We start from the raw sequence: 55,212 nt of genomic DNA on the forward strand, positions 1-55,212 counted from the left end.
GTTCGCACGGATGTTCGACGGCACCACACCACCGGCGATGGCCATTGATATCCACGACTTCGGTGCGACCCCGGGCGTGGTGCGCCTGCGGCTGGAACAAGGCTTCGAGGAGATCGGCCATGACTGACACCTCAGCGCTTCTACACAAACATTCGTTCGTCGAACTCGGCGCACGGCAGCGGGCGAAAGCCTTGCTCGACGCCGGTACCTTTCGCGAACTGCTCGACCCGTTTCAACGCGTCATGTCGCCATGGCTCGAACGCCAGGGCGTCGTGCCGCAAGCCGATGACGGCGTGGTGATCGCCAAGGGCAGCCTCGACGGTTTGCCGGTGGTGATCGCGGCGATTGAAGGCGCGTTTCAGGGCGGCAGCCTCGGTGAAGTCGGCGGCGCAAAAATCGCCGGCGCGCTGGAGCTGGCCGCCGAAGACAACCGCAAAGGCATTCCGACCCGCGCCATCCTGCTGCTGGAAACCGGCGGCGTGCGCCTGCAGGAAGCCAACCTTGGCTTGGCGGCGATTGCCGACATCCACGCGGCGATTGTCGATCTGCAGCAATACCAACCGGTGGTTGGCGTGGTGGCCGGCAGCGTCGGTTGCTTTGGCGGGATGTCGATTGCCGCCGCGCTGTGCAGCTATTTGCTGGTGACCCAGGAAGCACGCCTCGGCCTGAACGGCCCGCAGGTGATCGAGCAGGAAGCCGGGATCGAGGAATACGACTCTCGCGACCGGCCCTTCATCTGGAGCCTGACCGGTGGCGAGCAACGTTTCGCCAGTGGTCTGGTGGACCGTTATGTCGCCGATGACGTGGCGCAGATTCGCCAGCAGGTCGGCGAGTTGCTGCAACAAGGCTTGCCGGCGCAACCGCGCAGTCAACGGGCCGAGTGGTTCCTGCAACGCCTGACGAGCCTGGACACTGACAAGCAAATCGAGCCTTCGGTGGTTCGCGATCTGTATCAAGGAGAGCGCTCATGAGTGGTTATTCCGTGCGCGGTTTGAACTGGTTCAACGCCTTGAGCGCTGGCGCGAATGCGGTTGAAGGTTTGCCGCCCTCGCTGAAGGTCGCTGACGGACCACTCGGGCGCTTTATCGCGGTGGTCGCCGATCCGCAAAACCGTTTCCCTCGCGCCCGCAACGGCGAAGTCGGATTGCTCGAAGGCTGGGGCCTGGCCAAGGCGGTGGATGACGCGATCACCGCCGACCAGGACAAATCGCAAAAACGGCCCTTGATCGCCATCGTCGATGTGCCGAGCCAGGCCTACGGTCGCCGCGAAGAAGCCCTCGGCATTCATCAGGCTTTGGCCGGTGCGGCAGACGCTTATGCCCGCGCGCGGCTGGTCGGGCATCCGGTGATTGCGCTGCTGGTGGGCAAGGCCATGTCCGGGGCGTTTCTCGCTCACGGATATCAGGCCAATCGCTTGATCGCCCTGCGTGATCCGGGGGTGATGGTGCATGCGATGGGCAAGGCTTCGGCGGCGCGGGTGACGTTGCGCAGCGTTGAAGAACTGGAAGCTCTGGCGTCCAGCGTGCCGCCGATGGCCTATGACATCGACAGCTATGCCAGCCTCGGATTGCTCTGGGAAACCTTGTCGGTGCAGCAGATCGAACAGCCGACGGCGGAGGATCTGGCGCGGGTCGGCGAATGCCTGAAGCAAGCCATCGAAGATATTGGCGCGACTGATTTGAGCAATCGTCTCGGCGCGAAAAACCGCGAAGCCTCCAGCCGCGTACGTGAACTGCTGAGGGCGCAGTGGTGAACAGCGTTCTCGCCCACGACTTGCTGTGGGGCATGACGCCGGCGCAGTTGCCGGCGGATGCGCCGCAGTGGGCGATTGATTCGCTGGCTGCCGGGCAACCGGTGGTGGTGCGGCGGGCGTTGAGTGAGGAAGGACTTGTGGCAGTGGGCGTGCGCGGTCGGTTGCGCGAGCAGCGATTGGCGACGTTCATGGCGATCGATTCGATTGCCTGTCGGGTCAGCCCGGAAGCGCTTTGTCATGTAGAGAGCGCGCGTGATCTGCCGGTCATGCAGGCGCTGCGGCAACTGCGGCCGGTGCTCGATGATTGCGGTTGGATCTGGGGTGTCAGTGGCAGTGTCGGGTTTGAGCTGGCCAGTGGATTTACGGCAATGCACGAGCGCAGCGATCTCGACTTGATTCTGCGTACACCGCAACTCATTACCCGCAACCAGGCGCGCAAACTGGTGGCGCATTTCGATCAGGCGATCTGCCGGGTCGACCTGCAATTGCAGACGCCGTTCGGTGCCGTCGCCTTGCGCGAATGGGCCGGGAATGCTTCACGGGTGCTTTTGAAAAACGCCCATGAAGCCTGTCTGGTGTCTGATCCGTGGAACCCGCAGGAGCAGGCAGCGTGAGCAGCCTGCTGGTGTTTCCCGGCCAGGGCGCGCAGCAGCCCGGCATGCTCCAGCGTTTGCCTCGGGAAACGCTGATCGAGGCCAGCGACGAGCTCGGTGAGGATGTCTTGCGGCTGGATTCCAGCGAAGCGCTGCGCAACACCCGAGCGGTTCAGCTCTGTCTGCTGATCGCCGGAGTTGCAGCTTCGCGGCAATTGTTGCGGGACGGACTCACCGCAGATTACGTCGCCGGCCTGTCCATCGGTGCCTATCCGGCAGCGGTGGTCGCCGGGGCGTTGAGCTTCCGCGATGCGCTACATCTGGTCAGCCTGCGCGGCGAGTTGATGCAGCAGGCTTATCCACAGGGCTTCGGCATGACCGCGATCATCGGCCTGCAATTATCCACAGTCGAAATGCTGCTGGCGCAGGTGCACGGCGCAGAAACACCGGTGTACCTGGCCAACATCAATGCCGATAACCAGGTGGTGATTGCCGGCAGTGACAAGGCGATGCAAGCGGTCGCCGAGCTGGCGCGCAGTCGTGGCGCCGGTCTGGCAAAACGTCTGGCGGTCAGCGTGCCGTCGCACTGCCCGTTGCTGGACGAGCCTGCGCAAACCCTCGCCGAGGCGTTCAAAAAGGTTGAACTGAAAACACCGAAAATCGCTTACCTGAGCGGCAGTCGCGCAAGGCCTGTGACCCAGGTAGAAGCGCTGCGCGACGACCTCGCCTTCAACATGTGCCGCGTAGTGGACTGGCGCGGCACCGTGCAAAGCGCCTACGAGCGCGGCGTACGTCTACAGATCGAACTGCCGCCTGGAGCGGTGCTGACCGGGCTGGCGCGCCGGGTGTTCGAACAGGGGACTGTCGCTGCCTTCGACAGTGCCCGCCTCGACACCTTGCAGGCGCTGTTGCGTGAGGAGGGTAGCCGCCGACTCTAGACCGCCGCGACTCAGGCTTCGAACAACAAAAACAATTCGACGATGCACTTTGAGGACTACAACAATGATTATTTACGGTGTGGCGCTGCTGGCGATCTGTACGCTGGCAGGGGTGATCATGGGTGACATGCTCGGTGTTCTTCTGGGCGTCAAATCCAACGTCGGCGGGGTCGGCATCGCCATGATCCTGTTGATCTGCGCGCGGTTGTGGATGCAGAAACGCGGCGGCATGACCAAGGATTGCGAGATGGGCGTTGGCTTCTGGGGCGCCATGTACATTCCGGTGGTGGTGGCGATGGCCGCGCAACAGAACGTCGTCACCGCCCTGCACGGCGGCCCGGTGGCGGTGCTGGCGGCGATTGGCTCGGTGGTGGTCTGTGGCTGCACCATTGCTTTGATCAGCCGCACCCATAAAGGCGAGCCTTTGCCCGACGAGCCGGCGGAAATCTCCCCGGTCGGCACACCGGTAGGAGGTCGCTGACATGTGGGATCTCATTGAAAAGGGTCTGGAACACAACGGTCTGATCACCGCGTTCGCCTTCGTCGGCGTGATCATGTGGGTCTCGGTGATCCTCTCCAAACGCCTGACGTTCGGACGGATTCACGGCTCGGCGATTGCCATCGTCATCGGCCTGGTGCTGGCCTGGGTCGGCGGCACCATGACCGGCGGGCAGAAGGGCCTGGCGGACCTGACGCTGTTCTCCGGCATCGGCCTGATGGGCGGCGCGATGCTGCGGGATTTCGCCATCGTTGCCACGGCGTTTGAAGTGCAGGCGACCGAAGCGAAGAAGGCCGGGATGATCGGGGTGATTGCGCTGCTGCTGGGCACGATCCTGCCGTTCATTGTCGGCGCGTGCATGGCTTACGCGTTCGGTTATCGCGATGCGGTGAGCATGACCACCATCGGCGCGGGTGCGGTGACTTACATTGTTGGGCCGGTGACCGGTGCGGCGATTGGCGCGACGTCAGATGTGATGGCGCTGTCGATTGCCACCGGGTTGATCAAGGCGATTCTGGTGATGGTCGGCACGCCGGTGGCGGCGCGCTGGATGGGCCTGGATAACCCGCGCTCGGCGATGGTGTTCGGCGGGCTGGCCGGGACGGTGAGTGGCGTGACGGCGGGGCTGGCGGCGACGGATCGGCGGTTGGTGCCTTATGGGGCGTTGACGGCTACGTTTCACACCGGACTTGGGTGTTTGCTTGGGCCTTCGCTGCTGTTCTTCATTGTTCGCGGGATTGTTGGCTGAACGTCAAAAGCGCCCTCATGATCGTTCCCACGCTCCGCGTGGGAATGCCTCATTGGACGCTCTGCGTCCGCTTTTGGGACGCGGAGCGTCCCGGGCTGCATTCCCACGCGGAGCGTGGGAACGATCATCAGCCGCGATCATTAGGTGGTCTGGCGATTCGCATACATCCGACACTCCGCCAACAACGCCAGCAGATTCGGATCGCGCTCTTTAGCCTTCAAAAACACCACCCCAATGTGCTGCTGCAACCGGTACTTCTCCTGCAACGGAATCAGCTTCACCCGGTTCTCGTACACCGCCGCAATCCTCCCCGGCAGCAACGCATAACCGACCCCGGAGCTGACCATGCTCAGCAGGGTGAAGATGTCGTTGACCTGCATCGCTACCTTTGGCTCGAACCCCGCCTGCCGAAACACTCGGATGCCGTCCTGGTGGGTGGCGAAGCCTTGGGTGAGGGTGATGAAGGTTTCGTCGCGCACCTCCGCCAGATCCACTTCGCTGCGTTGGGCGAAGCGCGAATCGGCCGGAGTGGCGAGGAAAATGTCGTCGGAAAACAGTGGAATCTGCTCGCAGTCCGGGTCGTTGACGGTGTCGTCCAGCGACACCAGGATCGCGTCGACTTCCATGTTTTTCAGCTTGTAGAGCAGGTCGATGTTCGAGCCGAGAATCAGGTCGATGTTGAGTTCGCTGCGGCGGATCTTCAAACCCATGATCAATTGCGGCACGGTCTTCACCGTCAGCGAATACAGTGAGCCGAGCTTGAAGCGTTCAGCCGAGAACCCGGCGGCTTCGCGGGTCAGGCGCACGCTTTCGACCACGTCCTGAATCAGCTTCTGCGCCCGTTCTTCGAGCACGTAGGCGCTTTCCAGCGGTGTCAGGTTGCGCCCTTCGTGTTTGAACAGCGGACAGCGCAGGGCGCTTTCCAGCGAATGGATCGCGCGGTGCACGCTGACGTTGCTGGTCTGCAACTCGGCGGCGGCGCGGGCGAGGTTGCCGGTGCGCATGAAGGCGAGGAACACCTCGAGTTTCTTCAGGGTCAATTCTTCGTCGATCAGCATGGCGCGGACTCTTCTTGGTATCGCTCGATTGTGCCCAAATATCAGGACAGGTGCCTGCCTGCGTTGAACGGAAACATTGCGCTTTTACGCTCAAGGCCCGAGCCTTGCGCGTTGCGGTAACGAAATCGAGGTGTGCGACACATGTATCACGGAGAAAAACTGAACGCCTGGACGCATCTGGTCGGTGCGGTAGCGGCGTTTGTCGGGGGCGTCTGGATGCTGGTGATTGCCAGCCTCGACGGCAGCCCTTGGAAGATCGTCAGCGTGGCGATTTATGCCTTTACGTTGCTGGTGCTTTACAGCGCGTCCACCGTGTACCACAGCGTGCGCGGGCGCAAGAAAGCGATCATGAAGAAGGTCGATCACTTTTCGATCTACCTGCTGATCGCCGGCAGTTACACGCCGTTCTGCCTGGTGACCCTGCGCGGGCCGTGGGGCTGGACGCTGTTCGGGATTGTCTGGGGGCTGGCGCTGATCGGCATCCTGCAGGAGATCAAGCCACGCTCGGAGGCGCGGATCCTGTCGATCGTGATCTACGCGGTGATGGGCTGGATCGTGCTGGTGGCGGTCAAGCCGCTGATCGCCGCGCTCGGGACGGCGGGGTTTGCCTGGCTGGCGTCGGGTGGCGTGCTGTACACCGTGGGGATCATCTTCTTTGCCCTCGACCATCGGTTGCGGCATGCCCACGGGATCTGGCATCTGTTCGTGATCGCCGGGAGTTTGCTGCACTTTGTGGCGATTCTGTTTTACGTCCTTTAAGCGCCTATCAGTCGGCCGAGTTGTTCGCTGGCGCGCTGACTGAAGATCTGCAGCAAATCATTCAGCGTATGTGGCGGTGGTTCGGTGGCGCGAGTCACTGCGTACAGCGTGATCGGCAGCGGCGGGGCGAGAGGGCGGATAGTGGTGGTGGCCGATGAGGCACCCAGCGCGGTGAACGGATCGATCACCGTGACACCAGCGCCAGACTCCACCATCGCTCGCGCCAGCGAATACGTCTGCACGGCGATCCGCACACGCGGCGGCGGTTCGACCGCTTCGAGATAACTATCGAGGCGGGCGGCCAATGGATCGGCGCTGGACAGGCCGATCAGCGGCGCCCCGGCCAACGCCATCAGCGGCAACGGCTGACCAGCGTCTTCTTCCGGCCAATAACCTTTCGGCGCCAGCGCCACCAGCACCCCCGAGGCCAAAGCCTGGGCCTTCAGCCCCGGATGGTCCGGCAACTGCAACGTCAGCGCCACGTCCACTTCGCGCATCAGCAGGTTCTGCATCAGCTCGCGGCTGTGGGCGCTCGACAGTTCGCAGGCGATGTCCGTGAATTGCGCGGTCCACTGCTGGATCGCCGGCGGCAGCAACGACAGCGCCAGCGCCGGGGTCGCGCCGATCCGTAGGCTGTGGCCGGGTTCGCGGCGCAGGCTCTGGGCCAGACGCCGTACGCCTTGCAGGCTTTCGGTGACCTTGTCGACTTCGCGTTCCAGTTCCAGCGCTTCAGGGGTCGCCTGCAACTTGCCGCGCACCCGCAGAAACAACGGAAAGCCCAATTGCTGCTCGGCGTGCTGCAGCACCTTGGTCACCGCCGGTTGCGAGACGTGCAGTAACTGCGCAGCAGCGCTGACCGAGCCGGTCTGGCGAATGGCCTGGAAAATCTCGATATGACGAAGGCGCATGACGATCCCATAACCTTTGTTTATAGGTTTGGCATCTTTATTCATTGTTCGGCGCCTGTCACCTCACCCTAACCTCGGCCTCGTCTTCAAGAACGATTAAGGACGGACATGGCTCAGCGTGTGTGCATCATCGGCGGCGGCGTGATCGGGTTGGCAACGGCCTGGGCGCTGGTGCGCGACGGCTTCGAAGTGACAGTGGTCGAGGCGCGGCAGTCGCTGGGCAGTGAAACCAGTTTCGCCAACGGCGGCCAGTTGTCCTACCGCTACGTCGCGCCACTGGCCGATGCCGGCGTGCCGTTGCAGGCAATCGGCTGGATGCTGCGTGGCGACTCACCGCTGAAACTTCGCCCGCGCCTGGACCCGGCGCAGTGGCGCTGGATGGCCTCGTTTCTCGCCGCGTGCCGCACCTCGGTCAACCGCGAAAACGCCGCGCATCTGTTGCGTCTGGCGCTGTTCAGCCAGAGCACGCTGAAACGCTGGCGTGAGGACGACGGACTCGTCGGCTTCAACTGGCGACGCAACGGCAAACTGGTGACTTTCCGCAACGCCGCCAGCTTCGACCATGCACGCAAGGGCCTGGCCGATCCGCAACAACAGCAGGTGTTGTCCGCCGCCGAATGTGCGCGGCTGGAGCCGGCACTGACCGATGCGCCGTTTGTGGGCGCGATCTACACGCCGGATGAAGAAGTAGGCGACTGTCACGGCTTCTGCCAACAGCTGGCGGCGCGATTGAAGGCGTCGGGCCGTTGCGAATTTCGTCTCGGTCAGGCAGTCACCGGCATTCGCCATAGTCACGGCGCCGTCACGGCCATTGAACTTGGCGAAGAGACTTTGCCGGTCGAACAACTGGTGATCGCCGCCGGCCATCGCAGCCCGTTGCTCGCGCTGCCCGGCCTGCGCCTGCCGCTGTATCCGCTGAAAGGCTACAGCCTGACCGTGCCGATTGGCAACGAGCACCGGGCGCCGGACGTGAGCATCACCGACTACGACCGCAAGATCGTCTACGCGCGTATCGGCGAACAACTGCGCGTAGCGGCAATGGTCGACATCGTCGGTTTCGACCCGGCGTTGGACCCCGAGCGGCTGGCGCTGATCAAGCGCCAGGCCCGCGACACCTTTCCCGACGCCGGCAACTACGATGCGGCCGTCGAATGGGCTGGCATGCGCCCGGCCACGCCCACCGGCGTTCCGCTGTTGGGCGCCACGGCCTATCGCAATCTGTGGCTCAACCTCGGCCACGGTGCGCTGGGTTTCACCCTGGCCTGCGGCAGCGGGCAGTTGCTCAGCGAACTGATTGGCGAGCAGCGCACATCCATTGACCTACACGGGTTCAATCCCCGTGCGGCGTGACGGTTTCTGCTAAAACACCCCACCCACAACGGAGAATAACAATGCAAAAAATCACGTTGCTCGGCTGCACACTGGCGCTGGTTTTCGGCGCTCAGGCGCAGGCCAATGAAGTTCCGCTGACCGGTACGCTCGGCAAGATCGCCAGCGCCAACAGCATCACCCTGGGTTATCGCGATGCGTCGGTGCCGTTCTCGTATGTGGGTGATCACACCGGCCAGCCGATGGGGTATTCGGTGGAGCTGGCAGACAAGATCGTCGAGCGCATCAGGCAGCAACTGGCGCTGCCGGAGCTGAAGGTGAAGTACAACCTGGTGACGTCGCAGACGCGGATTCCGCTGGTGCAGAACGGCACGGTCGACCTTGAATGCGGCTCTACCGGGGTAACCGCCGAACGGCAGAAGCAGGTCGCGTTCTCCTACGGTTTTATCTACGTCAAAGGTCAGCTCCTGACTGCCAGGGACAGCGGCATCAAAAGCTTCGATGACCTGCGCGGCAAGAACGTGGTGACCACCGCCGGCACCACCAACGAGCGCTATCTGAAGAGCTACAACCTCGACCACGAACTGAACATGTTCGTCATCAGCGCCAAGGATCACGGCGAGGCATTCCAGATGCTGCAATCGGGGCGCGCGGCGGCGTTCTACATGGACGATGCGTTGCTCTACGGCGAGCGGGCCAAGGCACGCGATCCGCACAACTGGGTCGTGGTGGGGGAGGAACAATCGCGGGAAATCTACAGCTGCATGGTGCGCAAGGATGATCCGCAGTTTCTTGCGCTGGTGAACGGCGTGTTGGCCGACCTGTACAGTTCGGGGGAGATCAACGGGATCTACCGCAAGTGGTTCGAGCAGCCGATCCCGCCGAAGGGCCTGAACCTTGAGTTCCCGATGACCAGCGAACTCAAGGCAATCATCGCCAGACCAACCAGTGATCCGGTGCAGTGACGGGTTAGAAATCACCCCACAGTTGCTGCGCCACCGCCAGTGCCACAACCGGCGCGGTCTCGGTGCGCAGCACGCGCGGGCCGAGGCGGGCGGCGTGGAAGCCGTTGGCCTTGGCCTGCTCGACTTCGGCGTCGGACAGGCCGCCTTCAGGGCCGATCAGGAACGCCAGCGTTGATGGCTTGGCATGGCTGATCAGCGGTTCGGCCACCGGGTGCAGCACCAGTTTCAGTTCGGCTTCGGTCTGCTTTAGCCAGTCGGCCAGCAACAGCGGTGGATGAATCACCGGCACCCGCGAACGACCACATTGCTCGCAAGCGCTGATCGCCACCTGACGCCAGTGCAGCAGGCGTTTGTCGGCGCGTTCGTCCTTGAGGCGGACTTCGCAGCGCTCGCTGAAGATCGGGGTGATTTCAGTCACGCCCAGTTCGGTGGCTTTCTGGATCGCCCAGTCCATCCGCTCGCCCCGGGACAGGCCCTGGCCGAGGTGGATGTGCAGCGGCGATTCGACCTGACCGGCGAACTGCTCGTCGATCTGCACCACCACGCGCTTCTTGCCGACTTCCACCAGCGATCCGCGAAACTCATGGCCGGAGCCGTCGAACAACTGCACCGAATCGCCTTCGGCCATGCGCAGCACGCGGCTGATGTAATGCGCCTGGGCTTCCGGCAGTTCGTGTTCGCCAGTGCTCAGCGGGGCGTCGATAAAAAAGCGGGACAGTCTCATTTCGGGTCTCTCTGATTAGATCGTTCCCACGCTCCGCGTGGGAATGCAGCCCGGGACGCTCTGCGTCCCAAGAGCGGACGCAGAGCGTCCTGTGAGGCGTTCCCACGCAGAGCATGGGAACGAGCCGTCAACTTAAGTGTTTGGATCAGCCCGGATCGCGAAAACCCGGATGAAAATCCTTCGGCACCGCCACACTGACGTTGTCACGGGTGGCAATGTCGATGCCTTCGCTGGCGACTTCGGCGAGCAAGTCGATCTGCTCCGGGGTGATCACGTACGGCGGCAGGAAATACACCACGCTGCCCAGCGGACGCAGCAGCGCACCACGCTCCAGCGCATGCTGGAACACCTTCAGGCCGCGACGTTCCTGCCACGGATAAGCCTCTTTCGTGGCTTTGTCCTTGACCATCTCGATCGCCAGGACCATGCCGGTCTGCCGGACTTCCGAAACATTCGGATGATCCGCCAGATGCGCCGTCGCCGATGCCATGCGTCGAGCCAGCGCCCGGTTGTTTTCGATCACGTTGTCCTGTTCGAAGATATCCAGGGTCGCCAACGCCGCCGCACACGCCAGCGGGTTGCCGGTGTAGCTGTGCGAATGCAGGAAGGCGCGCAGGGTCGGGTAATCGTCGTAGAACGCGCTGTACACCTCGTCGGTGGTCAGGCACGCCGCCAACGGCAGATAACCGCCGGTCAGGGCTTTCGACAGGCACAGGAAGTCCGGGCGGATGCCGGCCTGTTCGCAGGCGAACATCGTTCCGGTGCGACCGAAACCAACGGCGATTTCGTCATGGATCAGGTGCACGCCGTAACGGTCGCAGGCCTCGCGCAGCAGCTTGAGGTACACCGGGTGATACATGCGCATGCCGCCGGCGCCCTGGATCAGCGGCTCGACGATCACCGCAGCGACGCTGTCATGATTTTCCGCCAGCGTCTGTTCCATGGCCGCGAACATGTTGCGCGAATGCTCTTCCCAGCTCATGCCCTGCGGGCGCAGGTAGCAATCCGGGCTCGGCACCTTGATGGTGTCCATCAGCAGGGCTTTGTAGGTTTCGGTGAACAACGGCACGTCACCAACCGCCATCGCCGCCATGGTTTCGCCGTGGTAGCTGTTGGTCAGGGTGACGAAGCGTTTCTTGTTCGGCTGACCGCGGTTGAGCCAGTAGTGAAAGCTCATTTTCAGCGCGACTTCGATGCAGGACGAACCGTTATCGGCGTAGAACACCCGGTTCAGGCCTTCCGGCGTCATCTTCACCAGACGCTCGGACAGCTCGATCACTGGCTGATGGCTGAAACCGGCCAGAATCACGTGCTCCAGTTGATCGACCTGATCCTTGATGCGCTGATTGATGCGCGGGTTGGCGTGGCCGAACACGTTGACCCACCAGGAGCTGACCGCATCCAGATAACGCTTGCCTTCGAAGTCTTCGAGCCAGACGCCTTCACCGCGCTTGATCGGGATCAGCGGCAGCTGTTCGTGGTCTTTCATCTGGGTGCAGGGATGCCACAGCACCGCGAGATCGCGTTGCATCCACTGGTTGTTCAGGCCCATGTTCAGTCTCCTCGAGGCGGCTCGCGTCAGGCGCGGGCAAACAATCGCGCAAGCCTATGCAATGCATCGCGCCGGAACAACCCATTGTGTCGATTGAGCTACTTTGTATGGGCCGATAGACGTCGCTGGCGGCGTTTTGATGGCTGACGTATTCTTCGCGGTTCTTTGGGTCGTCTGACCCGCAAAACTGCTTTTTCCTACGTGTATTTCCGGAGTTCGCTGAATGTCTGTCGGTTGGCTGCGCGCCTGTGCGCTGGTGGTGTTGGGGCTGTTCAGCGTTACGGCGCTGGCCAAGGATAAAACCGCAATCGTGATCGGCGGCGGCCTGTCGGGCCTGACGGCGGCTTACGAACTGCAAAACAAGGGCTGGCAGGTCACGCTGCTCGAAGCCAAGCCGAGTCTGGGCGGTCGCTCGGGCATGGCCACCAGCGAGTGGATCGGCAACGACAAGACTCAACCGGTGCTGAACAAGTACGTTTCGACGTTCAAGCTGAGCACCACGCCGGCGCCTGAATTCGTACGGACTCCGGGTTACCTGATCGACGGCGAGTATTTCTCCGCCGCCGACCTGACCACCAAACAGCCCGCCACGGCCGAAGCGCTCAAGCGTTACGAGAAAACCCGTGACGATCTGGCGCGCTCGATCGACGATCCGCAGAACCCGGCGGCGACCAACACCCTGCACGCCCTGGACCAGATCAACGTCTCGAGCTGGCTCGACAAGCAGAACCTGCCGGCCACCGCGCGTCAGCTGATCAACCAGGATATCCGCACCCACTACGACGAACCTTCGCGCCTGTCGCTGCTGTACTTCGCACAGCAGAGCCGGGTGTATCGCGGCGTGTCCGACCGTGACCTGCGCGCTTCGCGTCTGGTCGGTGGCAGCCCGGTGCTGGCCCAGGCCTTCGTCAAACAGTTGAAAACCATCAAGACCAACTCGCCAGTATCTGCCATCACCCAGGACAAGGACGGCGTGACCGTCAAGGTCGGCAGCGTCGGCTACCAGGCCGATTACGTTGTGCTGGCGGTGCCGTTGCGCGCCCTCAACAAGATCCAGCTGACTCCGGCGCTGGACGCCCAGCACCTGGCCGCGATCAAGGGCACCAACTACGGCTGGCGCGACCAGATCATGCTGAAGTTCAAGACGCCGGTATGGGAAAGCAAGGCGCGGATGTCCGGCGAGATCTACAGCAACACTGGCCTTGGCATGTTGTGGATCGAGCCGGCTCTGAAGGGCGGCGCCAACGTGGTGATCAACCTGTCCGGCGATAACGCCCGCGTCATGCAGGCCTTCGGCGACAAGCAGATGGTCGATCAGGTGCTGATTCGCCTGCACACCTTTTATCCACAGGCCCGTGGCTCGTTCACCGGTTATGAAATCCGTCGCTACAGCACCGATCCATCGACCGGTGGTTCCTACCTGGCCTTCGGCCCTGGCCAGATCAGCAAATACTGGCGCCTGTGGGAGCGTCCGCTGCAGCGCGTAGCGTTTGCCGGCGAACACACCGACACCTTGTACCCGGGCACCCTGGAAGGCGCACTGCGCACCGGTCAGCGCGCAGCCAGTCAGGTTGAAGACCTGGCGGCGGGCAAATCCTTCGAACCGGCCAAGGTCGGCCCGGCAGCGGCCACCGCCGCAGCGGCGGGTGCGGGCGCGGCAGTAGCGGCGAAGAAAGGCAACTTCTTCACCAACCTGTTCGGCGGTTCGGACGACGACAAGAAGCCAGAGCCAGTGAAAGCGCCAGAGCCGGCACCTGCTCCAGCCGCCCCAGCGCCTGCACCGGCTCCGGCCCCTGCGCCAGCCCCGGTGGAAGCACCGAAGCCAGCGGCCCCGGTGAAAGCCGAGCCGGCGAAGAAAGCGGCAGCCAAACCAGCAGCGAAGAAACCGGCGGCCAAGACCGAAGCGAAAAAACCTGCAGCGAAACCTGCGGCGAAAAAAGCTGAACCGGCGAAGAAGCCAGCGGCCAAACCGGCGGCAAGCACCGAGACCAAAGCGCAGTAAGGCTTGGCGGTGAATGAAAAAGCGCGGCTTTCAGGCCGCGCTTTTTTTTGCCTGAAAGATCGCCATCGCGAGCAGGCTCGCGATGGGATCAATGCGGGCACTGAAATTTGAAGACCTCTCAGCTAACCTCCAGTCACACTTTTGTCTTTAATCTTTCCTTAACTCCCCTGTTCAAGACTCTTGATCGTATTTCTCGATATTTCAAAGCGAAATTTTCCGCTTTAATTCGATAGATAACTCGCTAGTCTTGGTTCGCAGTTCTCACAGGATTTGGGCAATGCAGCTACGTAACTCTTCTTCGCGCTACGGTTGGGTCAGCATCTTCATGCACTGGGGTGTGGCGCTGGCGGTCTTCGGGCTGTTCGCGCTCGGTCTGTGGATGGTGGGGCTGGATTACTACAGCACCTGGCGCAAAGACGCGCCGGATCTGCACAAGAGCATCGGTCTGGTGCTGCTGGGTGTAATGGTGTTGCGAGTGTTGTGGCGCTTTGTCAGTCCACCGCCGCCAACGCTCCAGAGCTACAGCCGCATGACCCGCATCGGCGCCAAGTTCGGCCATGGGTTTCTTTACCTTGCTCTGTTCGCCGTGATGATTGCCGGTTACCTGATTTCCACCGCAGATGGTGTCGGGATCCCGGTGTTTGGCCTGTTTGAAGTTCCTGCACTGGTTTCCGGACTACCGGATCAGGCAGATACCGCCGGTGTGATTCATCTCTGGCTGGCGTGGGCGCTGGTAATTTTTTCCGGCCTTCATGCGTTGGCAGCATTGAAGCACCACTTTATCGATCGTGATGCGACCCTGACACGAATGCTGGGACGCAAAGCCTGATGTTCAACCTCGACTCCAAAGGAAAACAAAGCATGTTGAAAAAGACTCTGGCCGCTCTGGCAATCGGCTCTGCCGTCCTGTCCGCCAATGTGATGGCCGCTGACTACGTAGTCGACAAAGAAGGCCAGCACGCCTTCGTCGACTTCAAGATCAGCCACCTGGGCTACAGCTACATCACCGGTACCTTCAAGGACATCAGCGGCAAGTTCAGCTTCGATGCTGCCAAGCCTGAAGACAGCAAGATCGAGTTCGACGTGAAGACCGCCAGCGTGTTCACCAACCACGCCGAGCGTGACAAGCACATCTCCAGCAAAGACTTCCTGGACGTGGGCAAATACGCTGATGCCAAGTTCGTCTCCACCAGCGTCAAGTCCACCGGCAAGAACGCCGATGGCAAAGACACTGCCGACGTGACGGGTGACCTGACCCTGCACGGCGTGACCAAGCCGATCGTGGTCAAGGCCACTTTCCTGGGTGAAGGCAAGGATCCATGGGGCGGCTACCGTGCCGGCTTCGAAGGCACTACCAGCATCAAGCGTTCTGATTTCGGCAAGATGATGGACCTGGGTCCACAGTCTGACAAAGTCGACCTGTACATCTCGTTCGAAGGTGTCAAAGCGAAGTAATTTTCGCCGGCCATACAAAAACGCCCCCGGTCTTGCGATCGGGGGCGTTTTTAATTGCCTGCCGCCACTTTCGTTTCAGCGGCGCACAAAAAATGCCCCGGTTTTCAGGCCGGGGCATTTTTCATTGCAGTCGAAAACTCAGCGATTGCGGGTCAGCAAGGCCGGTTTTTCACCGCGTGGGCGGCTTGGCAGTTGATCCAGTTGCTCAGGCGTCGGGAAGCGGTCGGCTTTCGACTCCTTGTGCATGATCTTCGGCCCGCTGCTGCGCGGGTTCTGCACGGCCGGTTCAGCGCGTTGCTGATCGTCACGGGCCGGGCGGCGGTTGCGCGAGTTTTCGTCGCGACGACCCTGACCGTCACGCGGTGCACCGTTGCGTGGGCCACTGCGTTTGCCTGGCGGGGTGCCGGTGCTCGAGCCGTTGCTGTTGCGCGGGCCGTTCTGGCGACCTTGCGACTGACCGCCGCGGGGTGCGCCCGAACCTGCGCCTTGCGCCGGAGCGCCTGGACGACGGTTGCGACCACCGGTTGGAGCCTGCTTCGGCACGTAGTCGACGCGGTTACCGAAGTTATCGATATCGTCGTCGAGGAATTCGTCCGGAGCACGGTCAGCAGCGGCGCGTGGCGGCTGGCTTGGCTGGCGCTGTTCGCGGGCCGGAGTGCCTTCACGCGGCTTCTGTTGACGGGCTGGACGCTCGCCACGCTCACCGGCCGGTTTTTCCTTGCCCTTGCCCTTGTCTTTGCCTTTGTCTTTACGACCGCCGCCACCGCCGCCGCCATTCGGACCGTCACCGCGTGGGCCACGAGCATTGCGCGGGTTGCGCATGTCCGGACGTTCACGGGCTTCCGGCTTCTCGGCCTCGATGGTGCTGGCATCGAAGCCCATCAGGTCGCCGTCGGCGATTTTCTGCTTGGTCATGCGTTCGATGCTTTTCAGCAGTTTTTCTTCGTCCGGTGCGACCAGCGAGATCGCCTCGCCCGAACGACCGGCCCGGCCGGTACGGCCGATACGGTGCACGTAGTCTTCATCGACGTTCGGCAGTTCGAAGTTGACCACGTGTGGCAACTGGTCGATGTCCAGGCCACGGGCGGCGATGTCGGTGGCAACCAGGATGCGCACTTCACCGGCCTTGAAGTCGGCCAGGGCTTTGGTGCGGGCGTTCTGGCTCTTGTTGCCGTGGATCGCCACAGCCGGCAGGCCGTGTTTGTCCAGGTACTCGGCCAGACGGTTGGCGCCGTGCTTGGTGCGGGTGAACACCAGCACCTGTTCCCACGCGCCGGCGGTAATCAGGTGGGCCAGCAGCGCACGCTTGTGGCTGGCCGGCAGACGGAACACGCGTTGTTCGATGCGCTCGACCGTGGTGTTCGGCGGCGTCACTTCGATGCGTTCCGGGTTGTGCAGCAGTTTGCCGGCAAGATCGGTGATGTCTTTGGAGAAGGTCGCCGAGAACAGCAGGTTCTGGCGCTTGGCCGGCAGACGCGCGAGGACTTTCTTCACGTCATGGACGAAGCCCATGTCGAGCATGCGGTCGGCTTCGTCGAGCACGAGAATTTCGACGTGGGACAGATCGACGCTGCCCTGGCCGCACAGGTCGAGCAGACGACCGGGGCACGCCACCAGCACGTCAACGCCACGGGACATGGCCTGAACCTGCGGGTTCATGCCGACGCCGCCGAAGATGCACGCGCTGACGAATTTCAGGTCGCGGGCGTAGATCTTGAAACTGTCGTGAACCTGCGCCGCGAGTTCGCGGGTAGGGGTCAGCACGAGCACGCGCGGTTGGCGCGGGCCGTGACGCTGGGATTTGTCCGGGTGACCGTTGGGAAACAGCCGCTCCAGGATCGGAAGGGCGAAACCGCCGGTTTTACCAGTACCTGTCTGAGCCGCAACCATCAGGTCGCGACCTTGCAACACGGCGGGAATGGCCCGCTGTTGCACCGGAGTAGGCTCGGTATAGCCCGCATCTTCGATAGCGCGGACCAAAGCCTCGGAGAGACCGAGGGAAGCAAAGGACATGAGTAATCCTGTTTCAGTTAGGGCTTGGCCCAATGGGAGTCTTGCCTGGCGCGAATGGCGTTTAAGAGGACGCAATCCCGTCCGGTCCTGCTGCGGTTCCGAAGGCACGTCCGGAGCGCTCGCGCGGGCTGAAAAGCTGCGCTGTAGCGGGTCGGGAGGCCTGTTACGGTTCCGGGCGTCCGGGCGTGAGCCTGGCGGGAACGCCGGAGTATAACAGAGCAATCACTGCGCGCCGCTTTCCTGCTGCTCAACGGTTTTGCCGCTGGCGGTGGCGTTGCCCAGCGGTGCCGCCAGGGCGGGGGCCGCGCCGTAGCGAGCGCTGAGCTCGGCATAGGCCGGTTCGCGCTTGAAACGCTTGAGTTCGGCGCCGAAGCGCTGCACCAGCAAATCCATTCCGGCATTGCGTCGCACGGCCAGAAACTGGCTCTGGCGGCTGATGACCGTGGGGTTTTCAGTGATCTGGTTGCGGATATCCAATTCATCGAGCAAATGCTGGCCCACGCGGCGGTCGGTGATCAGCAGGTCGATACGCCCGCGCACCAGTTTGCCGAAATTGGCTTCGTGGGTCGGGGCCGGCTCGCGGGTGAACAGCGTCGATTCGCGAAAGTCGGGGCTGTACAGATAGCCCGGTGAGGTGCCGATGGTCAGGCCCTTGAGGTCTTCGAGGCTGCGAAAAGGGTGCGGGCGGTCGTTGGCGTAAAACATCACGAACTCGACGTCCGACAGCGGTTCGCTCGGATAGAGCAGGGTGGCGTCGCGTTCGTCGCTATGGAAGATGTCCAGCGCGCCGTCGGCCTGGCCGGTTTCGAGCATCGACAGGCAGCGTTTCCACGGCAGGAACTGCCATTCGACTTCGATGCCCAGGCGCTTGAACACGATGGCGGTGGTTTCGTAGTCGAGACCGAGGTTCTTGCCGTCTTGTTCATAGACGTACGGCGCCCACGGTTCGGTGACGATACGCAGCTTCTCGCCCCGAGCGGCAAAGCTCAGGCAAGCAAAAACCAGCACGGCGAATAACTGCGTGATCAAAGGCATGGCTTGAGATTACGACGAGAAACGGCAAAGAGCCAGAAACTGGCCGCAGAAGCTCTGTTTCGGGCGTTTAAAAGCAAAAGATCGCAGCGGCGAAAGCGCTGTAGGCACTGTCGTGGCTGCGATCTTCTGGTTCTGCGGTTACGTCTTTTTAGCGCGGCAGCTTCAGGTTGTTCCAGATCGCCAGGCTCGGTTCGGCCTGGTTCATGGAATAGAAGTGCAGGCCAGGCGCGCCGCCTTGCAGCAGGCGTTCGCACATTTCGGTGACGACCTGTTCGCCAAAACGCTGAATGCTCTGGCTGTCATCGCCGTAGGCTTCCAGCTGCTTGCGGATCCAGCGCGGGATTTCCGCACCGCAGGCATCGGAGAAACGCGCGAGTTTGCTGTAGTTGGTGATCGGCATGATCCCCGGCACGACCGGAATGTCCACGCCCAGCGCCTGCAAACGGTCGACAAAGTAGAAGTAGCTGTCGGCGTTGAAGAAGTACTGGGTGATCGCGCTGTCGGCGCCGGCACGGGCCTTGCGCACGAAGTTGGCCAGATCGTCTTCGTAGTTGCGCGCTTGCGGATGCATCTCCGGGTAGGCGGCGACTTCGATGTGGAAATGATTGCCGGTTTCTTCACGAATGAATTCAACCAGTTCATTGGCGTGACGCAGCTCGCCGCTGGTCATGCCCATGCCGGACGGCAGGTCACCGCGCAGGGCGACGATGCGCTTGATGCCGGCGGCCTTGTACTCGTTCAGCAGGCCGCGCAGGTCGTCCTTGCTGTCGCCGACGCACGACAGGTGCGGGGCGGCGGGGATTTTGACTTCGCTTTCCAGCTGCAGAACGGTGTTCAGCGTGCGGTCACGGGTCGAACCGCCAGCGCCGTAGGTGCAGGAAAAGAAGTCGGGGTTGTAAGTGGCCAACTGACGGGCAGTGGCGAGCAGTTTTTCATGCCCAGCATCGGTCTTGGTCGGGAAGAACTCGAAGCTGTAGCGACGGTCTTGGGACATGGAGGAAGCCTCCAGTTACGAGCGGCAAGCTACAAGCTGCGAGAGAAGCGGTGGTGCGCTGATCTATCGAGCGTGAAACCTGCTGCCTGAAACTGTTTTGAAATAGGGGCAGAGCTTTCAAGCTTCGTACGGCAAGTCCGGCTTTTGACCTTGCTTGCCGCTTGAAGCTTGAAGCTCGCAGCTGCTCTTATGCTCTTAGTAGCGGTAAGCGTGCGGCTTGAACGGGCCTTCGACGGTCACGCCGATGTAGTCAGCCTGTTGCTTGGTCAGTTGAGTGACCACGCCGCCGAAGCCGCGAACCATTTCCAGGGCCACTTCTTCGTCGAGTTTCTTCGGCAGTACTTCAACGGTCAGGCGCTCGGCTTTCTGGGCTGGCGACAGGTCGGCGTACTTCTGGCCGAACAGGAAGATCTGTGCCAGCACCTGGTTGGCGAACGAACCGTCCATGATGCGGCTCGGGTGACCGGTTGCGTTGCCCAGGTTCACCAGACGGCCTTCGGCCAGCAGGATCAGGTAGTCGTCGTTCTGTGGGTCGAACGAGCCAGCACCGGTACGGTGGATCTTGTGTACCTGTGGCTTCACTTCTTCCCATGCCCAGTTCTTGCGCATGAAAGCGGTGTCGATTTCGTTGTCGAAGTGACCGATGTTGCAGACAACGGCGCGCTTCTTCAGGGCTTTGAGCATGTTTGCATCGCAAACGTTGACGTTGCCGGTGGTGGTCACGATCAGGTCGATCTTGCCCAGCAGCGCTTTGTCGATGCTCGCTTCGGTGCCGTCGTTGATACCGTCGATGAACGGCGAAACCAGTTCGAAACCGTCCATGCAGGCTTGCATGGCGCAGATCGGGTCGACTTCGGAGACTTTGACGATCATGCCTTCCTGACGCAGGGACTGGGCCGAACCCTTGCCCACGTCACCGTAGCCGATGACCAGCGCTTGCTTGCCGGACAGCAGGTGGTCGGTACCGCGCTTGATGGCATCGTTCAGGCTGTGACGGCAGCCGTACTTGTTGTCGTTCTTGGACTTGGTCACCGAGTCGTTGACGTTGATGGCCGGGATTTTCAGCTCGCCCTTGGCCAGCATGTCCAGCAGACGGTGCACGCCGGTGGTGGTTTCTTCGGTCACGCCGTGGACGCGGTCCAGAACCTGTGGGTATTTCTTGTGCAACAGCTCGGTCAGGTCGCCGCCGTCGTCGAGGATCATGTTGGCGTCCCATGGCTGGCCATCTTTCAGGATGGTCTGCTCCAGGCACCACTCGTACTCTTCTTCAGTCTCGCCTTTCCAGGCGAAAACCGGGATGCCGGCAGCGGCGATGGAAGCAGCGGCCTGATCCTGAGTCGAGAAAATGTTGCAGGACGACCAGCGCACTTCGGCTCCCAGGGCAACCAGGGTTTCGATCAGCACGGCGGTCTGAATGGTCATGTGGATGCAGCCGAGGATTTTTGCGCCTTTCAAAGGCTGCTCGGAAGCGTACTTGCGGCGCAGACCCATCAGGGCCGGCATTTCCGATTCGGCGATGATGGTTTCGCGACGGCCCCAGGCAGCCAGGGACATGTCGGCAACTTTGTAATCGTTAAAATCTGCAGGCGTGATAACAGCGCTCATGAGAGCCTCCATTCGTAATGTATGCGAATGGGCGCCGTTGTGCGTTTAGTGTCCGGCCTGAGCCGGTCAACGCCCCATCCGAGCCTGACAGGTTGAACCTGCTGCAGCGCCCCTCGGACAGGTGGCGGGAAAACGGTATCAAGTGAAGGTTACCGTTTTGAAACGGGGGCGATTATAGCTTTCTTTGAGCTGCGAGTGGCAAGCCGCAAGCGACAAGTAACAGCGGCTCGGCTTTTAACTTGCAGCTCGTCGCTTGAAGCTTGAAGCTGGGGGCGTAACCCTATTGCACAAACAACTCGGAGGCCGCCCCCCCATGAATTTCCACACCCGCAAGTGGGTAAAACCCGAAGACCTCAACCCCAACGGCACCCTGTTCGGCGGCAGCCTGCTGCGCTGGATCGACGAGGAAGCGGCGATCTACGCCATCGTTCAACTGGGCAACCAGCGTGTGGTGACCAAGTACATTTCCGAAATCAACTTCGTCAGCGCCTCGCGCCAGGGCGACATCATCGAACTGGGCATCACCGCCACCGAGTTCGGCCGCACCTCGATCACCCTGACCTGCGAAGTGCGCAACAAGATCACCCGCAAGAGCATCCTGACCGTCGAGAAGATGGTCTTCGTCAACCTCGGCGAAGACGGCTTGCCGGCGCCGCACGGGCGGACCGAGATCAGGTATGTCAAAGACCAGTTCAAGGATGACGTGCCCGTTACCGAGTAATCGCGTCACACCGGCGAACGGAAGCCGAGCGGCGCGTGTCGTAGCCTTATGACCCCGCCACCGGTTTCCCGCCATGACCACACCAACAGACGGCAAGACCCCCGATCTCTCGGCCAAGGAACAGCACGAAGTCGAGAAAAACCAGCCGCCCCGGGCGGCGGTTCTGCATGAAATCATCCGCAAACAGGGCGACCAGGAACTGGAGCGCAGCATCGCCGCGCTGTGGTGGTCGGCGCTGGCGGCCGGGCTGACCATGGGCCTGTCGCTGATGGGCATGGGCCTGCTCAACTCGCGTCTGCCCGAGGGCGACGAATTCAAGGTGATCGCCAGCTTCGGCTACTGCGCAGGCTTTCTCGCGGTGATTCTCGCCCGCCAGCAACTGTTTACCGAAAATACCCTGACCGCCGTGCTGCCGGTGATGACCAAGCCGACCCTGGCCAATTTCGGCCGGTTGATCCGGCTCTGGACCGTGGTGCTGTTCGGCAACCTGTGCGGGACGATTCTGGTGGCGTACGTGATGCTCGAACTGCCGATCTTCGACAGCAAGACCGACGAGGCCTTCCTCGAAATCGGCCGCAAGGTCATGGAGAACCATGCGAGTCAGATGTTCGCCAAGGGCATCGTCTCGGGCTGGATGATCGCCACCATGGTCTGGATGATCCCGTCCATGGAAAGCGCGAAGATGTGGATCATCATCCTCATCACCTATCTGATGGCACTGGGCGATTTCACTCACATCGTGGTGGGGTCGGCGGAGGTGTCGTATCTGGTGTTTGCCGGCGAGTTGCCGTGGAGTGACTTCTGGGCGGTGTTTGCCGGGCCGACGCTGGCGGGAAACATCATCGGCGGCAGTTTCATCTTTGCCCTGATCAGTCATGCGCAGATCCGCAGCGAAAGCGGCGCGCCGAAAGAAACGGATGCGCCGAAGGAATCTGCGGATCAGGCCGAAAAGCCCGATCCGCAGCGGATCAAGAAATGATCAGTGGTGCGCGGGCTCGGCAGCGGTCGCCGGCTCATCGCGGGTTGCGTGCTTGACCAGTTTGCCGATGGTCAGGCCCTGCAACAGGATCGACGACAGCACCACGATGTAGGTGATGCTCAGCAACAGATCGCGCTCCGGGCCCAGTGGCAGGGCCAAGGCCAATGCCACCGAAACACCGCCGCGCAAACCACCCCAGGTCAGGATCCGGATCGTACCGCGCGGCACCGTGCGCCAGCGCCGCAGCAAGACGATGGCCGGGGCCACGGTGAGCAGGCGCGACAGCAGAATCGCCAGCGCCAGCAAACTCGCCGCCGCCACGTGCAGCCAGTTGAACGGCAGCAGCAACAGCTCCATCCCGATCAGCGCGAACAGCAACGCGTTGAGCATGTCGTCGAGCAATTCCCAGAAACCGTCGAGGTATTTGCGCGTCATGTCGTTCATCGCCAGGTTGCGACCGAGGTTACCGATGATCAGCCCGGCGACCACCATCGCAATCGGCGCCGAGACGTGCAGCTCGGTGGCCATCGCCGAACCGCCGATCACCAGCGCCAAAGTCAGCATGACTTCGATCTGGTGCTGCTCGATGCTTTTGATCATCAGGTACACCAGATAACCGATCAGCCCGCCGAACAGCACGCCACCGATGGCTTCATGGGCAAACAGCATGGCCGTGGCGCCGACGGTCGGAGTTTCGCCCAGTTGCGCGATGCCCAGCAGCACGGTGAACACCACCACGGCGGTGCCGTCGTTGAACAGCGATTCGCCGACGATGGTGGTCTTCAGCGGCTTCGAGGCGTTGGCCGTACGCAGCACACCGAGTACCGCAATCGGGTCGGTCGGGGAAATCAGCGCGCCGAACAACAGGCAGTAGAGGAAGCTCACGTGCCAGCCGAACAGGGCAAAAATGTAATAGGCGAGGCTGCCGATCACGGCGGTGGCGATCAATACGCCGAAGGTCGCCAGCAGGCCGATCGGCCAGCGGTAGCTGCGCAGGTCGTTCAGGTTCACGTGCAAGGCGCCGGCGAACAGCAGGAACGACAGCATCCAGTTCATCAGCAGATCGCCGAAGTCGATCTGGCCGATCAGTTGCTGCACACGTTCTTCGAGGCCGGGGTAACCGAGCAGGCTCAGGCCTTGCAGCAACAGGGAAAACATCAGTGCGGTAACCATCACGCCGATGGTCGGGGGCAGGCCGATGAAGCGGAAATTCACGAAAGTGAGGAGGGTGGTGAGGCAGATGAAAGCGGCGACGAGTTCAAGCATCCGGGGTCCTTTGGATGGGGGGGGGAAAGACAGCGCGCCCGTTCATGGACGCAAGGGTTGGATGGGCTGACGCCGGGTGGGGACACAATTGTGTCCCCCGGGAAAATCAGCCGGACACATTGACCGCAGCGACACCCCGACGTTGCAGGTAGATGAAAAACAGCGCCGTCAGCACGGTCAGCACGCCCACCAGAGCGCCGGTCCAGGGCAAGTCCGCAAGGTCCGCGCCGCTGGCCACCACCAGTCCGCCAATCCATGCGCCGGCGGCATTGCCGAGGTTGAACGCGCTCTGGTTCAGGGTCGAACCGAGGTTCGGTGCCTCGTGAGCCTGATCGATGATCAGCAGTTGCAGGATCGGGCACAGGGCGAAGGCAAAAATCCCCCACAGCACCAGCGTGATCGCTGCCGGAACCACCGAGCGACTGGTCTGGCTGAACGCCGCCAGAACCACCACCACCGCCAGCGCCACACCCACCAATGACGGCAACAGACGACTGTCGGCCAGGCGTCCGCCGAGCATGCTGCCGCCGGTCAGGCCGACACCGAACAACAGCAGCATCACCGTCACGCCGTGGGGGCTGACGCCGGTGATGTCCTGCAAAATCGGCGCGATGTAGGTGAACACGCTGAACAGGCTGGTGGAGGCCAGCACGCTCATGCCCAGTGCCAGCAACACGTTGACCTTGCCCAGCACCTTGAACTCGCTGGCGAGGTTGGCCTTGTCCATCGGGATATGTTTCGGCAACCACAGCCATTGGGCGAGGGCGGCGATCACACCGATCACCGAGACCGCCCAGAAGGTCGAGCGCCAGCCGGCGTACTGGCCGAGCGCCGTGCCCAGCGGTACGCCGAGAACGTTGGCCAGGGTCAGGCCGGTGAACATCATGGAAATCGCCTGCGCCCGCTTGTTCGGTGCGACCAGCCCGGCGGCCACCACCGAACCGATGCCGAAGAACGCCCCGTGGCACAGCGCGGTGACCACCCGCGCCGCCATCAGCGTCGCGTAGTTCGGCGCCAGTGCGCACAGCACGTTGCCGAGGATGAACATCAGCGTCATGCCCAGCAGCGTGGCCTTACGCGGCATATTGGCAGTGCCGATCGCCAGAATTGGCGCACCGAACACCACCCCCAGGGCGTAGCCGGTGATCAACAGGCCGGCGTGGGGAATGCTCACCGCGAGGTCGCGGGCGACATCGGGCAGCAGGCCCATGATGACGAATTCAGTGGTGCCGATGCCGAAAGCGGCAACAGCGAGGGCAAGCAAAGCGAGTGGCATGCGCAAGGTCTCTGTCGGTAGTCTTGACGCTTTGATCAGGCATACGCAGGCCGGCGACCGGTCTCGGGCGAGAACGGGGCAGGCAGGAATTATTGGAATTTATCTGTGCGCAACTGAGTGCGGCGTGGTCGCTTGCAGTATAAACAGCTGCTGACACATCGCGAATCAATAATCTGACTAATTGGCTCAGGTTCAACAACAAAAACAAAGGAGTGGCACGTGCTGGCGACAGCTCTGGTGTTGGTGGCGGCGCTGTTGCACGCAGCGTGGAACACGTTGATCAAGTTCAGCGCCGAACGGCTGCTGGTGGTGGCCTGCATGGACACCGTGGCGCTGTTGTTCGTGGCGCTGGCGATGCCTTTCATCAGCCTGCCGCCGGCGGAAATCTGGCCGTGGATTCTGGCGTCGGCGGCGTTCGAGCTGCTCTATCGCTATCTGTTGATCCAGGCCTATCGGGTCGGCGACCTGGGGCTGGTCTATCCGTTGATGCGCGGATTGTCGCCACTGGTGGTACTGGCGCTGACCCTGATCTTCGCCGGCGAAGTGCTGACCACCCAGCAAATCTTCGGAATCCTGTTGATCCCGCTGGGCATAGCTTGCCTGCTCTGGCAGGGCGGCGGCGGGAAACATTTGCCGTGGGCGATGCTGCCGGTGGTGGCGCTGATCGGCTTGTGCATCGGTTGCTACACCTACATCGACGGTCAGGCGTTGCGGCGCTGGTCGCATCCGCTGGATTACCTGGTCTGGGTCACGCTGCTCAGTGCCTGGCCGTTCCCGTTGCTGGCGTGGGTGGCCAAGCGGCCGGCGTTCAAGCTGTTCTGGCGCGAGCAATGGAAGCTGGGATTGGCGGTCGGGTTCTGCGTGTTGTTCAGCTACGCTCTGGTGCTGTGGGCGATGCAGTTGGGCTCGATTGCCGAAGCGGCGGCGTTGCGTGAAATCAGCGTGATACTGGTGGTGCTGTTCGGCATGCGTTACCTGAAAGAACCTTTCGGCCGGCCGCGGCTCTTAGCCTGTGGGCTGGTGCTGATCGGCATGCTGGTGATGAAGTTCTGACCGCCCGGCAACTCTAAAACTCGAAAGAAGGACGGTGTTATGACGGTGGCTTTGTGGTGTGTGTTGATCGCGATCTTTCTGCCCTATCTGTGCACCGTCGTGGCCAAGGCCTCGGGCGGTTTCAGACTGCGGGACAATCATGATCCCCGGGACTTTCTGGACAGCGTGGATGGCGTGGCGCGCCGTGCCCATGCGGCGCAACTGAACAGTTTTGAAGTGACCCCGGCGTTTGCGGCGGCGGTGATCGTCGCGCACCTGGTGGGCACGGCAGAGCTGGTGACGGTCAACGTGCTGGCGGTGCTGTTCATCACCAGTCGCCTGCTCTACATCATTTGCTATCTGGCGGACTGGGCGGCTTTGCGCTCGCTGGTCTGGTTTGTCGGGATGGTGCTGATTGCCAGCTTCTTCTTCGTTTCGATCTGAACCTGAAAAGATCGCAGGCTGACGAGGCCTGCGATCTTTTGCATTGTGCTTACGGCTTGTCGGCTACCTGCGGCACTTGCGGCAACGCCGCGCCTTTCGGCCAGAGCATCCAGATCTGCCCTTGCTGCTTCATGTCGCCCGCCAGTTGCCCGGCGGCATCGCCGGTGCCCCAGAACAGATCCGCGCGAACCTCACCGGCAATCGCGCCGCCAGTGTCCTGCGCAGCCACCGGGCGTACCAGCGGCGTGCCGTCGGGGCGAGTGGTCGATAGCCACAACAGGCTGCCCAGCGGAATCACCTTGCGGTCCACTGCCGCGCTGTAACCGGCGGTCAACGGCACGTTCAGCGAGCCGCGTGGCCCTTCGTTGCTGTCCGGATTGCGGGTGAAGAACACGTAGCTCGGATTGCTCGCCAGCAGTTCCGGAATGCGCGACGGGTTGGCCTTGGCCCAGTTGCTGATCGCACCCATGGTGACTTCTTCTTTTTTCAGCTCGCCCTGTTCCACCAGCCAGCGGCCGATCGGTCGATACGGGTGACCATTCTGGTCGGCGTAGGCGATGCGCAGTTGTCGGCCGTCATCGGTCTGAATCCGCCCCGACCCCTGAATCTGCAGAAATTGCAGGTTCATCGGGTCGGTCAGCCAGGCCACGACCGGCGCCTTGACGCCTTGGCTTTCGATGGTCGCCGCATCGTCGTAAGGCTTGAGCACGCGACCTTCGAGGCGGCCGCGCAGGCGCTTGCCTTTGAGTTCCGGGTAAATACTGTCCAGCGAGACAATGATCATGTCTTCGGGCACGCCATACACCGGCACGTTGGCGGTGGCGGTTTGCGTCAGGCTGCCGGGATAGACCGGTTCGTAGTAGCCGGTGATCAGGCCGTTGGGATTGTCGTTCTCGGCGCGCAGGCCGAAGACGTCTAGGTTCTGCTTGAGGAACGTGCGGATGTCGCCGGCGCTTTGCGGCACGTTGGCGGCGGCTGCACAGGTTGGGCCCCAGACCGGGTCAGCCTTGAGCCGGGTGCAGGCGCTGCGCCACGAACCGAAACCGGCCACCAGGTCGCTATCGGACACTGCCGGCAGGGCTTCCCAGGTGGCACTGGAATACGTGGCCAGGGCGTGGGTTTTCGGCTTGGCGCTGTCGCCACCGGTGCACCCGGCGAGGATCGCCAGCAGCGGAAGGGTGACGATGAGCGGATGACGCCAGGCCTTGAAGCGGCTGTTCATGGAGAATTTCCTGTGCCGGTTGCAGAAGTGCTCCATGCGCTCAAGCAACCCTTATTGTTAATAGGGCTATTGGTGTTTGGCGGTGACCCGAGGATACTGGCCGCCGATTTCCGTGACCTGAAGCCACCATGACTCTTAAAAGAATTTCTGTTGTATTGCTGGCCTGTCTGACCTTGTCCGCCTGTGGCGGTGTCGACCCGAATTCCCCGCTGGGCCAGCGCAAGGCGATCTTCAAGCAGATGCTCAAAACCGGCGAAGACCTGGGTGGCATGTTGCGTGGGCGCATCCCGTTCGACGGAGCGAAATTCGCCGAAGGCGCGGTCAAGCTCGATGCGTTGTCCCATGAGCCGTGGAAACATTTCCCGCAGGTGCGCGAAGAAGATCACACCAGCTCCAAGGACGATGTCTGGCAGAAACAGGCCCGCTTCCAGGAAATGGCCCGCACCCTTGAAGCGGCCACCGGTGAACTGGTGATCGCCAGCAAGGTTCAACCCTACAAGGCCAGTAACCTGGGGCCGGCGGTGCAGAAAGTCGAAGATGCCTGCAGTGCCTGCCATAAAGAGTTTCGCGACCACTGATGTTCAAGGGATCACAGCCTTTGGCCGTGATCCCCGGCTTTCTTACTTGTCGAGTTCGTCCAGCGCGTCCTGCAATTCCTTGCGCGATTCGGCGAGCTTGTTCTTGCGCTTGTCGATCTTCTCCGGATCGCCCTTCTTCATGGCCTTGTCCAGATCAGCCTGACGCCTGCTCACTTCGTGCTTGGCGTCGAGTACCTTGTTTTCCCGCTCTTTCTTCAGGCCGGCGTCGGTGCAGTGTTCGGTGACTTCGCGCAGGGCGGTTTCGAGGCCGGCCTGCTGGTCGGCATTGCCGCGGGACTTGGCCTGTTCGATCTGATTGATGATGCCCTGCTTCTTGGCAGCACAACCGGTCAGGCCCGGCGCGTCTTCGTCGGCCATCACGGGGGCGGCGAGGACTGCGCAGAAAGACAGCAGGGCGAGCGGTGCGAGAAATTTCATAAAAGCTCCATGTGCAAAGGCAATCGTATCGGTGAAGCACTGCGCTGTTGGAGCGCTCCGGCGGACTTGGGTTCCCGGTGGGCCGGGGATTGCGTGTTCAGAAGCCGTCGACGCCGGCGGCTTGCAAGGTTTCACTCAGGGCCAGTACCTGCGGGTCACGAAAAAAGGCGCTCAATTGCGCCGCGCGACCCGGGCCGATTCCGGCTTCTGCCTGCCATTGTTCGGTGTTGCGTTGTGCCAGCGCCTGCCATGAATCGGCAAGTGTTGCCTGACCGGTCGGTGGCAGCCCCAGGGCTTTGAGCCACTGCAGGAACGGCCGTTGGCGGGCGCTGTGAAAACTGTGCAGCAGGCGGGCGCTGCTGCGCTCGCCGAGACCGGCAATGTTAGCAAGCTCCGGCCCGTCGAGGGTCAACCAATCCAGCAGGCTGTTCAGGCGGCCTGTTTCCAGAAGTTTCTCCCAGGTGCCGCGACCGACATGGGGCAGGGCCAGTCCCTGCTTGCCGCTGAGCCAGGTCAGGCGGGCGAGGAACTGGCTTTCGCAGCCCGGCGTCGGTTGCCAGCAGCTCAGGGCGTGAAAGTCGCTGGCGAGCGGAACGTTCAGATCCACGCGTTCAGTGCTGCGCAGCACCACGCTGTCGAGGCGCGGAATCGTCAGCCCGGCCAGGCTGATTGCCACCTGATCGCCGGGGCGAATGTCCAGTTCCTGCCAGCGCCTGAGCGAACTGACACTGACCCGTTTGATCTGCCGGTCATCGAGCATCACCGGCGACAGTTCAAGCACCGGCGTGATGCGCCCGGTGCGGCCGATCTTGAAATTTACTTTGCGCACATCGGCCAGCGCCTGGGCAAAAGGGTATTTCCAGGCGACAGCCCAATAGGGCGGACGAGCTTGCCAGCGCTCTGCCGGTGGCCGCAGGCTTTGGCGCAGAACCACTCCGTCCGTGGCAAATGGCAGTGGCGAGCGATACCAGTGATCGCGCCAGTGTTGCGCTTCGTTCAGGCTGGCGACGGCCTGGGTGTAGGGCTCCGTGGTGGGAAAACCGAACTGCGTCAGCGCCGCGATTCGCTCCGGCAAGTCCTTCGGCCCTTGCGGCCAGTCCCAGACAAACAGCCCGATGCCTGCAGCGTGTTCCGCGTCGAGATCCTTACGCCCCAGCAGCCCGGCCACGGTGGCGCGGGCGTTGGCGCTGCCGGCACGTGCCTGCTTATGGCCGTTCAAGCGCCAGTAGAGTTCGCCTTGCACCAACAGATCCTGCTGTTGCGTCAGCCGCTGTGGAATGGCTCCGATCCTTTTTGCCGACGCGGTCCAGTCCTGCCCGCGAACACCATCCCCGCGACTGATCGCCTGATGCAATCGGCCGTCGCGATAGATCAGGGTGACCGCCACGCCATCGACCTTGGGTTGCACCCATACGTTTTGGCGGTCGCGCAGCCAGGTGGCGATGTCTGCCGCGTCGTGAAGCTTGTCCAGACCGGTGTGAGCGACCGGGTGCGCAACCGGGCCTGATGCGGTGCGCAACGGCTCGGGCGGTGAGGGAAGTTTGAAGCACCGGCGCCATTGGTTCAGGCGCAAGCGGGACTGATCGTAGAGCTCATCGGCGATCACCGAACGACCTTCGCGATGATAGGCGTCGTCCCAGCGGTCGATCTGTTGTTGCAGGGCGGCGACTTCGCTCGAAGCCCGGGCGGCGGCCCAGTCGGGGCAGTCGGCAGCGAAGGTGTTGAGGTGGAAAAACGGCAGGAAAAACAAAAACAGGCGCAGTGTGGCAAGCATCGTGAGCGTCCTTGCTCAGAGAGATACCTGAAGGCTAGCCGGGATTTCGAAGCGGGCCGGGCGGCTGTTTTGCCGGTTGTTTCGCGGCCATGAAAAAGCCCCGCACGGCGAACCGTGCGGGGCTTCTTGTACCGCCAGGAAAATTACAGGCCGGCAGCGGAACGCAGAGCGTCGGCGCGGTCGGTTTTTTCCCAGGTGAACGTGGAGAAGGTGTCTTCGCCAACGGTCTTGGTCTGCGGAGCGCGGCCGAAGTGGCCGTAGGCTGCGGTTTCCTGGTACATCGGGTGCAGCAGGTCCAGCATGGTGGTGATCGCGTATGGACGCAGGTCGAACACTTCGCGGACCAGTTTGATGATCTTGTCATCGCTGATCTTGCCGGTGCCGAAGGTGTTCAGCGAGATCGAGGTAGGCTGGGCCACACCGATCGCGTAGGAAACCTGGATCTCGCAACGCTCGGCCAGGCCGGCAGCCACGATGTTCTTGGCAACGTAACGGCCAGCGTAGGCCGCCGAACGGTCAACCTTGGATGGATCTTTACCGGAGAACGCGCCGCCGCCGTGACGGGCCATGCCGCCGTAGCTGTCGACGATGATCTTGCGACCGGTCAGACCGCAGTCACCTACCGGGCCGCCAATGATGAACTGGCCGGTCGGGTTGATGTGGAACTGGGTGTCCTTGCTCAGCAGTTCGGCAGGCAGCACGTGCTTGACGATCAGCTCCATCACGCCTTCGCGCAGGTCGTTGTACGACACTTCAGGGTTGTGCTGGGTCGACAGAACCACGGCGTCGATACCGACAACCTTGCCGCCTTCATAACGGCAGGTCACTTGCGACTTGGCGTCCGGACGCAGCCAAGGCAGCAGACCCGACTTGCGGGCTTCGGCCTGACGCTGCACCAGCTGGTGCGAGAAGGTGATCGGTGCCGGCATCAGCACGTCGGTTTCGTTGCTGGCGTAGCCGAACATCAGGCCCTGGTCGCCGGCGCCCTGATCTTCAGGCTTGGCACGGTCAACACCCTGGTTGATGTCAGGGGACTGCTTGCCGATGATGTTCATCACGCCGCAGGTCGCGCCGTCGAAGCCGACGTCGGAGCTGGTGTAGCCGATGTCGCAAATCACGTCACGAACGATCTGCTCCAGGTCGACCCAGGCACTGGTGGTCACTTCACCGGCAACGATGGCCACGCCAGTCTTGACCAGGGTTTCCACCGCAACGCGTGCGTGCTTGTCCTGGGCAATGATGGCGTCCAGCACTGCATCGGAAATCTGGTCGGCGATTTTGTCCGGATGTCCTTCAGACACGGACTCGGAGGTGAAGAGGGAGTATTCGCTCATCTCGATGTTTTCCTGAATTTACCGATGGTGAGTGTCGCCAGCCGGTCGCTGAAAATGGCGGACCTGGATCTGGAAACCATTACGTAAGCCTACATAGAGGCTTTCCCCGGGAACGAGTCCCGCAGCGGTGGCCCAACGGGCCAGATCGTCCTGTTCAAACCCCAACCACAGATCACCGCAGGCCTCCCTGGCCCAACTCTGGTTGTGGCTACATAACTCTGTCACGAGCAGGCTACCGCCCGGTTGCAGCAGGCTGGCCATGTGCTTGAGCGCTTCGGCCGGCGCGGCGAAATGGTGCAACACCATGTTCAACACCACGCAATCGGCCTGAAGGCTCACGCCATTCAATGCATCGGCCAATTGCAGGCTGACGTTAGCCAGCTGTTCACGTTCACATACCTGGCGGGCCAGTTCGAGCATCGCCGCGCTGTTGTCCAGTGCGGTTACGGTGTCGAAGCGACGCGCCAGTTCCGGCAGGAATGCACCATCGCCGGGGCCGACTTCAATGGCCGTGGCTGCGCCATCGAAATTCAGTTTGTCGAGCAGGGCCAGCACGCTTTCACGGTACTGCGGCAGGCCGGCAATCAAATCCTGCTGGGCGCGGAATTTCTCTGCAACCCTTGCGAAAAAGTCCTGGCTGTTGGCCGCGCGTTGCCCGTGAACCTGTGCGATCCGGGTTTCCACGTCGGCTGGCAGCGCCAGATTGTCGACTTCTTCTAACAATGCCGCATGCAACTTGCCGCCCAGCAACTCGGTGTGGGGCAGGGCGCGGCGATAGAACACCGCATTGCCTTCGCGGCGAGTCGCCACCAGATCCGCCTGCGCCAGCACTTTAAGGTGATGGCTCATGCCGGACTGGCCGATACCGAAAATCTGCGCCAGTTCCAGTACGCCGAACGAGTCGTTGGCCAGGGCACGCAATACATTCAGCCGCAGCGGATCGCCGCCGGCCTTGCACAGGGCCGCCAGCTCGTCGCAATCGTCATGGCGAATGGAAGGCACGCGTAAGTTCATAGGGCTGGCAGTCTAGTGACGGCCCGGAAGCACCGCAAGGTCTATATCAAAAAGTTTTGATATTGCTCGATGGATGGCGCATTCGATTGCACTTCTCACTGCCCGGTCAACTCTACAAACGAACAGCGGAAAGGTTTCACCAACCGAAACCGATGTTATCCAATGGAAAAACGCCTCCGGATGACTATCTGTCATTGCCCCGAGGCGCTCGGGTGAGGGAAAATGCCCTCCTTTTTTCCGTTTCAATCTATTCACACCCAGGAGATCAGCGATGCCTAGCCGTCGTGAGCGTGCCAACGCCATTCGTGCCCTCAGCATGGATGCCGTGCAAAAAGCCAACAGCGGCCATCCCGGTGCCCCTATGGGTATGGCAGATATCGCCGAAGTGCTTTGGCGCGACTACCTCAAGCACAACCCGAGCAATCCATCGTTCGCCGACCGTGACCGCTTCGTGCTGTCCAACGGCCACGGCTCGATGTTGATCTACTCGCTGCTGCACCTGACCGGCTACGACCTGTCGATCGACGACCTGAAGCAATTCCGTCAACTGCACAGCCGTACCCCGGGCCACCCGGAATTCGGTTACACCCCGGGCGTTGAAACCACCACCGGCCCGCTGGGTCAGGGCCTGGCCAACGCTGTGGGCTTCGCCTTGGCAGAAAAAGTCCTGGGCGCGCAGTTCAACCGCCCTGGCCACAACATCGTCGACCACCACACCTACGTGTTCCTGGGTGATGGCTGCATGATGGAAGGCATTTCCCACGAAGTCGCTTCCCTGGCCGGCACTCTGGGCCTGGGCAAGCTGATCGCCTTCTACGATGACAACGGCATTTCCATCGACGGCGAAGTCGAGGGCTGGTTCACCGACGACACGCCGAAGCGTTTCGAATCGTACAACTGGCAAGTGATCCGCAACGTTGACGGTCACGACCCGGAAGAGATCAAGACCGCCATCGAGACCGCTCGCAAGAGCCCGCTGCCGACCCTGATCTGCTGCAAGACCACCATCGGTTTCGGTTCGCCGAACAAGCAAGGCAAGGAAGATTGCCACGGCGCCCCGCTGGGTGACGCGGAAATCGCCCTGACCCGTCAGGCGTTGAACTGGAACCACGGCCCGTTCGAAATCCCGGCCGACATCTATGCCGAGTGGGATGCCAAGGAAAAAGGCCGCGCCGCCGAAGCCGAGTGGGATCAGCGTTTCGCTGCCTACTCCGCCGCGTTCCCCACCGAAGCCAACGAACTGATCCGTCGCCTGAGCGGCGAGCTGCCGGCCGACTTCTCCGAGAAGGCTGACGCCTACATCGCCGACGTTGCTGCCAAAGGCGAAACCATCGCCAGCCGTAAAGCCAGCCAGAACGCCCTGAACGCGTTTGGTCCGCTGCTGCCGGAAGTGCTGGGCGGTTCGGCTGACCTGGCCGGTTCCAACCTGACCCTGTGGAAAGGCTGCAAAGGCGTCAGCGCCGAAGACGCCAGCGGCAACTACATGTACTACGGCGTGCGCGAATTCGGCATGACCGCGATCATGAACGGCGTTGCCCTGCACGGCGGTCTGGTGCCTTACGGCGCGACCTTCCTGATGTTCATGGAATACGCCCGCAACGCAGTGCGCATGTCCGCCCTGATGAAGCAGCGCGTGATCCACGTCTACACCCACGACTCCATCGGTCTGGGCGAAGACGGCCCGACGCACCAGCCGATCGAGCAACTGACCAGTCTGCGCAGCACGCCGAACCTCGACACCTGGCGTCCAGCCGATGCCGTTGAATCGGCAGTGGCCTGGAAAAACGCGCTGGAGCGCAAGGACGGCCCGTCGGCGCTGATCTTCTCGCGTCAGAACCTGCAGCACCAGACCCGTGATGCCGGCCAGATCGCCGACATCCGTCGTGGTGGTTACGTGCTGAAGGACTGCGCAGGCGAGCCTGAGCTGATCCTGATCGCGACCGGTTCGGAAGTCGGTCTGGCCGTTCAGGCCTACGACAAACTCACCGAGCAGGGCCGCAAGGTGCGCGTGGTTTCCATGCCATGCACCAGCGCGTTCGACGCTCAGGACGCCAGCTACAAGCAATCGGTCCTGCCGTTGCAGGTTGGCGCACGTATCGCGATCGAAGCGGCCCACGCCGACTTCTGGTTCAAGTACGTGGGTCTGGAAGGTCGCGTGATCGGCATGACCACCTACGGCGAATCGGCTCCGGCTTCGGCACTGTTCGAAGAGTTCGGCTTCACCCTGGAAAACATCCTGGGTCAGGCTGAAGAGCTGCTGGAAGACTAAGGCACATCGCGGTGATCTCATGATCACCGCAATCCTTTTGGGAGCTGGCTTGCCAGCGATAGGGCCATCCGCTTCAACATCATGTTGCCTGACCGGACGCTATCGCTGGCAAGCCAGCTCCAACATGTGATGTGTCGCAAATAAGCATTGCGTCTGCCTGCGTATTATCGAGAACCCCATGCCTCAACCGCGTCCCTACAAAGTTGCACTCAACGGCTACGGCCGGATTGGTCGTTGCGTCTTGCGTGCGTTGTTCGAGCGAGGCTCAGCGGCAGGGTTTGAAATTGTCGCGATCAACGATCTGGCCGACATGGCCAGCATCGAATACCTGACACGCTTCGACTCCACCCACGGCCGGTTCCCGGGCGAGGTGAAGGTCGACGGCGATTGTCTGCATATTAATGGCGACTGCGTGAAGGTCCTGCGCAGTGCCACCCCCGAAGGCATCGATTGGGCATCGCTGGGCGTCGATCTGGTGCTCGAATGCTCCGGCGCTTACCACACTCGCGCAGACGGCCAGCGCTTTATCGACGCCGGCGCGCCGCGTGTACTGTTTTCGCAGCCGATGGCCAGCGAGGCGGATGTCGACGCCACCATCGTCTACGGCGTCAATCAGGATTGCCTGACCGGCGACGAACTGCTGGTGTCCAACGCCTCCTGCACCACCAACTGCGGCGTACCGCTGTTGCGTCTGCTGGATCAGGCGGTCGGCCTGGATTACGTATCGATCACCACGATTCACTCGGCGATGAACGATCAGCCGGTGATCGACGCCTATCACCACGAAGACCTGCGCCGCACCCGTTCTGCGTTCCAGTCGGTGATCCCGGTGTCCACCGGTCTGGCGCGTGGTATCGAGCGCCTGCTGCCGGAACTTGCCGGGCGAATTCAGGCCAAAGCCGTACGCGTGCCGACGGTCAACGTGTCCTGCCTCGACATCACGATGCAGACCGCGAGCGACACAGACGCCGGCGAGGTCAACCGGATCCTGCGCGACGCCGCCACCAGCGGCCCGCTCAAAGGTCTGTTGGCCTACACCGAATTGCCTCACGCCAGTTGTGATTTCAACCATGACCCACATTCGGCCATCGTCGATGCCAGTCAGACCCGCGTTTCCGGCCCTCGGCTGGTGAACATCCTGGCCTGGTTCGACAACGAATGGGGTTTTGCCAACCGAATGCTGGATGTTGCAGAACACTATCTGCAAACAGCGACTTCAAAAAAACCGTAGGAAGTGCGACCCATGACCGTGTTGAAGATGTCCGACCTCGATCTGCAAGGTAAGCGCGTATTGATCCGCGAAGACCTCAACGTCCCAGTCAAGGACGGTGTTGTCACCAGCGATGCGCGTATCCTGGCTTCGCTGCCGACCATCAAGCTGGCCCTGGAAAAAGGCGCGGCGGTGATGGTCTGCTCGCACCTGGGTCGTCCGACCGAAGGCGAATTCTCCGCCGAGAACAGCCTCAAGCCTGTCGCCGACTACCTGAGCAAGGCCCTGGGCCGCGAAGTGCCGCTGGTGGCCGACTACCTGGGCGGCGTTGACGTCAAGGCCGGCGACATCGTGCTGTTCGAAAACGTGCGCTTCAACACGGGCGAGAAAAAGAACGCTGACGAATTGGCCCAGCAATATGCCGCCCTGTGCGACGTGTTCGTGATGGACGCTTTCGGCACCGCGCACCGCGCCGAAGGTTCGACCCACGGCGTGGCCAAGTTCGCCAAAGTCGCCGCTGCCGGCCCGCTGCTCGCCGCTGAACTCGATGCACTGGGCAAAGCCCTGGGCGCCCCGGCCAAGCCTATGGCGGCCATCGTTGCCGGCTCCAAGGTCTCGACCAAACTCGACGTGCTGAACAGCCTGAGCCAGATCTGCGATCAACTGATCGTCGGCGGCGGCATCGCCAACACCTTCCTCGCTGCGGCCGGTCACCCGGTCGGCAAGTCGCTGTACGAGCCGGACCTGCTGGACACCGCGCGCGCCATCGCCGCCAAAGTCAGCGTGCCGCTGCCGGTCGACGTGGTGGTTGCCAAGGAATTTGCCGAAAGCGCTGAAGCGACCGTGAAACTGATCGCTGACGTTGCGGCTGACGACATGATTCTCGACATCGGCCCGCAAACCGCGGCCAACTTCGCCGAACTGCTGAAGTCGTCGAAAACCATCCTGTGGAACGGCCCGGTCGGCGTGTTCGAATTCGACCAGTTCGGCAACGGCACCAAAGTGCTGGCCGAAGCCATCGCCGAAAGCGCGGCGTTCTCGATTGCCGGCGGTGGCGACACCCTGGCGGCCATCGATAAATATGGCGTGGCTGAAAAGATCTCCTACATTTCCACCGGCGGTGGCGCGTTCCTCGAATTCGTCGAAGGCAAGGTGCTGCCGGCCGTTGAAGTCCTGGAAAGCCGGGCCAAGGCCTGAGGCCGCCCGATTGGCCAGGCAAAGGAGTGTTCAGATGGTCAAGTCGTTAGCGCTGTTGCTGCTGACCGGTACGCTGGCGGCCTGCGGGAGTAACCCGAAGGCCGAGCCGACACCGGCACCGGGCGAGGCCCAGAAAGGCTGCTACCAGGCCGACTGGCAGGCCGAAACCAACCCGGTGCTGAACAAGCGCTCGGGCCCGGACGGTCTGGACAAATACGAGACGCAAACCCCGGCCAAGGAACATGGTTGTCCTTGACCGGTCTGACTCTTTAACTCAGGGCCGGCGGCGTGCGCTGCCGGTCGAGGAACACGGATGAAAGGCTTGATCGCCGTTGCGGCGCTGGGATTGTTGGGTGGTTGCGCGCAGTGGAACCCGTTCCAGTCGTCCGCCCCTGTGGATAACTGGACCACCTGGACCTGCGACAGCCAGGCAAAGGTGCTGTGGCGCTACACCGATGCCGCCCGCAAGGAAGTCGATGTGCGTCTGGGCGGCGGTGATCAGGTCTATCGCCTGAAGGAAGAGCCGGGCGCCTCGGGCGCGCTGTACAGCGACGACATGCTGGCGTTTCACATCAAAGGTAATGAAGGCCTGGTTTACTGGGTCGCCACCAATGATTTGATCGGCCGGGGCTGCAAAGCCGAATAAAACAGAATTTGCTTTATCGAATCACCAGGCCGGGCCTCAACCCCCGATCTGCAATCACTTGAATAGCCGCCGCCGCTCCGGCAGGCTGGCACGATTAACGACCCAAACCGGGAGAGACACACACAATGGCACTTATCAGCATGCGCCAGATGCTGGACCACGCAGCCGAGTTCGGCTACGGCGTTCCAGCCTTCAACGTCAATAACCTTGAGCAGATGCGCGCCATCATGGAAGCCGCTGACAAGACTGACTCCCCGGTGATCGTTCAGGCTTCGGCCGGTGCCCGCAAATACGCCGGCGCCCCGTTCCTGCGTCACCTGATCCTGGCGGCAATCGAAGAATTCCCGCACATCCCGGTGTGCATGCACCAGGACCACGGCACCAGCCCTGACGTCTGCCAGCGCTCGATCCAGTTGGGCTTCAGCTCGGTCATGATGGACGGCTCCCTCGGTGAAGACGGCAAGACCCCGACCGACTACGACTACAACGTCCGCGTGACCCAACAAACCGTCGCCATGGCTCACGCCTGCGGCGTTTCGGTAGAAGGCGAGCTGGGCTGCCTGGGTTCGTTGGAAACCGGCATGGCCGGTGAAGAAGACGGCATCGGCGCCGAAGGCGTTCTGGATCACAGCCAGATGCTGACCGACCCGGAAGAAGCCGCTGACTTCGTCAAGAAGACTCAAGTTGATGCCCTGGCCATCGCCATCGGCACCAGCCACGGCGCCTACAAGTTCACCAAGCCACCTACCGGTGACGTGCTGGCGATCGACCGCATCAAGGAAATCCACAAACGCATCCCGAACACCCACCTGGTGATGCACGGTTCCTCGTCGGTGCCACAAGAGTGGCTGGCGATCATCAACCAGTACGGCGGCGACATCAAAGAAACCTACGGCGTACCGGTTGAAGAAATCGTCGAAGGCATCAAGCACGGCGTGCGCAAGGTCAACATCGACACCGACCTGCGTCTGGCATCCACCGGCGCCATGCGTCGCCTGATGGCCACCAACCCAAGCGAGTTCGACCCGCGTAAATTCTTCGGCGAAACCGTCAAGGCGATGCGCGATGTATGTATCGCTCGTTACGAAGCTTTCGGTACCGCCGGCAACGCTTCGAAGATCAAGCCGATCTCGCTGGAAAGCATGTATCAGCGTTATCTGAAGGGGGAGTTGAACGCCAAGGTCAATTGAGACTGGGTGTTGAGCTGATTTGAAAGAAACCCGCCGTGAGGCGGGTTTTTTGTGGGTGGCGATTTTGTGCGCGTCACCCAAAAGTCAGGGTGAATGGCGCTGCTGCCTGCTCAATGGCACTCACCACATGAGGCGCCTGTTCCCGATATTGTGGATAGCGCGCTAGTACCGCTTCAACCGAGGCAAGCAATCGCTGAATGCGCGCCCTCGGCTGCTCGATCTCACAGGTGTGGGCAAACTCCAGCAATCCCTGTCGCGAGGCAAACATCGACTTGTTGCCCGCCAGATCCAGAGCCAGCACATCCTCCGGAATATAAGCCGTGGTGTTGACGATGTCATAAGCCGGCGCCAGGCGCGCGTCGCGCTGAGTGGGTTCGGAGTAAAGCAATCCAAAGTTTTTCAAATGAGCGTCGCCATTCCCGACAATGCAGCTCAAGGCAACGCCATCGAAAAGTTGATCAAGTGATGCGCGTACATGCTCGGCCGGGCAGTACACACGGATGGCCTTGGCAATTGCCGCATAGCTTTTGCTGTACTTCTGGCTGGCCGACAACCCCATCAACACTGCCATGTCTTCAAAACCGATCGGGTTGAGCTGATCGTCGCGGTCAAAGCGGCGCATGACGAACAGCTTGGCATTATCGGAAATGTAAAACGGCGGAACGGGAATACCCGCTTCTTTCGCCATGGACATACAAAGGAATTCGTTGATTGCCAGACCGGGGAACTCGTCTCGGCCACTTTTGATAATCAAGTCTGAGGTTTTCGAGGTCACGCGGGGTAACGCGGCTTCCTGTTGTTCCGGAACCAGCAATTTTGGCTGAACACCCGAAATGCCTGCTCGCAGAATGTAACGATCCATCAGGCCGGCGAAAATATCTTCCGTGCCGTCCCACGTCAGAATCTCCTCAAGTTTTTCTCCTGGAAATTGTTGTTCTTCCAGCAAGGCATCAACCGTTTCAGAGCGCACTTGAACCCTGCCAATGGGAGAGGTGCTACCGGAGAGCGCCAGCAACAGCATCGGGTCGACATTCACGGTCTTGGCCAGGCGATTACGCAGTTGCTCCAGCACGTAGCCTTCCGGCAGGTTCATCTGAAAAACAGGGTGGAGCTCGCGTCGGCGAAACTCGTCATGCCGCACTGGCATCGACAGACTGATAGCCACATCTGGCAATGCATCGTCGTGATAACGGAACGTGAAGTCCTCGCCATCGCTGAAAAGCCTGCCACTATGCCCCTCTGGCGTACTGACTTTGAGAGAGGTCATCTTCATTCGAATAAATCCCCAAGCTCTTCAAGGGTTGGCATGGCGGCCGGGACGACAGCGAGTTCGCAATCCAGTGCACCGAGCACGCGCGCATAGGCGATCATGCCAACAGAAAGGGTGCCTTTTTCTACGGCGATGACCTTGTATCGTGTCAGCCCGGCGAGGTCGGCAAGCTGAGCTTGGGTCAGGCCTCGGCGAATACGCTTTTCGCGCAACTGGTCGCCAAGGCGAGCGATCAACAAAAAATAATCCATGTGCTGCTACCGGAACATAAATATATGAATGTTACGTTAGCACAACATTCTGGTAGGGGTAGTGTTTCGTAGGCTTACCGCAGACGGATCGTCGAAGGCATCAAGCACGGCGTGCGCAAGGTCAACATCGATACCGACCTGCGTCTGGCATCCACCGGCGCCATGGGTCGCCTGATGGCCACCAACCCGAGCGAATTCGACCCGCGTAAATTCTTCGGTGAAACCGTGAAGGCGATGCGCGATGTATGTATCGCTCGTTACGAAGCTTTCGGTACTGCCGGCAACGCTTCAAAGATCAAGCCGATCTCGCTGGAAAGCATGTATCAGCGTTATCTGAAGGGTGAGTTGAACGCCAAGGTCAATTGAGACTGGGTGTTTAGCTTAAGAAGCGGGTTTTCTTTTGCCTGGGTTTTATGTCGAGCTAATATTCTGCTGCGTGAAATGTCACCTATAACGGACAAAATCCAGACTGCCTTGGCCGAAGTCCGATATAGGTGACATATGAAACCGTCATTAGACGGCTTTGTGTTTGATAAGCGCGTTAGCACTTTGTGAAGTTAATGTTATAGGTTTTACCTACATTCGGCCCGCCGCGATCGACTCGAACCGTACCATTTAAATTGGAGCAACTCTCTTCAGGTGAACTCATGCTAATGGCGAGCATATTAAATTCAGGACCTCCGGCCTCTGCTTGCAGATTAAAATTTACGGCGGATCCATATGATGGGTTTTGATGAAAAAAAACTTCCAGCAACGTTAAAGTAAAGCCCAAAGTAAGCCATGCTAGCTTGACTTATGTTGCCTGTCTGTGGATCTGATGAATTGATTGTCAACGTGGCGTTGTGGCTCTCGCCGGCATCATATACACGTCCGTTATAAGTTCCATTCGGATCGATCTGGTCCATTTGTTTTTCCTTCATCTGTTGTGTAAAAAGGTGACGGATTAATTCTTTGTGGTAAATAAATCCGTCCCCAATTTTCCTCGAGCGTATTGCCGAGGCGATGACTCAAGCGTTGGCGAATCATCAGGCGCGAGTGAACGGAGAGTTGTTTGCTGATATGCAGCGGGAATGGGATGCGGGGCGGGTAGTGGCGTTGAATGACTCCGTCGGCTCAGGAATGAAACGAAAGCCAATCGGTACGACCCGTATTTGATACCTGTCGGCTGAGTTGAAACTAAAGTAAAGCGGGTGGGCAGATTTATTTAATCGATCAGCAGATAAATAAATCTGTCCCAATTTTTCATGTTTCTAAAGCAGGTCCCGCATCGACGATTAAAATAATTGCCGAAGTGGGAGGTTCTGCAGTTACAGTCCGTTGCGCGATGTCACTTTTGGAGCGTTGTATGGTGACTCTGCCAATTGTTTCTATTTCGTATGATAAATCTGCTAGCTCTGCTAGATCAGAGCCGGGGCCGAGTAAACCTTTTCGAACTATGAACTCAGCGCCGGGGGCGAACTTTAATGGGTGGCGTTTGCGGATGCCATAATATCCTTCGTCGTTCAGAATTAGTAAGTTATTATAGTGGAGTCTAGCATTTGAGAGCGGTTCATCATTGAAGGAAACACTTGAAATATCACGTACAAATACTATTTGCTTACGATTTGTAGTGCGTTCTACGATGCCTATTGTTTCAGTGTCTTCTTTGGTAACGTGAACTATTCCTTCTATTACATCGCCTTTAGTAGTCAGGACGGTTAATTCTGAGCCGCTTTCGATTTTAAATGCCAGTAAACTTCTTTTAAGGCCCATTTGCGTTATTCCTTTTGTGGGTGTGGAGGTGAAGTAAAGCGGGGGCAGATTTATTTAATCGATCAGCAGATAAATAAATCTGTCCCAATTTTTTTAATCGATCAGCAGATAAATAAATCTGTCCCAATTTTTCTATTTCTCTTCTCCATTTTGCTTTCAGCTCAATCGGTTGACTGCTGAGTAAGTGTCGTTCGAATCCGTTCTCTTTTGCTCCACTATTGAACCAGTTTGTCTAGGGGGTCTGGATTGTAAAAAAAAGAGACTTCATGGCATAAACAGTGTTATTTGCATTGTCTGTCACAGAGCCATAACATTCAATTAGGCCATTATCCAGTTTTTCCATGCTTGGAATTGCCATGAAGATCCTAACGTCGGCATTGTTGTAATTGCTGGGGAGTGTCCGCTGGTTGGTGAATGAGTTTGCAGTTATGCCTGTACTGTTATTGTCTGCGTTAAAGTCTATTACCATGCCCGGTTTAAATGGAATGGATCTTGGAAACAGAAAGGTACAGCCGCCTAGGAATTGATACTTATCGTATGGTTTGTTGTACAAGGTATAGGCTACATTGTTTATGTCCTTGGGTTTTACACCCATGATGGGTTCTGCTATTTCAGTTGTTGTGTCTGAATAGAAGTGTGTAAGTGGTTCGTCAACAATAATGTACGAGGTGGCCATGGAGAGCTTCCTTGTTTGTTCGAGTGATCACGCTATCTTTCAATGCTGGATTGTCAGATAGCGTTGTCCTGTTGCTATCATTGCGCTTGTGTGTGGCCCCGGAAATCATTGCCAGCAAACAGTCATGATGTTCGCGGTAATGCCGTTTTGGTTTTTAAGACAATATAGAGAAGTTTCAGGATGGATATCTAATTTTTTATCTGGCTAGGTGCAAAATAATTGCGATTTCTCGTGATAGTGAATGTTTATCAATGATGCTAGGAAAGTCAAATTCATAATCAACTGGCCTAATAAAATCGAAGTTCTCTACGTTCCACACTGATGGTAAGAGCACTCCATGCACTTCATGCACTGCAGGTTCAGGTTCAGGTTCAGGTTCACGTGCAGGTGCAGGTGGAAGTGGAGGATGCATTTGGAATGTACCGTCTGGATGTTTGTACCATCTGCTTAGTGCGAAGGAATTATTTAGTGATTCTTCAGTCAGTTTGAGTGATTTAATTTCCTCCATGTTGATTTTTATTGTTGATCCTGACTGGCTATCTTTGATTGATACGCTGTTATTAGCTTGATCGATGTTGTCTATTGCTCCGTCAATTACTTTTGTTTTTCCATTTTTGACTTGTACTGCGAGGATCTTGGATCCAGTGCTATAGATAATGCCGATTTTTTCGCTTCGAAATCCCATTTTCATGCTCCTTTACTTTCTTTCGTGGTGATGGATTCAGTTTGAGCGGTTTTTCTGCGCCTTGCACCTGTCAAATGTGACAGGTTTATAGTCTTGTTCGGAATTTGAAATTGGTTTTTTATAGTCTTTCTATATTTTGGTCTTTTTTTTGGAGGGGCTCGTTTTTTCAAGTTTGAGCAAATGACGTTTGTCAGGAATCGCTTTTTGACCGAGAGTTGTTCGAAATGGTGGCGGGTTAATTAAAAGTGAAAGGTGACAAAGAGAAATGGGTCTCCCATTAGCCGATCTCCAGTCAAGTTAATGGGCGCTCGGCCAGTTGTACTTGCGTCAGGCCGCGAGCTATACGTTTTTCGCGTAGTTGAGTACCTAGACGGCTGATCAATAGGACGTAGTCCATATTCCGCTACCGCAACATTTGAATATTCATGTGGTGTAAACACAACATTTCATTCCGAGAAACCCGCTGTGAAGCGGGTTTTTTTAGATAGACCGGATTATTTCGGCTCTACGTGATCCAGCGCTTGATTTACCGCCAGTTCTCCAAGCATCACCAGTTGCGCAATGCCTATAGCGGTTTTGCGGTCGGTGGGAGGGAGAGTGGCGGCGAAGTTGTTGAGCATTTCGCTGGCGGAGCCGAGGGTTTCGCTGGCGTTGGCCAGCAGGGATTCGGTGTTGTAGGCGGGGTTGGCGAAGTACATGCGGTCGGGTTCGTTGACCGTGGCCATGATGCGGGCGCCGGGGCAGAGGTAGTGGTCGAGGGCGCGTTCGGCGGCTTCGTTGAGTTTTTTGGAATCGAGGGATTCGTAGGGGGAGGCCAGATCGGTTTCTGGCGGGTTCGGCGTAATTTTGAACATATGCTGAAAACTCCTGTAAGGAGCTGCTTGTCCTTCCCTACTAAAAGAAGGGTGGCAGCTGTGCGCAGGTTAGTAGACCGGGGAGTATTCAGCATTGACCGGCGCGCCGAAGCGCCCTGCGCACAGCCACCATCACAGTCAGACTGGAATGTCTGATAGACAGCGCGTTGCACGTAGCTGAAAACACCACGGGCTACTAAACCCGATCACTGCGAATCAGTGACCGGAATCAAGTTACCGATGGCCCTCCAGGCGCACAAGCCGGCGGATTCTGGCGTACCGGTAGGCAGCGACGCAAGCCGTTGTAGGCTTCAGGAAGTAACGCGAACCGTCTTTAAACAGAAGCCTTAAACGGTCGCGTGGCTACTATTTATCGTGATCAATATCCAGCTTGCTGAACGTCACCTGCCCACCCTCGCTGGTGTACCCGGTGTTGTCCTGCACATACACACCCGCCTTGAAATACAGCGGTTTGTTGCGCCACGTCGCGCTGATCTGCGAATCCCACTGATACCCGGCCGCACTCACGCCCAGCGCGCCGCCGGGGCTCAGGTGAATGAGGTAGTTGAACTCGCGATTGAGTTTGATCCCGGTGGCGAGGGTGATGACGCGGCTTTCGTCCTGATCCGGATGGGTGCGCAGTTTGATCACCAGGTTGCCGGTCTCGGTTTTTTCTTTGTATTGGTATTCAAGCTTGAGCATCGGCTTCTGGCTTTCATAGGCGTGGATCTGGCCGATGACGATCTTGCCGGAACTGGGCACCTTGTTGACCGAGAGGGTCGCGCGCAGCAGGTTGTCGGCGTCGGGGTAATACCAGTTGCGCAATGTTCCGTTGCTGTAGGTCTCGCGCAGTTCGGTACGCGGATAAATGGCGTTCTCGGTTTTCGAACCGGTCACCGGGGACCAGAAAAACAGGGTGCCGGTGTCGGAATGGAAGTACTGATCCTTGAAGCCGTTCACCAGTTTGGAGGTTTCGACGGTGTAGGGCGGGCTGCCAACGGGAACGCTGAGGTTCCAGGTTGCGAGGTCGATCATGTCGGTTCTTCCACTCTGTTGCTGTTGCACGCGCGTGCCAGAAGCTCTAGCCCGCGCCTCTTGGGGGCGGCCTTTATAAGCGTAGAGGGATTTTTTGTTAACGGCCGTCTGGCGGATGATTGGCGTCAACATCCTGTCGAAATGCCATCTTTCCCGGTTTTCGGGGGCTTCAGCGGTGACCGTTAGTCGGCTGCCTGCTGGTTTGTTTAAATGATGGCTGGATGACAGCTATTGCTTTTACAGATCCCGGACTAGAGTGAAGACTCGGTGACTGTACGGTTTTCACGAGAAGCCGCCCGGAACACTGACCCGAAATGCCCCGACACGAGTTGTCCCGACAAGAGAAGCAGCATGGAATGCGCGCAACCCCAGCCAGGTGAAGGCAGCTCAGTCCTTTTGATCGTCGATGATTACCCTGAAAACCTGATCAGCATGCGCGCGTTGCTGCAGCGCCAGGACTGGCAGGTATTGACCGCCGCTTCCGGTTACGAAGCCCTCAACCTGTTGCTCGAACACGACATCGACCTGGTGCTGCTGGATGTGCAGATGCCGGGCATGGACGGTTTCGAAGTCGCGCGGCTGATGCGCGGCAGCCAGCGCACGCGCCTGACCCCGATCATTTTCCTCACCGCCAACGAGCAATCCCAGGACGCCGTGATCAAGGGTTATGCCAGCGGTGCGGTGGATTACCTGTTCAAACCCTTCGATCCGCAGATTCTCAAGCCGAAAGTCCAGGCGCTGCTGGAACACCAGCGCAATCGCCGGGCCTTGCAGCGCTTGAGTCAGGATCTGGAATCGGCGCGGGCCTTCAATGCCTCGGTGCTGGATAACGCCGCCGAAGGCATTCTGGTGTTGGGCGAGGATGGTTTGATCCGCTTCGCCAACCCGGCGATTTCCCGGTTGCTCAATGCGCCGGTGAAGGAGCTGGAAGGGCAGGAGTTTCTCGATTATCTGCAGAAACCGCACATTCCGCTGTGGGCCGATTCCGAGTTTTACGCCGGTTACAAACGTGGCGAGACGTTGCGCCTACACGATGCGTCGCTACGCACCGCACCGGGGCAGCAGGTGCCGGTGGCCTTGTCCTGTGCGCCGCTGCCGAGTGAACAGCACGCGATGGTGGTGACGGTGCTGGACATGTCGGTGGTGCGTCATCTGCATCAACAGCTGGAATTTCAGGCCGTCACCGACCCGCTGACCGGGCTGCTCAATCGTCGGGGTTTTTACCAGACCGTTGAAAACCTGCTGCTGCGCGGCGAGCGCACCGACAGCAGTTGGGTGCTGATGTACCTCGATCTCGACGGCTTCAAAAGGGTCAACGATTCCCTCGGCCATGATGCCGGGGACCGGGTGTTGCGCTGGGTCTCGGAACAACTGAAAGCCTGCCTGCGGCCGTTCGATATTCTGGCGCGGATGGGCGGCGATGAATTCACCGCGCTGCTGGATCTGGAATTCCCCGAGCAAGCGGCGAAGATTGCTGAAAAACTCATAGAGCGGGTGTCGATCTGTCAGCAGATTGAAGGGCTGGATATTGCGCTGGGTGCGAGTATCGGCATCGCCACTTACCCGGATTGCGGCAACAACCTTGACGGTTTGCTGCGCGCCTCGGACATCGCCATGTACGAGGCCAAGCGTGCCGGGCGTCAGCAATATCGTTTCTACGATCATGAAATGAACGGCCGCGCGCGGTCGCGGCTGATGCTGGAAGAAAGCGTGCGTAATGCCATCGAGAACCGCGATTTCAATCTGGTGTATCAGCCGCAGGTGGCCATTGGCGATGGTCGCGTTCGTGGTTTCGAGGCGTTGCTGCGCTGGCAGCACCCGAGTGTCGGCGACGTGCCGCCGGGGTTGTTCCTGCCGTTGCTGGAGGAGGCGACGTTGATCAGCCGCCTCGGCAGCTGGATCTATCATCGCAGCGCCGGGCAGCGTAAGGCGTGGGAGGCCGAGTTCTCCAGGGATCTGGTGATCGGCGTGAGCCTGAGCAACACTCAGTTCGGCCTGCCGAATCTGGTGACCGAATTGCGCCAGGTGCTGGAGCGCCATGGTTTGCAGCCGCACCAGATGGAAGTGGAAGTCACCGAAGAGGCGCTGACGATCAACCCGGACGAGACCCGCAAGCAGCTGAAGCTGCTGCGCAATCTCGGGGTGCGGGTGGCGCTGGATGATTTCGGTTCCGGAGCCTGCTCGCTGGCGCATCTGCGCGATCTGGAACTGGACACTCTCAAGCTCGATCGCCACCTGATCGCCCGATTGCCGGACTCGTCCCGCGACGCTTCGCTGGTGCGCACGGTCATCGACCTGTGCAAGGAATACGGCTTGCTGGTGATTGCCGAAGGCGTGGAAACCGTCGAGCAATACCAGTGGCTGCAAGCCCATGGTTGTCAGTACGTGCAAGGCTTTCTGGTGGCGCGGCCGTTGGTCGCCGAGGACACCGCACGCTTTACCGAGCCGTTCGACTGGAGCGCGTTGGCCGGTTGAATTCGCTACACTGGCGGCCTTTTCATGACCCGTGCCGCCCCATGACTGCGTTGAAATACCTCCAGGCCTATCCCGCGAATCTGCAGGATCAGGTGCGCCAATTGATCGCCGACAACCGCCTCGGTGATTACCTGAGCCAACGCTATCCGGGCCGCCACGATGTGCAGAGCGACAAGGCGTTGTACGGCTACGCGCTGGACCTGAAGCAGGAATACCTGCGCAACGCCCCGGCCATTGACAAGGTGCTGTTCGACAACCGCCTCGACCTGACCCATCGCGCCCTCGGCCTGCACACCACGGTCTCGCGGGTGCAGGGCGGCAAGCTCAAGGCCAAGAAAGAGATCCGCATCGCCTCGCTGTTCAAGGACGCCGCGCCGGAGTTTTTGAAGATGATCGTCGTGCACGAGCTGGCGCACTTCAAGGAGTCGGATCACAACAAGGCGTTCTATAAGTTATGTGAGCACATGCTGCCGGGTTACCACCAGGTCGAGTTCGACCTGCGGGTGTATCTGACCTGGCGGGACATGCAATAAGACATCAAACAACGGAGCGCATGCATGGACGTGAGCAAGACCAAGAGCAGTTTCTACCGGCGCTTGTACGTGGCGTACCTGATCGACAGCGGCCTGGCCAGCAGCGTGCCGGCGTTGACCGAGGTCACCGGCATGCCCCGGCGTACGGCGCAGGACACGATTGCGGCGCTGGCGGATCTGGATATCGTCTGTGAGTTCGAACAGGAGGAGGGCGCGCGCAATCATGCGGGGCGCTATCGGATTCGGGAGTGGGGGGCGATCGATCGGGGGTGGATCGAGCGGAATTTGCGGCAGATCAAGGCTGTTCTCGAGTATCCCTGACTTCAGCAGTCCCTTCGCGGGCAAGCCCGCGAAGGGGAAATCTCAAGACCGACGCATTCCTATGTGCGGAATGTCATCCTCAAGATATTCCTCACCCGCCACCACAAACCCATACCGCCCGTAATACCCCTGCAAATGCGCCTGGGCCGACAGATAGATCGGCACTTCAGGCCAACGCTTCTGCGCCTGTTTCAGCGCCTGTTCCATCATTTCATGCCCCAACCCTTTGCCACGCCCGGCCGGCGCGGTCAGCACGCGGCCGATCACCACGTCGCCACCCTGGGATTCCGGATCCAGCAGGCGCAGGTACGCCACCAGTTGATCATCGTCCCAGCCCATCAAATGGCAGGTGTCACCGTCCAGATCCTGACCGTCCGGATCCAGGTACGCGCAGCGCTGTTCGACCACGAACACTTCCGAGCGCAATTTCAAAATGGCGTACAGCTGCTCCAGTCCCAGATCGCTGTGATGTTTGCAGACCCACTCGATTGTCATCTTCCGATTCCTTGAACAACGTCGCCCGATACTAAGCGCCCCGCCGAAATATGTCTGTATGGCTGAGAAATCTGTGACAAAGGCCAAAATGCCATCATTCCAATATCGCGGCTCGCCGTACTTTGTGTAATCTGCTGGGAAGCACTGTGCAATGGCTTCAATGAGCTAAGGTTAGGGCCTGGGATTCGCCGGTAAGGGGCCTTGGGGTTTTGACTGAAAACACGCCGGGCGGCCCGCCCGCTAAGGATTTTCAACCATGCCGCGATTGCATCGAGCCTTTGCTTTGATCGGATTGCTGTTGCTGGGTCAAAGCGCGGCAGCGGAGAAATTGCGTCTGGTGTTCGACGTCTGGCCGCCCTTTACCGATGACACGCTGGTCAACGGTGGGCTGGCGACCGACATCGTCAGCACGGCCCTGGCCCGTGCCGGTTATGCCAGCGGTTATGAGCAGGTGCCGTGGGCGCGGGCGTTGCTGGGTGTTGGCGAAGGTCGTTACGACGTGCTGGTCAACGCCTGGTACAACGACGAGCGCACGAAGATCGGGCAGTTTTCCGCCGAGTACCTGCTCAATCGCGTGCGCTTCCTCAAGCGCAAAGACGCGCCCATCGAATACAACAACCTGCAGGAACTGCACACCTATCCGGTTGCGGTAGTGCGCGGCTACGCCTATTCGGCGCCGTTCGATGCCGACACCGCGTTGCAGAAAGTCCCTGTGCATAACTTCGCCATGGCCGTGCGCATGCTCGCGGCGGACCGGGTCAAGCTGACTCTGGAAGACGAATACGTGGCCCGCTATTACCTGGCCCGGGAGTCACCGAAAGTGCGCAACGCGGTGGAGTTTCTGCCCAAGCCGCTGAGCGAGAACAGCCTGCATATTCTGGTCAGCCTGAAGAACCCGCAGCACGAACAGATCGTGGCCGGGTTCGACAAGGCGATTGCATCGATGAAGGCCGATGGCAGCTATGACAAGTTGCTCAGGCAGCACGGCATGTGAGGCGGCTCAATCTTCGGCTGTGTCCTTGATCAGGTGCGCCGCCAGCGTGCGCAACGGCCCGAGCTGGCGGCAGATCAGCGCCAGTTGCGTCTGCACCAGCCGCTGGCCTTCGTCGATTTCGTCCGGCATCTGCTCAAGCTCATTGGCCAGCGCCTCTTCCTCATCGCTCTGAATCGCAATCGGCTGTTTGCTCGCCAGACCTTGGGCGATCTCATCGATGCTCGACGCCAGACTCACCCCGGCGCCGTCGATCAAATGTTCGCGCACCTCGGCCGGCAACTGGGTTTCGCGGTGCGCGCCGAGGCCTGACAAATAGCTGAGCAAGGTGTGCGATAGCACCAGGAAGCGGAAGCCCACGTCGGCTTCCTTCCGGAAATGCCCCGGCTCCATCAGCATGTTCGCCAACGTTGTTGATAGTGCGGCGTCGGCGTTGTGCGCGTTGCGCCGGGCCAGGCGATAGGCGAGGTCGTCGCTCTTGCCGGCGGCGTATTGCTGCATGATCTGGCGCAGGTAGATGCTGTTGCAGGTGAGGGTGTTGGCCAGCACTTTGTTCAAGCGCCGACCCTGCCAGTCCGGCAGAAACAGGAACACCGCCAGTCCCGCGATCAGGCTGCCGAGCAAGGTATCGAATAGCCTCGGCACAAACAGCCCGTAGCCATCGCCGACCTGGTTGAAGCAGAACAGCACCATGATCGTGATCGCGGCGGTCGCCACGGTGTAGCGGGTGGTGCGGTTGGTAAAGAACACCACGCCGGCGGCGATGGCGAAGCACGACTGCACCAGCGGGCTTGGAAACAGATCGAACAGTGCCCAGGCAATCGTCAGACCGATCGCCGTGCCGAAAATCCGCTGGCCGAGTTTGCGTCGGGTGGCGCCGTAGTTAGGCTGGCAGACGAACAGCGTGGTGAGGATGATCCAGTAGCCTTGCGACGGGTGTATCAGGTGCACCATGCCGTAGCCGATGCTCAACGCCAGCGGCAAGCGCAGGGCATGGCGGAACAGCAGCGAGGTCGGCGTCAGCTGCGTGCGCAGACGAATCCACACGTCCTTGAAGTTGCGCGGCGAGCGGTCGAGCAGGCTGCTGTCGGTGGCATCGGCCAGGGCATCGGGGTTGCTGGCATCGCTGAGCAAACGGTCGAGGGTGCCGAGGTTGGCCGCCAGTGCCCGCAGTGAGCGGAGCAGGCCACGCCAGGCCGGGTTGCTCTGGATGCGCAGGTGTTCGAGGGATGCGTGCAGGTCGCTCAGGGCTTCGGCGAAACTCGCGTCGTAGATGAACGGCTGACGCATCTGGATCGACTCGGCCAGCGCCCGGCAGGCCTTGCCTTGCTGGCGCAGCAGGCGCTGGCAGCGGAACAAGACATCGCTGTGGAAGAACGCATCGGCCAGGGCGTTGTAGGGATAGTGCGAAGAGCTGGCGCGTTCGTGAATGTCTTGCGCCAGGAAGTACAGCTTCAGGTAACGGCTGACTTTCGAGCCCGGACGACCGTTGCCGACCCGGTGCAGGATGATTTCCTTGGCGCTGTTCAGGGCTGCGACGACCCGGCCATTCTGCTGGGCCAGTTCCAGTCGCCGCGCCTCTACGTCCATCTGACGGATCGGCTCGAACAGCGAGGATTTCAGCTTCAGGTAATAGCCGAGTTCGCGGAACAGCCGCGCCAGACTCTGCTGCACCGGCTGATTGGAAAACATCGCCTGCCACAGCACCGACAGCAGGCCGTACCACGCGGCACCGGCCACCAGCAGCATTGGCTCATGCCAGAAATCCGTGACCGCGCCACCGCGCTGATCCACGCCGATCATGGTGTAGACGGAGAGAATCAGGGTCGCCGAAGCAATCGCCCCGTAACGTTCGCCGAGCGCGCCGAGCATGGTCAGGCTGAAACTGGCCAGTGCCAACGCAATCACGAACACGATGGGGTAGGGGAACAGCAATTCCACGGACAGCGCCGCGACGCTGAAGCACACCAGCGTCACCGCCAGTGCGTTGAGGCGGCCCTGCCAACTGTCGTCGGTCTCGGCCAGGGCGCTGGCGATGATCCCGAGAAACAGCGGGATCAGCAGCCCCATTTCATCCTGATACCAGCACAGCGCCATGCTGCCGGTCAGGGCGATGAACACCCGCACGCTGTAGCTGAATTTATCCAGCGCCCACAGGCGCCGCAAAGACTGACGAAACGAGGTCGAGGACATGAAGTGCGAAGGCCTTCCGAGGCGATGCCGCTAAATTGAGCCAGTAATGACGCCGACGCAATGGCGCCGATCACATCTGACAGCAAAAAGTGTTCCTTTCATGCACCACACACCACTGTGGGAGCGGGCTTTGGGTCAGACGTACTGCGCGGCGGCGTAACCCGATGCCCAGGCCCACTGGAAGTTGAACCCGCCCAGATGTCCGGTGACGTCCAGCACTTCGCCGACGAAGTAGAGGCCCGGGCTTTTCAGCGATTCCATGGTTTTGGACGACACTTCGCGGGTGTCGACGCCACCGAGGGTGACTTCGGCGGTGCGGTAGCCTTCGGTGCCGGCCGGCACGACTTTCCAGCTGCCGAGCTTCTCGGCGATGTCCGCCAGTTCGGCGTGGGTGTACTGCTTCATCGGTTTGGAGACGAACCAGTTGTCCGCCAGCAGGTTGGCCATCTTCTTGGTGAAGATTTCACCGAGCAGCGTTTTCAGTTCGCTGTTCGGGCGCTCGGCGGTCTGCTGTTGCAGCCAGCTTGCGGCGTCATGATCGGGCAGCAGGTTGATCTCGACCGTGTCGCCCGGCTCCCAGAACGAGGAAATCTGCAGAATCGCCGGGCCACTGAGGCCGCGGTGGGTGAACAGGATGTTCTCGCGAAAACTCTGGTCGTTGCAGCTGACCAGGCAATCCACCGAGGTGCCGGACAGTTCGGTGCACAAGTCCTTGAGCTGATCGGTGATGGTGAACGGCACCAGACCGGCGCGGGTCGGCAGTAGTTCATGGCCGAACTGTTTGGCGACCTGATATCCGAAACCGGTCGCGCCCAGCGTCGGGATCGACAGCCCGCCGGTGGCGATCACCAGCGACTGGCACTGGATCTGGCCGAGGGTGGTGTCGAGCAGGTAACCGCCCTCGATTTTCTCGATGGTCTGGATCGAGGTGTCGAGGTGCAGGTTGACGCCGACCTGATCGCACTCGTCCAGCAGCATGCCGAGGATGTCGCTGGATTTGTTATCGCAGAACAGTTGGCCGAGTTTCTTCTCGTGATACGGCACGCCGTGCTTGGCGACCATGCCGATGAAATCCCACTGGGTGTAACGGGCCAGCGCGGATTTGCAGAAGTGCGCATTTTGCGAGAGGAAATTGCTCGGTTCGGTGTACATGTTGGTGAAGTTGCAGCGCCCACCGCCGGACATCAGGATTTTCTTGCCGGCCTTGTTTGCGTGGTCGAGCAGCAACACCTGACGTCCGCGCCCGGCGGCGGTCAGTGCACACATCAACCCTGCGGCGCCAGCGCCAATGATCACGACTTCGGTAGAGCGCAAAACGGTGTCCTCACACAATGACCACGCAGATCGTTAGATCGTTCCCACGCTCTGCGTGGGAATGCCGCCATGGACGCTCTGCGTCCGCTTTTGAATCGTGACGCGGAGCGTCACAGGATGCATTCCCACGCAGAGCGTGGGAACGATCAGGTCAGAGGACGCGAACGCGCAGCGAACGACCCTTGATCTTGCCGTTGTTCAAGCGCTGCAGCGCCTGCATGACCACGGTGCGTTCAACAGCCACATAGGACTGGAAGTCGAAGATCGCGATCTTGCCGACCTGAGCGCCCGGAATCCCGGCCTCACCGGTCAGTGCGCCAAGAATGTCGCCCGGACGTACCTTGTCTTTCCGGCCGCCAGCGATGCACAGCGTGCTCATCGGCGGTTGCAGCGGGGCACCGCCCTGGGACTTGAGGTTATCCACCTGATCCCAGTTCAGCGGGGTTTTCTGCAGTTGTTCGATGGTTTGCGCGCGGTGCGCTTCGGACGGCGCCACCAGGCTGACCGCGATGCCTTTCTCGCCGGCACGACCGGTACGGCCGACGCGGTGAATGTGGATTTCCGAGTCGCGGGCCAGTTCGACGTTGATCACCATGTCCAGTGCATCGATGTCCAGACCACGGGCGGCAACGTCGGTGGCAACCAATACCGAAGTGCTGCGGTTGGCGAACATCGCCAGCACCTGATCGCGGTCACGCTGTTCCAGATCGCCGTGCAGGCCGACGGCGGAAATGCCTTTGGAGGTCAGGTGATCGACGGTTTCCTGCACCTGCTGCTTGGTGAAGCAGAACGCCACGGTGGAGGCCGGACGGAAGTGATGCAGGACCTTGGTCACCGCGCTCATGCG

55 protein-coding genes, 2 pseudogenes and 1 riboswitch (2 of these 58 cut by a window edge) are annotated in these 55,212 nt (G+C 60.3%); of the genes and pseudogenes, 29 read left to right on the plus strand and 28 right to left on the minus strand.

The features are described from left to right. From CAF80_RS12280 to madM, 7 genes are all read left to right on the plus strand, one after another. On the plus strand, nt 1-127 hold the 3' end of the coding sequence (locus CAF80_RS12280) for a malonate decarboxylase subunit delta (protein WP_039767948.1). Its footprint begins 173 nt before the window's first position; 127 of the gene's 300 nt are visible here — the last part of the coding sequence; the start codon falls outside the window, past its left edge; the stop codon is at nt 125-127. Then, entirely contained in the window at nt 120-971 is an 852-nt protein-coding gene (locus CAF80_RS12285) for a biotin-independent malonate decarboxylase subunit beta (RefSeq protein ID WP_064380119.1), read from the plus strand. Before CAF80_RS12280 ends, CAF80_RS12285 begins: the two co-directional genes overlap by 8 nt. Next, nucleotides 968-1,753 carry a biotin-independent malonate decarboxylase subunit gamma gene (gene mdcE / locus CAF80_RS12290; protein WP_085667388.1) on the plus strand — a complete coding sequence of 262 codons (786 nt, stop codon included), beginning with the start codon at nt 968-970 and terminating at the stop codon, nt 1,751-1,753. Before CAF80_RS12285 ends, mdcE begins: the two co-directional genes overlap by 4 nt. After that, nucleotides 1,747-2,367: a malonate decarboxylase holo-ACP synthase gene (locus tag CAF80_RS12295; RefSeq protein ID WP_085667389.1), complete on the plus strand. Its 621-nt coding sequence runs from the start codon at nt 1,747-1,749 to the stop codon at nt 2,365-2,367. Before mdcE ends, CAF80_RS12295 begins: the two co-directional genes overlap by 7 nt. After that, nucleotides 2,364-3,284, plus strand: a complete 921-nt coding sequence (gene mdcH / locus CAF80_RS12300; protein ID WP_085667390.1) for a malonate decarboxylase subunit epsilon — start codon at nt 2,364-2,366, stop codon at nt 3,282-3,284. The genes CAF80_RS12295 and mdcH overlap by 4 nt, the downstream gene beginning before the upstream one ends. A gap of 64 nt (nt 3,285-3,348) precedes the next feature. Continuing rightward, nucleotides 3,349-3,765 (plus strand): malonate transporter subunit MadL, encoded by a 417-nt coding sequence (gene madL / locus CAF80_RS12305; protein WP_008063455.1) that lies wholly within the window; start codon nt 3,349-3,351, stop codon nt 3,763-3,765. Between the two features lies 1 nt (nt 3,766). Further along, a complete protein-coding gene (madM, locus tag CAF80_RS12310) occupies nt 3,767-4,531 on the plus strand; it encodes a malonate transporter subunit MadM (RefSeq protein ID WP_007953314.1) in 765 nt (254 codons plus the stop codon). Between the two features lie 140 nt (nt 4,532-4,671). Here madM and CAF80_RS12315 read toward each other — a convergent pair whose 3' ends face one another. Further along, nucleotides 4,672-5,589: a LysR substrate-binding domain-containing protein gene (locus tag CAF80_RS12315; RefSeq protein ID WP_074690186.1), complete on the minus strand. Its 918-nt coding sequence runs from the start codon at nt 5,587-5,589 to the stop codon at nt 4,672-4,674. Between the two features lie 141 nt (nt 5,590-5,730). On the opposite strand from CAF80_RS12315, the gene CAF80_RS12320 reads away from it, so the two are divergent. Beyond that, nucleotides 5,731-6,348, plus strand: a complete 618-nt coding sequence (locus CAF80_RS12320) for a hemolysin III family protein (protein WP_011336351.1) — start codon at nt 5,731-5,733, stop codon at nt 6,346-6,348. Here the strand turns inward: CAF80_RS12320 and CAF80_RS12325 are convergent. Beyond that, nucleotides 6,345-7,256: a LysR family transcriptional regulator gene (locus CAF80_RS12325; RefSeq protein ID WP_039767954.1), complete on the minus strand. Its 912-nt coding sequence runs from the start codon at nt 7,254-7,256 to the stop codon at nt 6,345-6,347. The genes CAF80_RS12320 and CAF80_RS12325 overlap by 4 nt on opposite strands. 108 nt (nt 7,257-7,364) lie before the next feature. Here CAF80_RS12325 and CAF80_RS12330 point away from each other — a divergent pair, with 108 nt between their 5' ends. Together CAF80_RS12330 and CAF80_RS12335 are read left to right on the plus strand one after the other, a co-directional pair. After that, nucleotides 7,365-8,606, plus strand: coding sequence for a D-amino acid dehydrogenase (locus CAF80_RS12330; RefSeq protein ID WP_085667391.1), 1,242 nt, complete (start codon nt 7,365-7,367; stop codon nt 8,604-8,606). Nucleotides 8,607-8,647: 41 nt separating this feature from the next. After that, complete coding sequence (locus CAF80_RS12335) at nt 8,648-9,550, plus strand: transporter substrate-binding domain-containing protein (RefSeq protein ID WP_085667392.1); 903 nt, start codon at nt 8,648-8,650, stop codon at nt 9,548-9,550. A 4-nt stretch (nt 9,551-9,554) separates the two neighbouring features. Here the strand turns inward: CAF80_RS12335 and CAF80_RS12340 are convergent, their stop codons facing one another. Together CAF80_RS12340 and CAF80_RS12345 are read right to left on the minus strand one after the other, a co-directional pair. Further along, nucleotides 9,555-10,274: a 16S rRNA (uracil(1498)-N(3))-methyltransferase gene (locus CAF80_RS12340; RefSeq protein WP_074690188.1), complete on the minus strand. Its 720-nt coding sequence runs from the start codon at nt 10,272-10,274 to the stop codon at nt 9,555-9,557. 145 nt (nt 10,275-10,419) lie between these two features. Further along, nucleotides 10,420-11,826: an adenosylmethionine--8-amino-7-oxononanoate transaminase gene (locus tag CAF80_RS12345; RefSeq protein WP_085667393.1), complete on the minus strand. Its 1,407-nt coding sequence runs from the start codon at nt 11,824-11,826 to the stop codon at nt 10,420-10,422. Between the two features lie 223 nt (nt 11,827-12,049). Here CAF80_RS12345 and CAF80_RS12350 point away from each other — a divergent pair, with 223 nt between their 5' ends. From CAF80_RS12350 to CAF80_RS12360, 3 genes are all read left to right on the plus strand, one after another. Beyond that, nucleotides 12,050-13,828 carry a flavin monoamine oxidase family protein gene (locus CAF80_RS12350; protein WP_039767959.1) on the plus strand — a complete coding sequence of 593 codons (1,779 nt, stop codon included), beginning with the start codon at nt 12,050-12,052 and terminating at the stop codon, nt 13,826-13,828. A gap of 277 nt (nt 13,829-14,105) precedes the next feature. After that, a complete protein-coding gene (locus CAF80_RS12355) occupies nt 14,106-14,657 on the plus strand; it encodes a cytochrome b (RefSeq protein ID WP_074692051.1) in 552 nt (183 codons plus the stop codon). 32 nt (nt 14,658-14,689) lie between these two features. Next, nucleotides 14,690-15,283, plus strand: a complete 594-nt coding sequence (locus CAF80_RS12360) for a YceI family protein (protein ID WP_039768113.1) — start codon at nt 14,690-14,692, stop codon at nt 15,281-15,283. 138 nt (nt 15,284-15,421) lie between these two features. Here the strand turns inward: CAF80_RS12360 and CAF80_RS12365 are convergent, their stop codons facing one another. The 4 genes from CAF80_RS12365 to ahcY form a co-directional block, all read right to left on the minus strand. After that, nucleotides 15,422-17,296 (minus strand): DEAD/DEAH box helicase, encoded by a 1,875-nt coding sequence (locus CAF80_RS12365; RefSeq protein ID WP_074692054.1) that lies wholly within the window; start codon nt 17,294-17,296, stop codon nt 15,422-15,424. Between the two features lie 222 nt (nt 17,297-17,518). Continuing rightward, on the minus strand, nt 17,519-18,331 hold the full coding sequence (locus tag CAF80_RS12370) for an ABC transporter substrate-binding protein (protein ID WP_039767962.1): 813 nt from the start codon (nt 18,329-18,331) through the stop codon (nt 17,519-17,521). 148 nt (nt 18,332-18,479) lie between these two features. Further along, nucleotides 18,480-19,325, minus strand: coding sequence for a methylenetetrahydrofolate reductase [NAD(P)H] (metF, locus tag CAF80_RS12375; protein WP_007959683.1), 846 nt, complete (start codon nt 19,323-19,325; stop codon nt 18,480-18,482). A gap of 195 nt (nt 19,326-19,520) precedes the next feature. Continuing rightward, entirely contained in the window at nt 19,521-20,930 is a 1,410-nt protein-coding gene (gene ahcY, locus CAF80_RS12380) for an adenosylhomocysteinase (RefSeq protein ID WP_039767963.1), read from the minus strand. Nucleotides 20,931-20,952: 22 nt separating this feature from the next. After that, nucleotides 20,953-21,051: riboswitch (S-adenosyl-L-homocysteine riboswitch) on the minus strand. 192 nt (nt 21,052-21,243) lie between these two features. On the opposite strand from ahcY, the gene CAF80_RS12385 reads away from it, so the two are divergent. Then, nucleotides 21,244-21,651 (plus strand): acyl-CoA thioesterase, encoded by a 408-nt coding sequence (locus CAF80_RS12385; RefSeq protein ID WP_011336338.1) that lies wholly within the window; start codon nt 21,244-21,246, stop codon nt 21,649-21,651. A gap of 73 nt (nt 21,652-21,724) precedes the next feature. After that, nucleotides 21,725-22,630: a formate/nitrite transporter family protein gene (locus CAF80_RS12390; RefSeq protein ID WP_039767964.1), complete on the plus strand. Its 906-nt coding sequence runs from the start codon at nt 21,725-21,727 to the stop codon at nt 22,628-22,630. Here CAF80_RS12390 and CAF80_RS12395 read toward each other — a convergent pair whose 3' ends face one another. Both CAF80_RS12395 and CAF80_RS12400 read right to left on the minus strand, forming a co-directional pair. Further along, complete coding sequence (locus CAF80_RS12395; protein ID WP_085667394.1) at nt 22,631-23,896, minus strand: sodium:proton antiporter; 1,266 nt, start codon at nt 23,894-23,896, stop codon at nt 22,631-22,633. 106 nt (nt 23,897-24,002) lie between these two features. Then, entirely contained in the window at nt 24,003-25,172 is a 1,170-nt protein-coding gene (locus CAF80_RS12400) for an MFS transporter (RefSeq protein ID WP_085667395.1), read from the minus strand. A 219-nt stretch (nt 25,173-25,391) separates the two neighbouring features. Between CAF80_RS12400 and CAF80_RS12405 the strand changes: the two genes are divergently transcribed. Next, nucleotides 25,392-26,225 carry an EamA family transporter gene (locus tag CAF80_RS12405; RefSeq protein ID WP_085667396.1) on the plus strand — a complete coding sequence of 278 codons (834 nt, stop codon included), beginning with the start codon at nt 25,392-25,394 and terminating at the stop codon, nt 26,223-26,225. 39 nt (nt 26,226-26,264) lie between these two features. Beyond that, nucleotides 26,265-26,648 (plus strand): MAPEG family protein, encoded by a 384-nt coding sequence (locus CAF80_RS12410; RefSeq protein WP_039767967.1) that lies wholly within the window; start codon nt 26,265-26,267, stop codon nt 26,646-26,648. Between the two features lie 49 nt (nt 26,649-26,697). Here the strand turns inward: CAF80_RS12410 and CAF80_RS12415 are convergent, their stop codons facing one another. Then, nucleotides 26,698-27,870: a murein transglycosylase A gene (locus CAF80_RS12415; RefSeq protein ID WP_085667397.1), complete on the minus strand. Its 1,173-nt coding sequence runs from the start codon at nt 27,868-27,870 to the stop codon at nt 26,698-26,700. A 128-nt stretch (nt 27,871-27,998) separates the two neighbouring features. Here CAF80_RS12415 and CAF80_RS12420 point away from each other — a divergent pair, with 128 nt between their 5' ends. Further along, a complete protein-coding gene (locus CAF80_RS12420) occupies nt 27,999-28,448 on the plus strand; it encodes a cytochrome c (RefSeq protein ID WP_085667398.1) in 450 nt (149 codons plus the stop codon). A 42-nt stretch (nt 28,449-28,490) separates the two neighbouring features. Here CAF80_RS12420 and CAF80_RS12425 read toward each other — a convergent pair whose 3' ends face one another. The 4 genes from CAF80_RS12425 to CAF80_RS12440 all read right to left on the minus strand — a co-directional run bounded on the left by CAF80_RS12425 (nt 28,491) and on the right by CAF80_RS12440 (nt 33,008). Next, the gene (locus tag CAF80_RS12425) at nt 28,491-28,886 is read right to left on the minus strand and encodes a DUF1090 domain-containing protein (protein ID WP_039767970.1); all 396 of its coding nucleotides are present in this window, start codon (nt 28,884-28,886) and stop codon (nt 28,491-28,493) included. Nucleotides 28,887-28,983: 97 nt separating this feature from the next. Then, on the minus strand, nt 28,984-30,660 hold the full coding sequence (gene ligB, locus CAF80_RS12430) for an NAD-dependent DNA ligase LigB (protein ID WP_085667399.1): 1,677 nt from the start codon (nt 30,658-30,660) through the stop codon (nt 28,984-28,986). A gap of 143 nt (nt 30,661-30,803) precedes the next feature. After that, entirely contained in the window at nt 30,804-31,994 is a 1,191-nt protein-coding gene (metK, locus tag CAF80_RS12435; protein WP_011336330.1) for a methionine adenosyltransferase, read from the minus strand. 18 nt (nt 31,995-32,012) lie between these two features. After that, a complete protein-coding gene (locus tag CAF80_RS12440; protein WP_085667400.1) occupies nt 32,013-33,008 on the minus strand; it encodes a metalloregulator ArsR/SmtB family transcription factor in 996 nt (331 codons plus the stop codon). A 271-nt stretch (nt 33,009-33,279) separates the two neighbouring features. Between CAF80_RS12440 and tkt the strand changes: the two genes are divergently transcribed. The 6 genes from tkt (at nt 33,280) to fba (ending at nt 39,520) form a co-directional block, all read left to right on the plus strand. Next, nucleotides 33,280-35,277, plus strand: a complete 1,998-nt coding sequence (gene tkt, locus CAF80_RS12445; RefSeq protein WP_085608891.1) for a transketolase — start codon at nt 33,280-33,282, stop codon at nt 35,275-35,277. A 178-nt stretch (nt 35,278-35,455) separates the two neighbouring features. Then, nucleotides 35,456-36,508, plus strand: coding sequence for an erythrose-4-phosphate dehydrogenase (gene epd, locus CAF80_RS12450; protein ID WP_085667401.1), 1,053 nt, complete (start codon nt 35,456-35,458; stop codon nt 36,506-36,508). 12 nt (nt 36,509-36,520) lie between these two features. Next, nucleotides 36,521-37,684 (plus strand): phosphoglycerate kinase, encoded by a 1,164-nt coding sequence (locus tag CAF80_RS12455; RefSeq protein WP_085667402.1) that lies wholly within the window; start codon nt 36,521-36,523, stop codon nt 37,682-37,684. A gap of 34 nt (nt 37,685-37,718) precedes the next feature. Beyond that, nucleotides 37,719-37,940, plus strand: coding sequence for a hypothetical protein (locus CAF80_RS12460; RefSeq protein ID WP_007959706.1), 222 nt, complete (start codon nt 37,719-37,721; stop codon nt 37,938-37,940). 57 nt (nt 37,941-37,997) lie between these two features. Continuing rightward, nucleotides 37,998-38,330: an MliC family protein gene (locus CAF80_RS12465; protein WP_085667403.1), complete on the plus strand. Its 333-nt coding sequence runs from the start codon at nt 37,998-38,000 to the stop codon at nt 38,328-38,330. 125 nt (nt 38,331-38,455) lie between these two features. Continuing rightward, nucleotides 38,456-39,520, plus strand: coding sequence for a class II fructose-bisphosphate aldolase (gene fba, locus CAF80_RS12470; protein WP_085667404.1), 1,065 nt, complete (start codon nt 38,456-38,458; stop codon nt 39,518-39,520). Between the two features lie 73 nt (nt 39,521-39,593). Here fba and CAF80_RS12475 read toward each other — a convergent pair whose 3' ends face one another. Continuing rightward, nucleotides 39,594-40,793 carry a type II toxin-antitoxin system HipA family toxin gene (locus CAF80_RS12475; protein WP_085667405.1) on the minus strand — a complete coding sequence of 400 codons (1,200 nt, stop codon included), beginning with the start codon at nt 40,791-40,793 and terminating at the stop codon, nt 39,594-39,596. Next, nucleotides 40,790-41,041 (minus strand): helix-turn-helix domain-containing protein, encoded by a 252-nt coding sequence (locus tag CAF80_RS12480; protein WP_039767977.1) that lies wholly within the window; start codon nt 41,039-41,041, stop codon nt 40,790-40,792. The genes CAF80_RS12475 and CAF80_RS12480 overlap by 4 nt, the downstream gene beginning before the upstream one ends. Before the next feature lie 87 nt (nt 41,042-41,128). On the opposite strand from CAF80_RS12480, the pseudogene CAF80_RS12485 reads away from it, so the two are divergent. Then, a pseudogene (locus CAF80_RS12485) lies at nt 41,129-41,407 on the plus strand (class II fructose-bisphosphate aldolase); the annotation flags it as partial. Nucleotides 41,408-41,739: 332 nt separating this feature from the next. Here the strand turns inward: CAF80_RS12485 and CAF80_RS28570 are convergent. The 7 genes and pseudogenes from CAF80_RS28570 to CAF80_RS12510 all read right to left on the minus strand — a co-directional run bounded on the left by CAF80_RS28570 (nt 41,740) and on the right by CAF80_RS12510 (nt 46,043). Beyond that, a complete protein-coding gene (locus tag CAF80_RS28570; RefSeq protein ID WP_134334140.1) occupies nt 41,740-41,946 on the minus strand; it encodes a hypothetical protein in 207 nt (68 codons plus the stop codon). A 337-nt stretch (nt 41,947-42,283) separates the two neighbouring features. Beyond that, the gene (locus CAF80_RS28575) at nt 42,284-42,793 is read right to left on the minus strand and encodes a hypothetical protein (RefSeq protein ID WP_134334139.1); all 510 of its coding nucleotides are present in this window, start codon (nt 42,791-42,793) and stop codon (nt 42,284-42,286) included. A gap of 232 nt (nt 42,794-43,025) precedes the next feature. Further along, nucleotides 43,026-43,469, minus strand: coding sequence for a hypothetical protein (locus CAF80_RS12495; RefSeq protein ID WP_074692086.1), 444 nt, complete (start codon nt 43,467-43,469; stop codon nt 43,026-43,028). Between the two features lie 196 nt (nt 43,470-43,665). Next, nucleotides 43,666-44,154 carry a hypothetical protein gene (locus tag CAF80_RS28580; RefSeq protein WP_139831670.1) on the minus strand — a complete coding sequence of 163 codons (489 nt, stop codon included), beginning with the start codon at nt 44,152-44,154 and terminating at the stop codon, nt 43,666-43,668. A gap of 307 nt (nt 44,155-44,461) precedes the next feature. Beyond that, nucleotides 44,462-44,551 (minus strand): annotated as a pseudogene (locus CAF80_RS29070) (transcriptional regulator); the annotation flags it as partial. Nucleotides 44,552-44,648: 97 nt separating this feature from the next. Further along, entirely contained in the window at nt 44,649-45,008 is a 360-nt protein-coding gene (locus CAF80_RS12505; RefSeq protein WP_074692089.1) for a DUF6124 family protein, read from the minus strand. Nucleotides 45,009-45,374: 366 nt separating this feature from the next. After that, the gene (locus CAF80_RS12510; RefSeq protein ID WP_011336318.1) at nt 45,375-46,043 is read right to left on the minus strand and encodes a polysaccharide lyase family 7 protein; all 669 of its coding nucleotides are present in this window, start codon (nt 46,041-46,043) and stop codon (nt 45,375-45,377) included. A gap of 351 nt (nt 46,044-46,394) precedes the next feature. Here CAF80_RS12510 and CAF80_RS12515 point away from each other — a divergent pair, with 351 nt between their 5' ends. Genes CAF80_RS12515 through CAF80_RS12525 form a run of 3 tightly spaced genes read left to right on the plus strand, consistent with a single transcriptional unit; the run spans nt 46,395 to nt 49,372 of the window. Continuing rightward, nucleotides 46,395-48,518: a bifunctional diguanylate cyclase/phosphodiesterase gene (locus CAF80_RS12515; RefSeq protein ID WP_074692094.1), complete on the plus strand. Its 2,124-nt coding sequence runs from the start codon at nt 46,395-46,397 to the stop codon at nt 48,516-48,518. Nucleotides 48,519-48,559: 41 nt separating this feature from the next. Next, nucleotides 48,560-49,051 (plus strand): M48 family metallopeptidase, encoded by a 492-nt coding sequence (locus CAF80_RS12520; protein WP_007959720.1) that lies wholly within the window; start codon nt 48,560-48,562, stop codon nt 49,049-49,051. Between the two features lie 24 nt (nt 49,052-49,075). Beyond that, nucleotides 49,076-49,372, plus strand: coding sequence for a helix-turn-helix domain-containing protein (locus CAF80_RS12525; RefSeq protein ID WP_007894945.1), 297 nt, complete (start codon nt 49,076-49,078; stop codon nt 49,370-49,372). A 42-nt stretch (nt 49,373-49,414) separates the two neighbouring features. Here the strand turns inward: CAF80_RS12525 and CAF80_RS12530 are convergent, their stop codons facing one another. Then, entirely contained in the window at nt 49,415-49,867 is a 453-nt protein-coding gene (locus CAF80_RS12530) for a GNAT family N-acetyltransferase (protein ID WP_064599990.1), read from the minus strand. Between the two features lie 256 nt (nt 49,868-50,123). Here CAF80_RS12530 and CAF80_RS12535 point away from each other — a divergent pair, with 256 nt between their 5' ends. After that, the gene (locus CAF80_RS12535; RefSeq protein ID WP_085667406.1) at nt 50,124-50,861 is read left to right on the plus strand and encodes an ABC transporter substrate-binding protein; all 738 of its coding nucleotides are present in this window, start codon (nt 50,124-50,126) and stop codon (nt 50,859-50,861) included. Between the two features lie 6 nt (nt 50,862-50,867). Here the strand turns inward: CAF80_RS12535 and yccS are convergent, their stop codons facing one another. The 3 genes from yccS to dbpA form a co-directional block, all read right to left on the minus strand. Beyond that, nucleotides 50,868-53,051, minus strand: coding sequence for a YccS family putative transporter (gene yccS, locus CAF80_RS12540; protein WP_085646936.1), 2,184 nt, complete (start codon nt 53,049-53,051; stop codon nt 50,868-50,870). A gap of 135 nt (nt 53,052-53,186) precedes the next feature. Further along, on the minus strand, nt 53,187-54,365 hold the full coding sequence (locus CAF80_RS12545) for an NAD(P)/FAD-dependent oxidoreductase (protein WP_085667407.1): 1,179 nt from the start codon (nt 54,363-54,365) through the stop codon (nt 53,187-53,189). Nucleotides 54,366-54,516: 151 nt separating this feature from the next. After that, nucleotides 54,517-55,212: the 3' portion of an ATP-dependent RNA helicase DbpA gene (dbpA, locus tag CAF80_RS12550; protein ID WP_085667408.1), read on the minus strand. Its footprint extends 690 nt past the window's final position; the window shows 696 of its 1,386 coding nt (coding positions 691-1,386); its start codon lies beyond the right edge, outside the window; its stop codon occupies nt 54,517-54,519.

This window comes from Pseudomonas sp. B34(2017), from assembly GCF_002112915.1.
Lineage (GTDB): Bacteria > Pseudomonadota > Gammaproteobacteria > Pseudomonadales > Pseudomonadaceae > Aquipseudomonas > Aquipseudomonas pharyngis.

Excerpts from the sequence above, each read along its gene's own strand:
- CAF80_RS12285 (WP_064380119.1), top strand. The coding sequence starts at position 120 with ATGACTGACACCTCAGCGCTTCTACACAAACATTCGTTCGTCGAACTC.
- mdcE (WP_085667388.1), top strand. The coding sequence starts at position 968 with ATGAGTGGTTATTCCGTGCGCGGTTTGAACTGGTTCAACGCCTTGAGC.
- madL (WP_008063455.1), top strand. The coding sequence starts at position 3,349 with ATGATTATTTACGGTGTGGCGCTGCTGGCGATCTGTACGCTGGCAGGG.
- madM (WP_007953314.1), top strand. The coding sequence starts at position 3,767 with ATGTGGGATCTCATTGAAAAGGGTCTGGAACACAACGGTCTGATCACC.
- CAF80_RS12315 (WP_074690186.1), bottom strand. The coding sequence starts at position 5,589 with ATGCTGATCGACGAAGAATTGACCCTGAAGAAACTCGAGGTGTTCCTC.
- CAF80_RS12320 (WP_011336351.1), top strand. The coding sequence starts at position 5,731 with ATGTATCACGGAGAAAAACTGAACGCCTGGACGCATCTGGTCGGTGCG.
- CAF80_RS12325 (WP_039767954.1), bottom strand. The coding sequence starts at position 7,256 with ATGCGCCTTCGTCATATCGAGATTTTCCAGGCCATTCGCCAGACCGGC.
- CAF80_RS12330 (WP_085667391.1), top strand. The coding sequence starts at position 7,365 with ATGGCTCAGCGTGTGTGCATCATCGGCGGCGGCGTGATCGGGTTGGCA.
- CAF80_RS12335 (WP_085667392.1), top strand. The coding sequence starts at position 8,648 with ATGCAAAAAATCACGTTGCTCGGCTGCACACTGGCGCTGGTTTTCGGC.
- CAF80_RS12340 (WP_074690188.1), bottom strand. The coding sequence starts at position 10,274 with ATGAGACTGTCCCGCTTTTTTATCGACGCCCCGCTGAGCACTGGCGAA.
- CAF80_RS12345 (WP_085667393.1), bottom strand. The coding sequence starts at position 11,826 with ATGGGCCTGAACAACCAGTGGATGCAACGCGATCTCGCGGTGCTGTGG.
- CAF80_RS12350 (WP_039767959.1), top strand. The coding sequence starts at position 12,050 with ATGTCTGTCGGTTGGCTGCGCGCCTGTGCGCTGGTGGTGTTGGGGCTG.
- CAF80_RS12355 (WP_074692051.1), top strand. The coding sequence starts at position 14,106 with ATGCAGCTACGTAACTCTTCTTCGCGCTACGGTTGGGTCAGCATCTTC.
- CAF80_RS12360 (WP_039768113.1), top strand. The coding sequence starts at position 14,690 with ATGTTGAAAAAGACTCTGGCCGCTCTGGCAATCGGCTCTGCCGTCCTG.
- CAF80_RS12365 (WP_074692054.1), bottom strand. The coding sequence starts at position 17,296 with ATGTCCTTTGCTTCCCTCGGTCTCTCCGAGGCTTTGGTCCGCGCTATC.
- CAF80_RS12370 (WP_039767962.1), bottom strand. The coding sequence starts at position 18,331 with ATGCCTTTGATCACGCAGTTATTCGCCGTGCTGGTTTTTGCTTGCCTG.
- metF (WP_007959683.1), bottom strand. The coding sequence starts at position 19,325 with ATGTCCCAAGACCGTCGCTACAGCTTCGAGTTCTTCCCGACCAAGACC.
- ahcY (WP_039767963.1), bottom strand. The coding sequence starts at position 20,930 with ATGAGCGCTGTTATCACGCCTGCAGATTTTAACGATTACAAAGTTGCC.
- CAF80_RS12385 (WP_011336338.1), top strand. The coding sequence starts at position 21,244 with ATGAATTTCCACACCCGCAAGTGGGTAAAACCCGAAGACCTCAACCCC.
- CAF80_RS12390 (WP_039767964.1), top strand. The coding sequence starts at position 21,725 with ATGACCACACCAACAGACGGCAAGACCCCCGATCTCTCGGCCAAGGAA.
- CAF80_RS12395 (WP_085667394.1), bottom strand. The coding sequence starts at position 23,896 with ATGCTTGAACTCGTCGCCGCTTTCATCTGCCTCACCACCCTCCTCACT.
- CAF80_RS12400 (WP_085667395.1), bottom strand. The coding sequence starts at position 25,172 with ATGCCACTCGCTTTGCTTGCCCTCGCTGTTGCCGCTTTCGGCATCGGC.
- CAF80_RS12410 (WP_039767967.1), top strand. The coding sequence starts at position 26,265 with ATGACGGTGGCTTTGTGGTGTGTGTTGATCGCGATCTTTCTGCCCTAT.
- CAF80_RS12415 (WP_085667397.1), bottom strand. The coding sequence starts at position 27,870 with ATGAACAGCCGCTTCAAGGCCTGGCGTCATCCGCTCATCGTCACCCTT.
- CAF80_RS12420 (WP_085667398.1), top strand. The coding sequence starts at position 27,999 with ATGACTCTTAAAAGAATTTCTGTTGTATTGCTGGCCTGTCTGACCTTG.
- CAF80_RS12425 (WP_039767970.1), bottom strand. The coding sequence starts at position 28,886 with ATGAAATTTCTCGCACCGCTCGCCCTGCTGTCTTTCTGCGCAGTCCTC.
- ligB (WP_085667399.1), bottom strand. The coding sequence starts at position 30,660 with ATGCTTGCCACACTGCGCCTGTTTTTGTTTTTCCTGCCGTTTTTCCAC.
- metK (WP_011336330.1), bottom strand. The coding sequence starts at position 31,994 with ATGAGCGAATACTCCCTCTTCACCTCCGAGTCCGTGTCTGAAGGACAT.
- CAF80_RS12440 (WP_085667400.1), bottom strand. The coding sequence starts at position 33,008 with ATGAACTTACGCGTGCCTTCCATTCGCCATGACGATTGCGACGAGCTG.
- tkt (WP_085608891.1), top strand. The coding sequence starts at position 33,280 with ATGCCTAGCCGTCGTGAGCGTGCCAACGCCATTCGTGCCCTCAGCATG.
- epd (WP_085667401.1), top strand. The coding sequence starts at position 35,456 with ATGCCTCAACCGCGTCCCTACAAAGTTGCACTCAACGGCTACGGCCGG.
- CAF80_RS12455 (WP_085667402.1), top strand. The coding sequence starts at position 36,521 with ATGACCGTGTTGAAGATGTCCGACCTCGATCTGCAAGGTAAGCGCGTA.
- CAF80_RS12460 (WP_007959706.1), top strand. The coding sequence starts at position 37,719 with ATGGTCAAGTCGTTAGCGCTGTTGCTGCTGACCGGTACGCTGGCGGCC.
- CAF80_RS12465 (WP_085667403.1), top strand. The coding sequence starts at position 37,998 with ATGAAAGGCTTGATCGCCGTTGCGGCGCTGGGATTGTTGGGTGGTTGC.
- fba (WP_085667404.1), top strand. The coding sequence starts at position 38,456 with ATGGCACTTATCAGCATGCGCCAGATGCTGGACCACGCAGCCGAGTTC.
- CAF80_RS12475 (WP_085667405.1), bottom strand. The coding sequence starts at position 40,793 with ATGAAGATGACCTCTCTCAAAGTCAGTACGCCAGAGGGGCATAGTGGC.
- CAF80_RS12480 (WP_039767977.1), bottom strand. The coding sequence starts at position 41,041 with ATGGATTATTTTTTGTTGATCGCTCGCCTTGGCGACCAGTTGCGCGAA.
- CAF80_RS28570 (WP_134334140.1), bottom strand. The coding sequence starts at position 41,946 with ATGGACCAGATCGATCCGAATGGAACTTATAACGGACGTGTATATGAT.
- CAF80_RS28575 (WP_134334139.1), bottom strand. The coding sequence starts at position 42,793 with ATGGGCCTTAAAAGAAGTTTACTGGCATTTAAAATCGAAAGCGGCTCA.
- CAF80_RS12495 (WP_074692086.1), bottom strand. The coding sequence starts at position 43,469 with ATGGCCACCTCGTACATTATTGTTGACGAACCACTTACACACTTCTAT.
- CAF80_RS28580 (WP_139831670.1), bottom strand. The coding sequence starts at position 44,154 with ATGGGATTTCGAAGCGAAAAAATCGGCATTATCTATAGCACTGGATCC.
- CAF80_RS12505 (WP_074692089.1), bottom strand. The coding sequence starts at position 45,008 with ATGTTCAAAATTACGCCGAACCCGCCAGAAACCGATCTGGCCTCCCCC.
- CAF80_RS12510 (WP_011336318.1), bottom strand. The coding sequence starts at position 46,043 with ATGATCGACCTCGCAACCTGGAACCTCAGCGTTCCCGTTGGCAGCCCG.
- CAF80_RS12515 (WP_074692094.1), top strand. The coding sequence starts at position 46,395 with ATGGAATGCGCGCAACCCCAGCCAGGTGAAGGCAGCTCAGTCCTTTTG.
- CAF80_RS12520 (WP_007959720.1), top strand. The coding sequence starts at position 48,560 with ATGACTGCGTTGAAATACCTCCAGGCCTATCCCGCGAATCTGCAGGAT.
- CAF80_RS12525 (WP_007894945.1), top strand. The coding sequence starts at position 49,076 with ATGGACGTGAGCAAGACCAAGAGCAGTTTCTACCGGCGCTTGTACGTG.
- CAF80_RS12530 (WP_064599990.1), bottom strand. The coding sequence starts at position 49,867 with ATGACAATCGAGTGGGTCTGCAAACATCACAGCGATCTGGGACTGGAG.
- CAF80_RS12535 (WP_085667406.1), top strand. The coding sequence starts at position 50,124 with ATGCCGCGATTGCATCGAGCCTTTGCTTTGATCGGATTGCTGTTGCTG.
- yccS (WP_085646936.1), bottom strand. The coding sequence starts at position 53,051 with ATGTCCTCGACCTCGTTTCGTCAGTCTTTGCGGCGCCTGTGGGCGCTG.